This is a genomic window from Pseudomonas sp. B6001, assembly GCF_013386015.1.
Taxonomy (GTDB): domain Bacteria; phylum Pseudomonadota; class Gammaproteobacteria; order Pseudomonadales; family Pseudomonadaceae; genus Aquipseudomonas.
This window is the reverse complement of sequence record NZ_JACAOX010000002.1, coordinates 305,367-360,975: the sequence shown is the minus strand read 5'-3', so window position 1 is coordinate 360,975 and position 55,609 is coordinate 305,367. Positions and strand designations below refer to the sequence as shown.

At 60.9% G+C, this 55,609-nt stretch carries 56 protein-coding genes (2 of these 56 only partly in view); 36 read left to right on the top strand and 20 right to left on the bottom strand.

Annotation, left to right across the window (positions count from 1 at the left end; genetic code table 11):
- The 8 genes from pepP to gcvH form a co-directional block, all read left to right on the top strand.
- Window positions 1–32, top strand: partial view of a Xaa-Pro aminopeptidase gene (gene pepP, locus HX821_RS04005; RefSeq protein ID WP_134327504.1) — the end only. 1,291 nt of this gene lie to the left of the window's left edge; 32 of the gene's 1,323 nt are visible here — the last part of the coding sequence; its start codon lies off the left edge, out of view; it ends in the stop codon at window positions 30–32.
- A complete protein-coding gene (gene ubiH / locus HX821_RS04000; RefSeq protein ID WP_177020273.1) occupies window positions 29–1,216 on the top strand; it encodes a 2-octaprenyl-6-methoxyphenyl hydroxylase in 1,188 nt (395 codons plus the stop codon). Before pepP ends, ubiH begins: the two co-directional genes overlap by 4 nt.
- Window positions 1,209–1,694 carry a DUF4442 domain-containing protein gene (locus tag HX821_RS03995; RefSeq protein ID WP_003213946.1) on the top strand — a complete coding sequence of 162 codons (486 nt, stop codon included), beginning with the start codon at window positions 1,209–1,211 and terminating at the stop codon, window positions 1,692–1,694. The genes ubiH and HX821_RS03995 overlap by 8 nt, the downstream gene beginning before the upstream one ends.
- A gap of 9 nt (window positions 1,695–1,703) precedes the next feature.
- Window positions 1,704–2,921: a 2-octaprenyl-3-methyl-6-methoxy-1,4-benzoquinol hydroxylase gene (locus HX821_RS03990; protein WP_162835188.1), complete on the top strand. Its 1,218-nt coding sequence runs from the start codon at window positions 1,704–1,706 to the stop codon at window positions 2,919–2,921.
- 95 nt (window positions 2,922–3,016) lie between these two features.
- The gene (locus HX821_RS03985) at window positions 3,017–4,021 is read left to right on the top strand and encodes an extracellular solute-binding protein (protein WP_008438892.1); all 1,005 of its coding nucleotides are present in this window, start codon (window positions 3,017–3,019) and stop codon (window positions 4,019–4,021) included.
- Window positions 4,022–4,218: 197 nt separating this feature from the next.
- Window positions 4,219–5,835, top strand: a complete 1,617-nt coding sequence (locus HX821_RS03980) for an iron ABC transporter permease (RefSeq protein ID WP_003213940.1) — start codon at window positions 4,219–4,221, stop codon at window positions 5,833–5,835.
- Window positions 5,836–5,991: 156 nt separating this feature from the next.
- Window positions 5,992–7,074, top strand: a complete 1,083-nt coding sequence (gene gcvT / locus HX821_RS03975) for a glycine cleavage system aminomethyltransferase GcvT (protein WP_177035321.1) — start codon at window positions 5,992–5,994, stop codon at window positions 7,072–7,074.
- A 51-nt stretch (window positions 7,075–7,125) separates the two neighbouring features.
- Complete coding sequence (gene gcvH / locus HX821_RS03970; RefSeq protein WP_087693282.1) at window positions 7,126–7,509, top strand: glycine cleavage system protein GcvH; 384 nt, start codon at window positions 7,126–7,128, stop codon at window positions 7,507–7,509.
- Window positions 7,510–7,551: 42 nt separating this feature from the next.
- On the opposite strand, the gene HX821_RS03965 is transcribed toward gcvH, so the two are convergent.
- The 7 genes from HX821_RS03965 to HX821_RS03935 all read right to left on the bottom strand — a co-directional run bounded on the left by HX821_RS03965 (window position 7,552) and on the right by HX821_RS03935 (window position 13,629).
- A complete protein-coding gene (locus HX821_RS03965) occupies window positions 7,552–8,691 on the bottom strand; it encodes a DegT/DnrJ/EryC1/StrS aminotransferase family protein (RefSeq protein ID WP_087693281.1) in 1,140 nt (379 codons plus the stop codon).
- A gap of 158 nt (window positions 8,692–8,849) precedes the next feature.
- Entirely contained in the window at window positions 8,850–9,521 is a 672-nt protein-coding gene (locus HX821_RS03960) for an outer membrane protein (RefSeq protein WP_008438895.1), read from the bottom strand.
- Window positions 9,522–9,681: 160 nt separating this feature from the next.
- Entirely contained in the window at window positions 9,682–9,999 is a 318-nt protein-coding gene (locus HX821_RS03955; RefSeq protein WP_008438896.1) for a DUF2388 domain-containing protein, read from the bottom strand.
- A gap of 69 nt (window positions 10,000–10,068) precedes the next feature.
- A complete protein-coding gene (locus tag HX821_RS03950) occupies window positions 10,069–10,515 on the bottom strand; it encodes an NfeD family protein (RefSeq protein ID WP_008438897.1) in 447 nt (148 codons plus the stop codon).
- 10 nt (window positions 10,516–10,525) lie between these two features.
- Window positions 10,526–11,446: an SPFH domain-containing protein gene (locus HX821_RS03945; protein ID WP_003213925.1), complete on the bottom strand. Its 921-nt coding sequence runs from the start codon at window positions 11,444–11,446 to the stop codon at window positions 10,526–10,528.
- A 56-nt stretch (window positions 11,447–11,502) separates the two neighbouring features.
- Window positions 11,503–13,206 carry a GspE/PulE family protein gene (locus tag HX821_RS03940; RefSeq protein ID WP_177035320.1) on the bottom strand — a complete coding sequence of 568 codons (1,704 nt, stop codon included), beginning with the start codon at window positions 13,204–13,206 and terminating at the stop codon, window positions 11,503–11,505.
- Between the two features lie 84 nt (window positions 13,207–13,290).
- Window positions 13,291–13,629 (bottom strand): hypothetical protein, encoded by a 339-nt coding sequence (locus HX821_RS03935; RefSeq protein ID WP_177035319.1) that lies wholly within the window; start codon window positions 13,627–13,629, stop codon window positions 13,291–13,293.
- Window positions 13,630–13,756: 127 nt separating this feature from the next.
- On the opposite strand from HX821_RS03935, the gene HX821_RS03930 reads away from it, so the two are divergent.
- A complete protein-coding gene (locus tag HX821_RS03930; RefSeq protein ID WP_087693276.1) occupies window positions 13,757–14,227 on the top strand; it encodes an Lrp/AsnC family transcriptional regulator in 471 nt (156 codons plus the stop codon).
- 57 nt (window positions 14,228–14,284) lie between these two features.
- Here HX821_RS03930 and HX821_RS03925 read toward each other — a convergent pair whose 3' ends face one another.
- Window positions 14,285–15,652 (bottom strand): inorganic triphosphatase, encoded by a 1,368-nt coding sequence (locus HX821_RS03925; protein WP_003213918.1) that lies wholly within the window; start codon window positions 15,650–15,652, stop codon window positions 14,285–14,287.
- Window positions 15,653–15,810: 158 nt separating this feature from the next.
- Between HX821_RS03925 and argE the strand changes: the two genes are divergently transcribed.
- The 10 genes from argE (at window position 15,811) to HX821_RS03875 (ending at window position 26,266) form a co-directional block, all read left to right on the top strand.
- A complete protein-coding gene (gene argE, locus HX821_RS03920) occupies window positions 15,811–16,959 on the top strand; it encodes an acetylornithine deacetylase (protein ID WP_003213916.1) in 1,149 nt (382 codons plus the stop codon).
- A gap of 136 nt (window positions 16,960–17,095) precedes the next feature.
- Window positions 17,096–18,394 carry an amino-acid N-acetyltransferase gene (argA, locus tag HX821_RS03915; RefSeq protein ID WP_003213914.1) on the top strand — a complete coding sequence of 433 codons (1,299 nt, stop codon included), beginning with the start codon at window positions 17,096–17,098 and terminating at the stop codon, window positions 18,392–18,394.
- A 592-nt stretch (window positions 18,395–18,986) separates the two neighbouring features.
- Window positions 18,987–20,345 (top strand): OprD family porin, encoded by a 1,359-nt coding sequence (locus HX821_RS03910; protein ID WP_003213912.1) that lies wholly within the window; start codon window positions 18,987–18,989, stop codon window positions 20,343–20,345.
- A gap of 273 nt (window positions 20,346–20,618) precedes the next feature.
- Window positions 20,619–21,257: a peroxiredoxin gene (locus tag HX821_RS03905; RefSeq protein ID WP_033897560.1), complete on the top strand. Its 639-nt coding sequence runs from the start codon at window positions 20,619–20,621 to the stop codon at window positions 21,255–21,257.
- A gap of 317 nt (window positions 21,258–21,574) precedes the next feature.
- Window positions 21,575–22,168, top strand: coding sequence for an NADPH-dependent FMN reductase (gene ssuE / locus HX821_RS03900; RefSeq protein ID WP_003213909.1), 594 nt, complete (start codon window positions 21,575–21,577; stop codon window positions 22,166–22,168).
- Window positions 22,169–22,277: 109 nt separating this feature from the next.
- Window positions 22,278–23,246 (top strand): sulfonate ABC transporter substrate-binding protein, encoded by a 969-nt coding sequence (locus HX821_RS03895; RefSeq protein WP_003213907.1) that lies wholly within the window; start codon window positions 22,278–22,280, stop codon window positions 23,244–23,246.
- 25 nt (window positions 23,247–23,271) lie between these two features.
- Window positions 23,272–24,420 (top strand): FMNH2-dependent alkanesulfonate monooxygenase, encoded by a 1,149-nt coding sequence (gene ssuD, locus HX821_RS03890; RefSeq protein WP_003213905.1) that lies wholly within the window; start codon window positions 23,272–23,274, stop codon window positions 24,418–24,420.
- 9 nt (window positions 24,421–24,429) lie between these two features.
- Entirely contained in the window at window positions 24,430–25,218 is a 789-nt protein-coding gene (ssuC, locus tag HX821_RS03885) for an aliphatic sulfonate ABC transporter permease SsuC (RefSeq protein WP_008438905.1), read from the top strand.
- On the top strand, window positions 25,215–26,021 hold the full coding sequence (gene ssuB, locus HX821_RS03880; RefSeq protein ID WP_177035318.1) for an aliphatic sulfonates ABC transporter ATP-binding protein: 807 nt from the start codon (window positions 25,215–25,217) through the stop codon (window positions 26,019–26,021). Before ssuC ends, ssuB begins: the two co-directional genes overlap by 4 nt.
- A gap of 29 nt (window positions 26,022–26,050) precedes the next feature.
- On the top strand, window positions 26,051–26,266 hold the full coding sequence (locus tag HX821_RS03875) for a molybdopterin-binding protein (protein ID WP_003213899.1): 216 nt from the start codon (window positions 26,051–26,053) through the stop codon (window positions 26,264–26,266).
- A 171-nt stretch (window positions 26,267–26,437) separates the two neighbouring features.
- Here the strand turns inward: HX821_RS03875 and HX821_RS03870 are convergent, their stop codons facing one another.
- Window positions 26,438–27,076: a TetR/AcrR family transcriptional regulator gene (locus tag HX821_RS03870; RefSeq protein ID WP_003213896.1), complete on the bottom strand. Its 639-nt coding sequence runs from the start codon at window positions 27,074–27,076 to the stop codon at window positions 26,438–26,440.
- Between the two features lie 252 nt (window positions 27,077–27,328).
- Window positions 27,329–28,705 carry a glutamine synthetase family protein gene (locus tag HX821_RS03865; RefSeq protein ID WP_003213894.1) on the bottom strand — a complete coding sequence of 459 codons (1,377 nt, stop codon included), beginning with the start codon at window positions 28,703–28,705 and terminating at the stop codon, window positions 27,329–27,331.
- Window positions 28,706–28,983: 278 nt separating this feature from the next.
- On the opposite strand from HX821_RS03865, the gene HX821_RS03860 reads away from it, so the two are divergent.
- The 8 genes from HX821_RS03860 to HX821_RS03825 all read left to right on the top strand — a co-directional run bounded on the left by HX821_RS03860 (window position 28,984) and on the right by HX821_RS03825 (window position 38,165).
- Complete coding sequence (locus tag HX821_RS03860; protein WP_003213893.1) at window positions 28,984–29,763, top strand: gamma-glutamyl-gamma-aminobutyrate hydrolase family protein; 780 nt, start codon at window positions 28,984–28,986, stop codon at window positions 29,761–29,763.
- A 39-nt stretch (window positions 29,764–29,802) separates the two neighbouring features.
- Window positions 29,803–31,161, top strand: coding sequence for a glutamine synthetase family protein (locus HX821_RS03855; RefSeq protein WP_003213891.1), 1,359 nt, complete (start codon window positions 29,803–29,805; stop codon window positions 31,159–31,161).
- Window positions 31,162–31,219: 58 nt separating this feature from the next.
- Window positions 31,220–32,584, top strand: a complete 1,365-nt coding sequence (locus HX821_RS03850; protein ID WP_003213889.1) for an aspartate aminotransferase family protein — start codon at window positions 31,220–31,222, stop codon at window positions 32,582–32,584.
- A gap of 207 nt (window positions 32,585–32,791) precedes the next feature.
- Window positions 32,792–33,886, top strand: coding sequence for a polyamine ABC transporter substrate-binding protein (locus tag HX821_RS03845; RefSeq protein WP_177009125.1), 1,095 nt, complete (start codon window positions 32,792–32,794; stop codon window positions 33,884–33,886).
- Between the two features lie 165 nt (window positions 33,887–34,051).
- Window positions 34,052–35,146, top strand: a complete 1,095-nt coding sequence (locus tag HX821_RS03840; protein WP_102604092.1) for a polyamine ABC transporter substrate-binding protein — start codon at window positions 34,052–34,054, stop codon at window positions 35,144–35,146.
- Between the two features lie 75 nt (window positions 35,147–35,221).
- Window positions 35,222–36,364, top strand: coding sequence for an ABC transporter ATP-binding protein (locus HX821_RS03835; RefSeq protein ID WP_003195240.1), 1,143 nt, complete (start codon window positions 35,222–35,224; stop codon window positions 36,362–36,364).
- Window positions 36,361–37,281 (top strand): ABC transporter permease subunit, encoded by a 921-nt coding sequence (locus tag HX821_RS03830; RefSeq protein ID WP_003213882.1) that lies wholly within the window; start codon window positions 36,361–36,363, stop codon window positions 37,279–37,281. The genes HX821_RS03835 and HX821_RS03830 overlap by 4 nt, the downstream gene beginning before the upstream one ends.
- Window positions 37,278–38,165 carry an ABC transporter permease subunit gene (locus HX821_RS03825; protein WP_008438909.1) on the top strand — a complete coding sequence of 296 codons (888 nt, stop codon included), beginning with the start codon at window positions 37,278–37,280 and terminating at the stop codon, window positions 38,163–38,165. The genes HX821_RS03830 and HX821_RS03825 overlap by 4 nt, the downstream gene beginning before the upstream one ends.
- Window positions 38,166–38,309: 144 nt before the next feature.
- Here the strand turns inward: HX821_RS03825 and HX821_RS03820 are convergent, their stop codons facing one another.
- On the bottom strand, window positions 38,310–38,951 hold the full coding sequence (locus tag HX821_RS03820; protein ID WP_003213877.1) for an HD domain-containing protein: 642 nt from the start codon (window positions 38,949–38,951) through the stop codon (window positions 38,310–38,312).
- A 266-nt stretch (window positions 38,952–39,217) separates the two neighbouring features.
- Here HX821_RS03820 and HX821_RS03815 point away from each other — a divergent pair, with 266 nt between their 5' ends.
- Window positions 39,218–40,183 (top strand): GlxA family transcriptional regulator, encoded by a 966-nt coding sequence (locus HX821_RS03815; RefSeq protein ID WP_177035317.1) that lies wholly within the window; start codon window positions 39,218–39,220, stop codon window positions 40,181–40,183.
- On the opposite strand, the gene HX821_RS03810 is transcribed toward HX821_RS03815, so the two are convergent.
- Window positions 40,161–40,514: a carboxymuconolactone decarboxylase family protein gene (locus HX821_RS03810; protein WP_003176771.1), complete on the bottom strand. Its 354-nt coding sequence runs from the start codon at window positions 40,512–40,514 to the stop codon at window positions 40,161–40,163. The genes HX821_RS03815 and HX821_RS03810 overlap by 23 nt on opposite strands.
- Window positions 40,515–40,613: 99 nt before the next feature.
- Between HX821_RS03810 and HX821_RS03805 the strand changes: the two genes are divergently transcribed.
- Window positions 40,614–41,516, top strand: coding sequence for an AraC family transcriptional regulator (locus HX821_RS03805; RefSeq protein ID WP_177035316.1), 903 nt, complete (start codon window positions 40,614–40,616; stop codon window positions 41,514–41,516).
- 131 nt (window positions 41,517–41,647) lie between these two features.
- Here HX821_RS03805 and HX821_RS03800 read toward each other — a convergent pair whose 3' ends face one another.
- Window positions 41,648–44,011 carry a penicillin acylase family protein gene (locus HX821_RS03800; protein WP_177035315.1) on the bottom strand — a complete coding sequence of 788 codons (2,364 nt, stop codon included), beginning with the start codon at window positions 44,009–44,011 and terminating at the stop codon, window positions 41,648–41,650.
- A gap of 239 nt (window positions 44,012–44,250) precedes the next feature.
- On the opposite strand from HX821_RS03800, the gene HX821_RS03795 reads away from it, so the two are divergent.
- Together HX821_RS03795 and HX821_RS03790 are read left to right on the top strand one after the other, a co-directional pair.
- Window positions 44,251–45,336, top strand: a complete 1,086-nt coding sequence (locus HX821_RS03795; protein ID WP_177035314.1) for a GNAT family N-acetyltransferase — start codon at window positions 44,251–44,253, stop codon at window positions 45,334–45,336.
- On the top strand, window positions 45,333–46,208 hold the full coding sequence (locus tag HX821_RS03790) for a hypothetical protein (RefSeq protein ID WP_177020263.1): 876 nt from the start codon (window positions 45,333–45,335) through the stop codon (window positions 46,206–46,208). The genes HX821_RS03795 and HX821_RS03790 overlap by 4 nt, the downstream gene beginning before the upstream one ends.
- Here HX821_RS03790 and HX821_RS03785 read toward each other — a convergent pair.
- The 4 genes from HX821_RS03785 to HX821_RS03770 form a co-directional block, all read right to left on the bottom strand.
- On the bottom strand, window positions 46,205–47,431 hold the full coding sequence (locus tag HX821_RS03785; protein WP_008438915.1) for a DegT/DnrJ/EryC1/StrS family aminotransferase: 1,227 nt from the start codon (window positions 47,429–47,431) through the stop codon (window positions 46,205–46,207). The two genes, HX821_RS03790 and HX821_RS03785, sit on opposite strands and share 4 nt — an antisense overlap.
- A complete protein-coding gene (locus HX821_RS03780) occupies window positions 47,428–47,841 on the bottom strand; it encodes a multidrug efflux SMR transporter (RefSeq protein ID WP_008438917.1) in 414 nt (137 codons plus the stop codon). Before HX821_RS03780 ends, HX821_RS03785 begins: the two co-directional genes overlap by 4 nt.
- The gene (locus HX821_RS03775; RefSeq protein ID WP_003213864.1) at window positions 47,841–48,197 is read right to left on the bottom strand and encodes an EamA family transporter; all 357 of its coding nucleotides are present in this window, start codon (window positions 48,195–48,197) and stop codon (window positions 47,841–47,843) included. Before HX821_RS03775 ends, HX821_RS03780 begins: the two co-directional genes overlap by 1 nt.
- Before the next feature lie 107 nt (window positions 48,198–48,304).
- On the bottom strand, window positions 48,305–48,889 hold the full coding sequence (locus tag HX821_RS03770; protein ID WP_003213861.1) for a DUF6436 domain-containing protein: 585 nt from the start codon (window positions 48,887–48,889) through the stop codon (window positions 48,305–48,307).
- A gap of 111 nt (window positions 48,890–49,000) precedes the next feature.
- On the opposite strand from HX821_RS03770, the gene HX821_RS03765 reads away from it, so the two are divergent.
- Window positions 49,001–49,942 (top strand): alpha/beta hydrolase, encoded by a 942-nt coding sequence (locus tag HX821_RS03765; RefSeq protein ID WP_102604100.1) that lies wholly within the window; start codon window positions 49,001–49,003, stop codon window positions 49,940–49,942.
- A 104-nt stretch (window positions 49,943–50,046) separates the two neighbouring features.
- Here HX821_RS03765 and HX821_RS03760 read toward each other — a convergent pair whose 3' ends face one another.
- Window positions 50,047–50,799: a DUF2059 domain-containing protein gene (locus HX821_RS03760; protein WP_008438922.1), complete on the bottom strand. Its 753-nt coding sequence runs from the start codon at window positions 50,797–50,799 to the stop codon at window positions 50,047–50,049.
- Between the two features lie 131 nt (window positions 50,800–50,930).
- Here HX821_RS03760 and HX821_RS03755 point away from each other — a divergent pair, with 131 nt between their 5' ends.
- The gene (locus HX821_RS03755) at window positions 50,931–51,563 is read left to right on the top strand and encodes a 2OG-Fe(II) oxygenase (RefSeq protein ID WP_003213854.1); all 633 of its coding nucleotides are present in this window, start codon (window positions 50,931–50,933) and stop codon (window positions 51,561–51,563) included.
- Between the two features lie 2 nt (window positions 51,564–51,565).
- Entirely contained in the window at window positions 51,566–52,060 is a 495-nt protein-coding gene (locus HX821_RS03750; protein WP_177035407.1) for a DUF523 domain-containing protein, read from the top strand.
- 109 nt (window positions 52,061–52,169) lie between these two features.
- On the opposite strand, the gene HX821_RS03745 is transcribed toward HX821_RS03750, so the two are convergent.
- Complete coding sequence (locus HX821_RS03745) at window positions 52,170–52,949, bottom strand: transporter substrate-binding domain-containing protein (RefSeq protein ID WP_003213851.1); 780 nt, start codon at window positions 52,947–52,949, stop codon at window positions 52,170–52,172.
- Window positions 52,950–53,083: 134 nt separating this feature from the next.
- Between HX821_RS03745 and HX821_RS03740 the strand changes: the two genes are divergently transcribed.
- Window positions 53,084–53,524 (top strand): DUF4399 domain-containing protein, encoded by a 441-nt coding sequence (locus HX821_RS03740; RefSeq protein ID WP_003213848.1) that lies wholly within the window; start codon window positions 53,084–53,086, stop codon window positions 53,522–53,524.
- 61 nt (window positions 53,525–53,585) lie between these two features.
- On the opposite strand, the gene serA is transcribed toward HX821_RS03740, so the two are convergent.
- Window positions 53,586–54,815: a phosphoglycerate dehydrogenase gene (gene serA, locus HX821_RS03735; protein ID WP_003213846.1), complete on the bottom strand. Its 1,230-nt coding sequence runs from the start codon at window positions 54,813–54,815 to the stop codon at window positions 53,586–53,588.
- 204 nt (window positions 54,816–55,019) lie between these two features.
- Between serA and HX821_RS03730 the strand changes: the two genes are divergently transcribed.
- On the top strand, window positions 55,020–55,609 hold the 5' end (the start) of the coding sequence (locus tag HX821_RS03730; protein WP_003213844.1) for an FAD-binding oxidoreductase. 805 nt of this gene lie beyond the right edge of the window; the window shows 590 of its 1,395 coding nt (coding positions 1–590); the start codon lies at window positions 55,020–55,022; its stop codon lies off the right edge, out of view.

The following is a 55,609-nucleotide window of genomic DNA, read 5'->3' as shown; positions in this document are numbered from 1 at the left end:
AGATCGAAGCATTGATGGCGAGCGCCCGATGAGCCGGGTCAACCTGGCGATTATCGGCGGCGGCCTGGTGGGTGCCAGCCTCGCATTGGCCTTGCAGGCCGGGGCCAAGGCCCGGGGCTGGAAGATCGTGCTGATCGAGCCGTTTGCCCCCGGCGACAGCTACCAGCCGAGCTATGACGCGCGTTCTTCAGCGCTGTCCTTTGGCGCGCGGCAGATCTATCAACGGTTGGGCGTGTGGCAGGAAATCTCTCGCCGCGCCGAGCCGATCAAACAGATTCATGTGTCGGACCGTGGCCGCTTCTCTACCGCGCGCCTGTCGGCCATGGAAGAGGGTGTGCCGGCGCTTGGCTACGTGGTGGAAAACGCCTGGCTGGGCCAATGCCTGTGGCAAGGGCTGGACAAGGACGTGGTCAGTTGGCGTTGCCCGGCGGAAGTTACGCGCATGGAGCCGCTTGCCGATGGTTACCGCCTGACCCTCAATGACGAAACCGTGCTGGAGTGCGACCTCGCGGTGCTGGCCGATGGCGGTCGCTCAGGTTTGCGCGAGCAACTGGGCATCGGCGTTAAAAAGCGGCCGTACAACCAGAGCGCGCTGATCGCCAACATCACCCCAAGCGAGGCCCACAACGGCGAGGCGTTCGAGCGGTTCACCGACGAAGGCCCGATGGCCTTGCTGCCGTTGCCGGACAACCGCTGCGCGCTGGTCTGGACCCGCGTCGGCATGGACGCCAAGCGCCTGGCCGAGCTGGACGAACGCAGCTTCCTGAGTGAACTGCAGGGCGTGTTCGGCTACCGCCTGGGCACCCTCAAGCAAGTCGGTGCGCGCCACCTGTACCCGCTGACGCTCGTGGAAGCGGAAGAACAAGTGCGCTCTCATCTGGCCGTACTTGGCAATGCCGCCCACAGCCTGCACCCGATTGCCGGTCAGGGTTTCAACCTGTCCCTGCGGGATGCCTACGCGTTGGCCGAGGCGCTGCTGGCCGGGCCGGCGATTCCGGGCGACCTGGCGACACTGCAGGCGTACCGCGAGCGTCAGCGCATGGACCAGAAACTCACCGTCGGCTTCTCCGATCAGGTCACCCGCCTGTTTGGCAGTGCGCAACCGTTGGTCGCGCTGGGCCGCAACATGGGCTTGCTGGGCCTCGACTTGCTGCCGCCGGCCAAGCGCTGGTTCGCGCGCCAGGCCATGGGCCTGGGTACCCGTCCCGATGCGTGAGTGGCTGACCCGACGCCTGGGCAAGGCGCGGCTGTTGCGCTGGATCATGACCCTGTACCCGCCGTACCTCGGGGCCGGAGTTCGGGTGTTGCACATCGGCAGCGATTTCCGCGAGGTCAAGGTGCGCATGGGCCTGGGCTGGTACAACCGCAACTACGTCGGCACGCAGTTTGGCGGCAGCCTGTATTCGATGGTCGACCCGTTCTACATGCTGATGCTGATGGAGAACCTGGGCCGCGACTACATTGTCTGGGACAAGGCTGCCGCTATCGACTTTATCTCGCCGGGCAAAGGCCCGGTGTTCGCCGAATTTTCCATCGACCAAGCGTTGCTGGACGAGATTCGCCAGCACACCGCCAGCGGCGACAAGTATTTACCGCAGCTCAAGGTACAGATTCATGACGGCTCCGGCACCCTGGTGGCGCGGGTCGACAAAACCCTTTACGTGCGGCGCAAGCTGCAATCGAGACAGGCTTAAAGCATGGACATGCGCGCAGATGTGCTGATTGTCGGGGCCGGAATGGTCGGAAGCGCCCTGGCGCTGGCGTTGCAGGGCAGTGGCCTGCAGGTGCTGCTGCTCGACGGCAGCCCGCTGAGCGTCAAGCCGTTCGACCCTCATGCTGCGTTCGAACCGCGGGTGAGCGCCTTGTCGGCCGCCAGCCAGCGCATCCTCGAGCGCCTTGGCGTGTGGGACGGGATTGTCGAGCGACGTGCCAGCCCGTACGGCGAGATGCAGGTGTGGGACGGCAGCGGCACCGGGCAGATCCACTTCTCGGCGGCCAGCGTGCATGCCGAGGTGCTGGGGCATATCGTCGAAAACCGTGTGGTCCAGGACGCCTTGCTCGACCGCCTGCACGACTGCGACCTCGGCCTGCTGGCCAATGCTCGCCTGGAACAGATGCGCCGCTCCGGCGATGACTGGCTGCTGACCCTCGCCGATGGCCGCACCTTGCGCGCGCCACTGGTGGTCGCGGCGGACGGTGCCAACTCGGCAGTACGTCGCCTGACCGGCACCGCTACCCGTGAGTGGGATTATTTGCACAACGCCATCGTCACCAGTGTGCGCAGCAGCCAGGTGCATCAAAAGACGGCCTGGCAGCGTTTTACCGACAATGGCCCGCTGGCATTCCTGCCGCTGGTGCGGGACGGGCAGGAAGACTGGTGTTCGATCGTCTGGTCGACCACCCCGAGTGAGTCCGAGCGCTTGATGGCGCTGGACGATGAAAGCTTCTGCCGTGAACTGGAAAATGCCTTCGAAGGCCGCCTGGGCAGCGTGATAAGCGCCGATCCACGGCTGTGCGTGCCGTTGCGTCAGCGCCACGCCAAACGTTACGTGGCCGAAGGCCTGGCATTGATTGGCGACGCGGCCCACGTCATTCATCCGCTGGCGGGGCAGGGCGTGAACCTGGGCTTCCTCGATGCGGCGGTGCTCGCCGAGGTGCTGCTGGCGGCCAACGAGCGCGGCGAGCGCCTGGCGGATGTGAAGGTGCTCAGCCGTTACGAGCGTCGGCGCATGCCCCACAACCTGGCGCTGATGGCGGCGATGGAAGGCTTTGAGCGGTTGTTCCAGGCCGATCAACTGCCGTTGCGCTGGCTGCGTAATGCAGGGCTGAAGGTGGTTGAGCAGATGCCGGAGGCCAAGGCGTTGTTTGTGCGTCAGGCATTGGGTTTGACCGGGGATTTGCCGGAGCTGGCCAAGGCCTGAGGGTGCTGTGCAACATCTGGTAACGGCTCCGTTGAGCGTTACCAAATGTGAGTCCTTATCATTTGCGCTCTTTTTGCAAATGAGAGACCGCACCCATGCTGGCACCCAAGCGCCTCCTGACTGCCCTGGCACTCACTCTTATCGGCAGCACCACCGTGCAGGCGGCCGATGAGGTCGTGGTCTACTCCTCGCGCATCGACGAACTGATCAAACCGGTGTTCGACGCCTACACCAAGAAGACCGGCGTGCAGGTGAAGTTCATCACCGACAAGGAAGCGCCGCTGATGCAGCGCATCAAGGCCGAAGGTGAAAACGCCACTGCCGACCTGCTGCTCACCGTCGACGCCGGCAACCTCTGGCAGGCCGAGCAGATGGGCATCCTGCAGCCGTTCACCTCTGCGGTGATCGACAAGAATATTCCCCTTCAATACCGTTCTTCGGCCCATGCCTGGACCGGCCTGAGCCTGCGAGCGCGGACCATCGCCTACTCCACCGATCGCGTGAAACCGGGCGACCTGACCACCTACGAAGCCCTGGCCGACAAACAGTGGGAAGGCCGCCTGTGCCTGCGCACCGCGAAGAAGGTCTACAACCAGTCGCTGACCGCCACCCTGATCGAAACCCACGGCGCGGCCAAGACCGAGGAAATCGTCAAGGGTTGGGTCAACAACCTGTCCACCGACGTGTTCTCCGATGACATTGCCGTGCTGGAAGCGATCAACGCCGGGCAGTGTGACGTGGGCATCGTGAACACCTACTACTACGGCCGCCTGCACAAGCAGAAGCCGGACCTGGCGGTGAAGTTGTTCTGGCCGAACCAGGGCGACCGCGGGGTGCACGTCAACCTGTCGGGCATCGGCCTGACCAAGCATGCACCGCACCCGGAAGCAGCCAAGGCGCTGGTGGAGTGGATGACCACGCCGGAAGCGCAGAAGATCTTTGCGGATGTGAATCAGGAGTTCCCGGCCAACCCGGCGGTGCCGCCGTCGGCGGAAGTGGCGACCTGGGGCAAGTTTGTGGCCGATACATTGCCGGTGGAAGTGGCGGGCAAGCGCCAGGCTGAGGCTATTCGCTTGATGGATCGCGCTGGCTGGAACTAGATACAATTTGCAAGGCGCCGCCGATCTAAATGTGGGGGCGGGTTTGTGTGGGAGCGGGCTTGCTCGCGAAGAGGGTGTATCAGTCACATATGCGTTGACTGACACGCCGCTTTCGCGAGCAAGCCCGCTCCCACACAAGCCCGCTCCCACATTGGTTAGCGCTGGCTTCAAGCTATTCATTCTCTGAGAATTAACCTTTGGCCCATCCCGCCCAACGCCGCTGGTACCTGCCGGTCTTCACCGTCGCCGCCCTGGTGCTGCTGCCGTTGAGCGTGCTGTTGCTGTCGTGGCAGACCATCGACCATCAAATCTGGTCCCACCTGTGGGAAACCCAGATGCCACGTCTGCTGGGCAACACCTTGACCCTGGTGCTGGGCGTCGGTGTGGGCGTTACGCTGCTGGGCGTCAGCCTGGCCTGGCTGACCAGCCTCTGCGAATTCCCCGGCCGGCGCTGGCTGGACTGGGCGTTGATGCTGCCCTTCGCGATTCCCGCCTATGTGCTCGCCTTCGTCTTCGTCGGCCTGCTGGATTTCTCCGGCCCGGTGCAAACCCTGCTGCGCGAATGGTTTGGTACAGGCCTGCGCCTGCCGCGTGTGCGCTCGACCAGCGGTGTGATCATCGTGCTGGTGCTGGTGTTCTACCCCTACGTTTATCTGCTGGCGCGCACCGCGTTTCTCGCCCAGGGCAAAGGCCTGATGGAAGCGGCGCGTGTCTTGGGGCAGTCGCCGTGGCAAGCGTTCTGGCGGGTGGCCCTGCCCATGGCGCGTCCCGCCATCGGTGCGGGCGTGGCCCTCGCGCTGATGGAAACCCTGGCGGATTTCGGTGCCGTCTCGGTGTTCAACTTCGACACCTTTACCACCGCCATCTACAAGACCTGGTACGGCTTTTTCAGCCTCTCCAGTGCCGCGCAACTGGCCAGCCTGTTGCTGTTGGTGGTGATGCTGGTGCTGTACGGCGAGCGCCGTGCCCGGGGCGCCAGCCGGCCGAGCAACGAGCGACCTCGCGGCAAGGCGCTTTACCATCTGCGCGGGTTCAAGGCGGCGTTGGCCAGCGGTTGGTGCGGATTGGTGTTCGCCTGCGCGTTCGTGATCCCGATGCTGCAACTGGTGGCCTGGTTCTGGCAGCGTGGCCGTTTCGACCTGGACGAGCGCTACGCCGGTTTGATCGTCCATACCCTGTACCTGGGCGGTATGGCTGCCCTGATCACCGTCAGCGTGGCCCTGGTGCTGGCGTTCGCCCATCGCCTGGCGCCCACCCGGGCCATCCGCTCCGGCATCAGCCTGGCCAACGTAGGCTACGCGCTGCCCGGCTCGGTACTGGCGGTGTCGATCATGTTGGCGTTCAGCTACCTGGATCGTGAACTGGTGATCCCGGTCTCCGGCTGGCTGGGGGGCGCCGGCAAACCGCTGTTACTGGGCAGTTTGTCGGCCTTGCTGCTGGCGTATCTGGTGCGCTTCATTGCGGTGGCCTACGGGCCGCTGGAAAACAGCCTGGCGCGAATCCGTCCGTCCTTGCCGGAAGCCGCCCGCAGTCTTGGGGTCAGCGGGCCGCGACTGTTTTGCAAAGTGTATCTGCCACTTTTGCTGCCGGGCACCCTGAGCGCGGCGCTGCTGGTGTTTGTCGATGTGCTCAAGGAAATGCCGGCGACCCTGCTGATGCGCCCGTTCGGCTGGGACACGCTGGCGGTGCGGATTTTCGAGATGACCAGCGAAGGGGAGTGGGCGCGGGCTTCGCTGCCGGCCCTGACCCTGGTATTGGTGGGGCTGTTACCGGTCATCGGGTTGATCCGACGTTCGGCGCGACGAATCGGTTAGGTGCCAGTCCTACGGCTTGAGGCTACAATGCGCGGCATTCGGTGCGGTCGATCTTTCAGATCGGGTTGCTGAACGCGGCTACAGGCCTTGTATTTCAAGGCGTGCGGCCCGAACGGCGACCGTCCGCACCTTCGCCACGCCCGGAAGGAGAAACCCATGGGACAGCGCACGCCTCTGTATGACCTGCATCTCGCCCTTGGCGCGAAAATGGTCGATTTTGGCGGTTGGGATATGCCTTTGCACTACGGCTCGCAGGTTGAGGAGCACCATCAGGTGCGACGCGACTGCGGGGTGTTTGATGTATCCCATATGACCGTGATCGATATCACAGGCCCCCAGGCCAAGGAATGGCTCCAGCATTTGCTGGCCAATGATGTTGACCGATTGCACGGCTGCGGCCGCGCGTTATACAGCGCCATGCTCAACGAGCAGGGCGGCGTGGTGGACGACATGATCGTCTACCGTACCGAGGGCGGTTACCGGCTGGTGGTCAACGCCGCCACCCGTGACCAGGACATGGCCTGGATGCAGGCTCGGCTCGGCAGCTATCAGGCCCAGCTCCGCGAGCGGCCCGAATTGGCCATGCTCGCCATTCAAGGCCCCCATGCCCGGCAAAAGATCGCTGAACTGGTGACCCAGTCCCGCGCCACCCTGATCCATCAGCTCAAGCCCTTTGAAGGCCTGGCTGACGGCGACTGGTTTATCGCGCGCACCGGTTACACCGGCGAAGACGGTCTTGAAATTGTCCTGCCGGCCGATCAGGCCCCGGCGTTCTTCAACGACCTGGTAGGCGCAGGCATTTCGCCCATCGGCCTCGGCGCCCGCGACACGCTGCGCCTCGAGGCCGGCATGAACCTTTACGGTCAGGATATTCACCATGACGTCTCGCCCCTGGCAGCCAACATGGCCTGGAGCATCGCCTGGGAGCCGGCCGAGCGGGATTTCATCGGCCGCGCCGCCCTGGAAGCCGAAAAGGCTGCGGGTGTGAAGTCCAAGCTGGTCGGCCTGGTGCTGGAAGAGCGCGGGGTTTTACGCGCTCACCAGGTGGTTCGTATCGCCAATGTTGGCGAAGGAGAGATCACCAGTGGTAGTTTCTCTCCTACGCTAAGCAAATCCATTGCCCTGGCGCGTGTGCCGTCGGCGACTGCTGACCGGGCCGAGGTGGAAATCCGCGGCAAGTGGTACCCGGTTCGGGTGGTCAAACCGACGTTCGTGCGCCATGGCAAAACATTGATCTAACTTTTCCGGCGGGCCAATGGCCGCTGACATTTTTCCTTGAGGACACAGACTATGAGCGATATCCCTGCCGACCTGCGTTTTGCCGAAAGTCACGAATGGGCCCGTCTGGAAGCTGACGGCACCGTGACCGTCGGGATCTCGGACCATGCCCAGGAAGCATTGGGGGATGTAGTGTTCGTTGAGTTGACCGAAGTCGGCAACGTGTTCAAGGCGGCTGACCAGGCCGGCGTGGTTGAATCGGTGAAGGCCGCTTCGGATATCTACTCGCCAATTGCTGGCGAAGTGATCGCGGTGAACGACGCCTTGAGCGGTGAGCCAGAGCTGTTGAACTCCGACCCTTACGGCGCCTGGATCTTCAAGCTCAAGCCAAGCAACCCGGATGAACTGAAAAAATTGCTGGACGCTGCCGGCTACAAGGCTGCCATCGGCGAGTGATCCCGCTGCGGGAGCCGGCAACCGGCTCCCGCAAAGGTTTTGTCAGCGCTTCAACACCGCTTTTACCGCCGCTACCGAACGCTCTACGTCCGCTTTCGTCATCGCCGTGAACATCGGCAACGACACAATCAAACGCCCCACTTTTTCCGCTACCGGGAACATGCCTTCCTTGAATCCCTGTGCCTTGTACAAGCTCAGCAGGTGGATCGGTGGGTAGTGATAGCCAATGCCGACGCCATGGGCCTGCATCTGCTCCATGAACGTGGCGCGTGCGGGCAGGCCGTCCTGACGCTCCGGCAGTACCAGCTGGAACAGGTGCCAGTTGCTGTTTTCGAAGTCTGCCGGTGGCAATTGCGCACCGTACTGCGCTTCAAAATCACTGCCGAAGCATTCGAAATAGTGCCGTGCCAGTTCCTGGCGGTGGGCAGTGATCTTCTCGATATGGGCAAACTGGCCCAGGCCGATGGCTGCTGCGATGTCGGTCATGTTGAACTTGCCGCCCAACACATCCACGTCCAGGCCATCGAAGCCGGTGCGGGTCACGCCCTGCAGGCGATATTTTTCCGCCAGGCGCGCTTCTTCAGCGTTGTTCAATACCAGGCAGCCGCCTTCGGACGAGGTGATGTTCTTGTTCGCCTGGAAGCTGAACGATACGAAATCGCCGGTAGCGCCAATGCGTTGGCCATCCCAGCTGGAACCCAGGGCCTGGGCTGCATCTTCGACGATGCGCAGGTTGTACTTGTTGGCCAGCGCGTAGAGCAATGGCATGTCCAACGGCAGGCCCGCCAGGTATACCGGGATGATTGCCTTGGTGCGCGGTGTGATCGCGGCTTCCACCTTGGCCAGGTCGATATTGCGGGTCACCGGGTCGATGTCGGCGAACACCGGCGTGGCACCGACTTCCAGAATCACGTTGGCCGTGGCTACCCACGAAATCGGGGTGGTGATGACTTCGTCACCAGGCCCGATACCGGCGATGCGCAAGGCAATCTCCATGGTGCAGGTGCCCGAGTTGAAGGTACGCACCGGGCGCCCCCCAAAATATTCCGACAACTGCGCCTCGAACGCCTGCACTTTCGGCCCGCTGGTGATCCAGCCGGAGCGCAGTACGTCGCCTACCGCCGAGATGGTGGCTTCATCAATAGTGGGCTTGGAGAACGGCAGAAAGGGCAGTTGGCTCATGACGTTGAAGGCATCCGTTTCAGAAGGCGATGAGAAAAAAGCATATCAATGCCGGGCATGGTTGCACGGCTCGACTGAATATAGCCTGTCGTCTGTGAATGAATCGTCCCGCCTGAAACAAAAAATGCCGCCTCGGGAGCGGCATTTCAGCATCGGTGTCAGAAGGCAACGCGTGCCTCAAGAAACACGTTCTGCTCTTTGAGCTTGCCTTTGAGCTGTTCGTCCCGGGCGTTTATCCGATTGGCGAACGTGTTGTAGCCGGTCTCGATCCCGCCCATGTCCACGTAACGCCAGCCGGTACCCAGGGTCAGGGTTTCGCTGACCTTGGCATCCAGCCCCAGGCCAACGCTGTAGGCGAAGTTGTATTGGCGATTGCTGGCGAAACGGCGGGTGTCGTTGGTCTGGTAACCCTCGGCGTCAACCTGGGCCACGCCGACTCCCGCCATACCGTAGAACGACAGCCATTCATTGATCGGGATGTTTTTATAACCGTTGAGCATCAGGCGCTGGCTGTCGGTGCGCAGGCTGTTGACGTTGGCATTGAACGGTGCCCAATGGGATTTGAAGGTCGAGTGGCTGGGCATCGTGTATTCCCCCTCCAGGCGCCAGCCATCGGCAAAGGCATAGCCCACGGCGAATGAGCCGGTGAACGTCTTGCTGCTGTCGGGGGCTTCTACCCGGTGGGTTACGCGTGGGCTGGTCAGCAGTGAGCTTGAGAGATTCTGCCGGGCGCTGTTGAGCTTTGCCGACCCGTACCAGCTTTCTGCCTGGGCATAAGGCGTGGCAACCGCGGCGAGCAGCAGGGCGTAGGAGAGTTTTTGCATGGTCATCGATTCACTCAGTCTGAAGGGAATCGATAGCTTGTTGCCGGGTGCGCCTGCAACTCGACAGGACTTTTCCTGTTCAGATGCGGAATCGCCAGCGTCTGGCGTAGGAAATCAGGGCAAAAAAATGCCGCTCTCGAGGAACGGCATTTTTTATGCGGCGGTATTACTCGGAAGCAATGGCGTTTTTTGCCAGGATTGCGTTCGCCAGGTCCATATCCGTGGCCTTGAGGCCAGGGTTATCGGCGCGGACTTTCTGCATCGCAGCTTCCAGGTATGGGCCACGGATGTTGCCGTCACTGGCGACGAAGCTACCGGCGTCGTCCTGGGCGGCGACTACCATTTTGTGGTCCTTGAAGGTCAGGTACGTCGAGCCGGTCGTGGCACCCGATGAGATGACATTACGCCAGAAGCTGTCGGCCATGGCTGAACCGACAGGAAGGGAAAGCACAGCGAGGGTTGCGACAGCATATTTTAGACGCATGATGGGTGACTCCGACTGGGTTATCTGAACAGTTTGATTGTAGATAGCCCAGCCGAGTTCCATGGATGACTAAACAGTTTCAACCTGCAAAATCACGCCTTCCTGACCAATGACACGTACGTGTGCCCCAGCCGGCGCGTCCGGCCCGGATGCCATCCACACACCGTCACCCACCTTGATCTTGCCACGGCCCTCGACGATGGCCTGATGCACCACAAAGGTGCGACCGATCAACTCGGAGCCGCGCATGTTCAGCCCCGGCTGGTCGCTGACCTTGGCGCTGCTGCGCTGGCGTCGCCACCAGTACACCGCCGTGAGGATCGACAACACGGCGAACAGCAGCAGTTGCCACTCCAGCCCCAGGCTCGGCACCAGGAACTTGATCACGCCCACGGCTGCCGCGGCGATGCCCATCCACAGCAGATAACCACCGGCACCGAACACTTCAAGGATCAACAGCACCGTGCCCAGTGCCAGCCAGTCCCAAAACGACAGGTGCTGCAGGAATTCCCACATGGTGCGTGCCTCAGGCTTTCTTGTTGTCGAAGGTTGCCTTGACGATTTCGCCGATGCCGCCGACTGCGCCAATCACCTGGCTGGCTTCCAGCGGCATCAGGATCACCTTGCTGTTGTTGGCCGAGGCCAGCTTGCCCAGTGCGTCGATGTATTTCTGGGCGACGAAGTAGTTGATGGCCTGCACGTTACCGGTGGCGATGGCTTCCGATACCACTTGAGTGGCGCGGGCTTCGGCCTCGGCCTGACGTTCGCGGGCTTCGGATTCCAGGAAGGCGGCCTGACGACCACCTTCGGCCTCCAGGATCTGCGCCTGCTTCTTGCCTTCGGCGGTCAGGATCGCGGAGGCTCGCAGGCCTTCGGCCTCGAGGATCTGCGCACGCTTGATCCGCTCGGCCTTCATCTGGCCGGACATGGCGGCCATCAGGTCGGCAGGCGGGCTGATGTCCTTGATCTCGATCCGGGTGATCTTGATGCCCCACGGTGCGGTGGCTTCGTCGACGGTGCGCAGCAGTTTTTCGTTGATGCCGTCACGCTGGCTGAGCATCGCATCCAGCTCCATGGAGCCGAGCACGGTACGGATGTTGGTTTGCAACAGGTTGCGGATGGCGTGTTCGAGGTTGTTCACCTCGTAGGCAGCCTGGGCGGTATTGACCACCTGGAAGAAGCACACGGCGTCGATCTGCACCGTGGCGTTGTCAGCGGTGATGACTTCCTGGGGTGGGATATCCAGCACGCTTTCCATCACGTTGATCTTGCGACCGATGCGGTCCATGACCGGAATGATGATGTTCAGGCCGGGCTTGAGGGTGTTGGTGTAGCGGCCGAAGCGCTCGACTGTCCACTGGTAACCCTGCGGGACCACCTTGAAACCCATGAAGAGGATGGCGACGGCCAAGCCTACAAAAAGAAGCAGTACGGTTCCGATCTGCATAACGATTCCTTGTCTGGTGACGGTGAAGCGAGGTTTTTCCGATTGTAACGGTGTTGTCACGGATAAGGACGGATTACCGCGCCATCGATCAAAGGATTTGTTTCTGAATCCCCAGGCGTCACTCGCAGTACCTCTTCAAGTGTTGTCAGTCCTGCCATTACCTTGCGCATACCGGCGGACCGCAAGCTGCACATTCCCTGGTCAAGGGCCGCCAGACGCAGGGCCTGGAGGTCGGTGCCCGGGCTGACCAGGGCCTTGAGGCGATCGTTCATCAGCATGATCTCGTAGACCCCGGCTCGACCCCGATAGCCACTTTCCCGGCACTCGCCGCAACCCACTGCCTGATGGACCTGCCCGGCTTGCCGCTTGCAGTGCGGGCACAACAGCCTGACCAGGCGCTGGGCCATCACCCCCAGCAGCGTGGCATTGATCAAGTAATGGGGAATGCCCAGTTCCAGCAAGCGGCTGATGGCGCCGGGCGCATCGTTGGTGTGCAACGTCGACAGCACCAGATGCCCGGTCAGGGCGGCCTGGATCGCCATTTCTGCGGTTTCCAGGTCGCGAATCTCGCCGATCATGATGATGTCCGGGTCCTGGCGCATCAGGGCGCGGATGCCGCTGGCGAAGGTCAGGTCGATGTTGTGCTGCACCTGCATCTGGTTGAAGGCCGGCTCCACCATCTCGATCGGGTCTTCGACGGTGCACAGGTTGACCTCGCGAGTGGCCAATTGCTTGAGCGTGGTGTACAGCGTGCTGGTCTTGCCGGAACCGGTAGGGCCGGTGACCAGGATGATGCCGTTGGCCTGGCCGGTCATGGATTGCCAGCGTTGCAGGTCGTCGCTGGAAAGTCCCAGTTGCTGGAAATCCTTGTGCAGCACCTGCGGGTCAAAAATTCGCATCACCAGCTTTTCGCCGAAGGCTATGGGCAAGGTCGACAGGCGCAGTTCCACTTCCCCGCCCGTGGGGCTTTTGGTCTTCACCCGGCCGTCTTGGGGTTTGCGTTTTTCCGCCACGTTCATCCGGCCCAGGCTTTTCAGGCGGCTGACCACCGCCATCGTCACCTGGGACGGGAATTGATAGACATCATGCAGCAGCCCGTCGATGCGAAAACGCACGCGCCCCTGATCGCGTCCGGGTTCGATATGGATATCACTGGCCCGCTGGCCAAAGGCGTACTGCAACAGCCAGTCGACGATGTTGACGATGTGCGCGTCGTTGGCGTCGGGCTCCTGGTCGCTGGCGCCGAGATTGAGCAGTTGTTCGATATTCGGCGCGCCGGAGGTTTTTTGATCAATGGCGCCGCTGACCGATTTCGCCAGTCGGTAAAACTCCACGGTGCAGCGCTGGATCTCCTGGGGATTGGCCAGCACCCGCTTGATGGAGCGCTTCAACACCTGAGCCAGGCCGGCTTCCCAACTGCACACGTAAGGCTGGGCACTGGCGACGGTAACGCTGTGGGCGTCGACCGCAACGGCCAGGATCTTGTGGCGCTGGGCAAAGGCATAGGACATCAGCGGCACCACCGCCGCGACGTCGATTTTCAACGGGTCGATACGCAGGTAGGGCTGGCCGCAGTGGCGGGCGAGCCATTCGGTCAGCATTTCCAGAGACGGCCCCTGGCTGGCAATGCATTCCAGGGGATGCAGCCCACTGTTCGCCGGTAGGGCCAGGTCGGCGGGCACCAGGCCCTGGTCGATCAGGGCAGGCAACAACTGATGGATTTCCAGCCAGCGATCCTGCGGATTTGGCGCAACGGACATGGTGACGTTCCTGGGCAACGATTAGGCGTAGTCCTCAGGCTAGTCACCCTTTGCGCTTCGGCCTCCGGAGTTTATTGCAGGCATTTACTGAGCTGCCACCTGGACCGCCAGAGGCCGCGCAGCATCTGCCGGGCGCAGCTCCAGCGAGCACACACTGATCAGGTTACGAAGTTTTTCGCCGATCACCTGGGCCCGGTGCCAGCTCAGGCCATCCATCACGATATCGATCGCCAGCAGGTCGTCTTCACGCTGCACGCTCACCTGACGTGGCACCAGGAACTGCAGAGCAAAATAGTTGAGCACCCGGCACAACACGTCGGGTTCAGCCTCGGCGAGGATTTGATAGTGCGCCTGGCAGTGGGCATTGCTGACGGCCCAGGCGTCAACGCGTTGGGCGGGGTGGGAGGCTTCGACGACGTGCATGATGATTCTCCGGATTCGACTGGAGAAATTTTTGCATTCGTCGCGGGAGATTTCTTATCTAAAACAGCCTGTATTGGCTTATAAGAGAATCATGTAATTCTTTAAATCATGATTAATGGGTATTTCTATGCACGCTGAATTGGACGTGTACGACCGGCGCATTCTCGCGCTGCTGCAGGAAGACGCTTCGCTCTCCAGCGCGCAGATCGCCGAACAGGTCGGCCTGTCGCAGTCGCCGTGCTGGCGCCGGATTCAGCGGCTGAAAGAGGAGGGTGTGATTCGCGGCCAGGTCACCCTGCTGGATCGCAAGAAAATCGGCCTTAATACGCAGATTTTTGCCGAGGTGAAACTCAACGCCCACGGCCGTTCCAACTTCACTGAATTCACCGAGGCGATTCGCGGTTTTCCGGAAGTGTTGGAATGTTATGTGCTGATGGGGGCGGTGGACTTTTTACTGCGGATCGTCACGTCGGACATCGAGGCGTATGAGCGGTTTTTCTTTGAGAAGCTGTCGATGGTGCCGGGGATTCAGGAGGTCAACTCGATAGTGGCCTTGTCGGAGATCAAGTCCACCACGAGTTTGCCGGTGTTGCGCTGATAGTTGCCATGGCCTGACTTTAGTGGCGAGGGAGCAAGCTCCCTCGCCATAAGGGTTTTACAGGCGCAGCAGGGTTTTCCAGGCGCGATTCTGATACACCGCAATCGCCTGATGCATCCGCGCATCCAGCGACTCATCGGTGATCGGCTGGTTGGCCAGGTGCGCCAGCTTGTTCAGCTCGCCATACAAACGGTCCAGCTCGGCGATATCCAGCACCTGGCGTGCATGGTGCAGCCAGGCCAGGATGCGTTCGATACGCGGCAGTTGCTCGGCCAGGTCTTCCGGCTGTTGCTGGTAGCGCGGCAGTTGCAGGGCAACGGCGTCATCGGCCAGCAGGCGCGGCAGCCAGTTGGCCAGCTGTGCAGCGCCCTGGCGATTGCCACGCACGTTGCGATCCGCGGCCCAGGTGCGGGCCAGCAGCCAGCGGGAAGTGGTCAGGGAGAACAAACCCCAGCGCACGTCTTCCAGTTCTTCGGCGAACTGCTCCGGCGCGGCCTTGCGGATGTCTTCATCGTCGTCACCGGCCTGGACCAGCGGACGCCAGTCTTCCAGCAAGGCGTCCAGTGCGGCGCGCAATTCGCTGGTGGACTGACGCGGTGCGGCCTGGCCGAGGCTGCCGAGCAGGGCCCGCAGTTCGCCGAGGTTTTCCACCCAGTCCTGCAGCAGACGCCAGTGGCCGTTGAAACGGTATTGCTCGGCCAGGCGCTGGCTGCTGCCCAACAGATGCCACATGACGGCAGCAAATGCGTCGTCCAGCGGCATTTCGGCGTGCAGCACCGGTGCCGGCAGGCTCAGGGAGTAGCTGTTGGCGTCGAACAGGCGATAGCCACGCTCGGCCTTGCTGATATCGCACGGCATCAGCGCCAGGGTCGCGGCCAGTTCAGCGGCCAGTTCCAGCAGGGCGGCCGGGTCGCCTTCGCGCAGTTCCAGTTCCAGCTCGCAGATTTCTTCTTTCTGCTTGCCGGCAACCACGTGGCCCAGGTCCAGGGCGGCTTCGATCACCACCTTGGCCTTGCCGCGGCCCCAGGCGATTTCAGCGCGTTCGCGGACGAAATCGGTGGTGAAGATCGGCTTGAGGGTCTTTTTGTCCAGCTCGGCCAGTTGCTCGGGCCAGCATTCGCCGTCGAGTTTCTTCACGTCGAGCTTGGCTTTGGCCAGGTCCCAGTTGTACTCATTGCGTTCCGACAAGCCGGCGACGCTCTGGCCACGGGTCTTGAGGGTCTGGATCACTTCGTCGCCGTCTTTGCGCAGGCGCAGGGCCACTTTGGCCTGGGCCAGGTCGCGTTCCGGGGTGTCGAAGTACTGGTTCATCAACTCACGGCGTTCCCAGCCACTTTTGTTGCGTTTTTTCAGTAACGGGTGCTCACGCAGCGCGGCGAGGGTTTCGCGGCTGACACGGAGCTTGATTTCGGTTTCTTTCTGCATGGCCGGAAAATCCAGGATCGGGAGCGCAGCCGGGGAAAAGAGTGGCTGCCAAGGTCGTGCAGTGTACAGGACTGAGCCCGGCAACGTGCCGCAACGGTTTATTGTGTCACTCAGATAGCTCTATGATGGGGTTCGTCCGGGAAGTTGAGAGACAGCGCATGCCTTTACCGTCCATGAAAGAACAGTTCGCCGCGCTGATTGCCGCGCCTTCGGTCAGTTGTACCCAGGCCTCTCTCGACCAATCCAACCGCCCGGTCATCGATTTGCTCGCCACCTGGCTGGCAGACCTGGGCTTTGCCTGCGACATCCAGCAGGTCAGCCCAGGCAAATTCAACCTGTTGGCCAGTTTCGGCACCGGCCCTGGCGGCCTGGTGTTGGCGGGCCACAGTGACACCGTGCCGTACGACGGCGCCCTATGGCAGACCGATCCGCTCAAGCTGACGGAAGTCGACGGCCGCTGGGTAGGACTGGGCAGCTGTGACATGAAGGGCTTTTTCGCCCTGGTGATCGAAGCCGTCCAGCCGTTGCTCGACCAGCCTTTCAAGCAGCCGCTGCTGATTCTTGCTACCTGCGATGAAGAAAGCTCCATGGCCGGTGCTCGTGCACTGGCCGAGGCGGGTCGTCCCTTGGGCCGTGCGGCGGTGATCGGTGAACCCACCGGCCTCAAACCCATCCGCCTGCACAAGGGCGTAATGATGGAGCGCATCGATATTCTCGGGCGCAGCGGCCATTCGTCGGACCCAAGCCTGGGCCACAGCGCCCTCGAAGCCATGCATGACGCCATTGGCGAACTGCGTGGCCTGCGCCTGGCCTGGCAGCGCGAATACCGCAATCCGCAGTTCAGCGTGCCACAGCCGACCATGAACTTCGGCTGCATCCACGGTGGCGACAACCCCAACCGCATCTGCGGCCAATGCTCCCTGGAATTCGACCTGCGGCCCCTGCCGGGCATGGATCCCCAGGTGCTGCGCGCTGCCATCCGGCAGAAGCTCGAACCCTTGGCCGAGCGCCATCAGGTGAAGATCGACTACGCGCCGCTGTTCCCCGAAGTGCCGCCGTTCGAGCAGGCCGAGGATGCAGAGTTGGTGCGGGTAGCTGAACGACTTACCGGTCATCGCGCCGAAGCAGTGGCGTTCGGCACCGAAGCGCCTTATCTTCAGCGCCTTGGTTGCGAGACCCTGGTGCTTGGCCCTGGCGATATCGCCTGCGCCCACCAGCCAGGCGAGTACCTTGAAATGTCACGCTTGACGCCTACAGTGCGTCTATTGCGTGAACTGATTCAACATTACTGCCTGACACCTGCATAAATTAACCCCTGCCCATCCGTACATAGAAGGAGAGCGAGCGTGTCGCCAAGCCTGTTCCGACGATAACCAACAGCCCGCTGTGCGTTTTTGCGATTCATCCATTTTTGGCTGCTTTTTATTACAGGCCCAGGTTTTTATGCCCGAATACGTCAATTGGCTTCGTCACGCTTCGCCTTACATCAATGCCCACCGGGATTGCACTTTTGTCGTCATGCTGCCGGGCGATGGTGTAGAGCACCCGAACTTCGGCAATATCGTCCACGACCTGGTGCTGCTCCACAGCCTGGGCGTGCGACTGGTGCTGGTCCACGGTTCGCGCCCGCAAATTGAAACCCGCCTCGCCGCCCGCGGCCTGACCCCGGCTTACCACGAAGGCTTGCGCATCACCGATGCCGCAACGCTGGAGTGCGTGATCGATGCGGTCGGCCATCTGCGCATTGCTATCGAAGCGCGCTTGTCCATGGACATGGCGTCCTCGCCGATGCAGGGCTCGCGCCTGCGGGTGGCCAGCGGCAACCTGGTGACGGCGCGCCCGATCGGTGTGCTTGAAGGCGTCGACTATCACCACACCGGCGAAGTGCGCCGGGTCGACCGCAAGGGCATCAACCGCCTGCTGGACGAGCGCTCCATCGTGCTGCTGTCGCCGCTGGGCTACTCGCCTACCGGCGAAATCTTCAACCTCGCCTGTGAAGACGTCGCCACCCGCGCGGCCATCGACCTGGGCGCGGACAAGTTGCTGCTGTTCGGTGCCGATCTCGGCCTGATCGACGAGCACGGCCGCCTGGTGCGTGAATTGCGGCCGCAACAGGTGCCCGCGCACCTGCAACGCCTGGGCAACAACTACCAGGCCGAATTGCTGGACGCGGCCGCCGAGGCTTGCCGGGGCGGCGTAGGGCGCAGCCACATTGTCAGTTATGCCGAAGACGGCGCCTTGCTGACCGAGCTGTTCACCCGGGATGGCGGCGGTACGCTGGTGGCCCAGGAACAGTTCGAACTGGTGCGCGAAGCGGCGATTGAAGACGTCGGCGGGTTGCTGGACCTGATCAGCCCGCTGGAAGAGCAGGGGATTCTGGTGCGTCGTTCCCGGGAAGTGCTGGAGCGGGAAATCGAGCAGTTCAGCGTGGTGGAACGTGAAGGCATGATCATCGCCTGTGCGGCGCTGTATCAGATCGCCGACTCCGACGCAGGCGAGCTGGCGTGCCTGGCCGTGAACCCGGAGTACCGTCATGGCGGTCGCGGTGACGAGCTGCTGGAGCGCATCGAGACCCGTGCCCGGGCCCAGGGTTTGAAGACGCTCTTCGTGCTGACGACCCGTACCGCCCACTGGTTCCGCGAACGTGGTTTTGTGCCGAGCACGGTGGATCGCCTGCCGTCGGCGCGGGCGTCGTTATACAACTATCAGCGTAATTCGAAGATTTTCGAAAAGGCGTTGTAAGGCTAAGGGGCGAGGGGGCAATCCTCTCGCCTGTCACTTTGGCGAGTCGTGCTCCTCGGCGGACGCATCGGCCCTGAACACAGGGTTTGCCAATTTATACATATAACTGACATCAAAGTGACATTATCACCGGGTACGGTGAGGTGGATTGCTGGGACGGCAGAAAAGTTTCATCGATACAAAAACTGTAACAAATTGACGGAATGATGTGCGTTTGGCCATGATGGCGTCGCGTTTTTGATCGTGAGTGACGTATGACCCCGTTTGGTCAACACAAAACGATCTAAAAAAGCGCAAAGACATACTCTTTCGGAAAACGCTTATGGAGCGGCATCGCCTGTCGGCTTGACCGTCCCATGGAAAGCGTTATTCCTGAATGGTATGAAAAAGGACGAAACAATTCTTTTTGGGTGTATGAAAAACTCATTACCCTGCAAGGACCAAATTAACTGCGGTTAGACGAAAGTAGTAGACACACAAGGTTACGATTGACTTGTCAGTCACTATCCGGTGCTAATCGCGCATCTGTGGATCGAGGGCGTCAGACCCGAGACCTAAGAAATACAAAAATTAGAAATGAGAGGAGCGGTACATGAAGAAGTCAACATTGGCGTTGGCCGTAGCTTTGGGGGCAATCGCCCAACAAGCAGGCGCCGCTGGTTTTATCGATGACAGCAAGATCACGCTGGGCGTACGTAACTTTTACATCAACACCGACAACCGCGATCTGAAGCCATCGGCTACCTCGAACACCCGCAGCAAAAACGCTGAATGGGGTCAGGGTTTCGACCTGCGTTTCATCTCGGGTTTTACCCAAGGTACTGTGGGCTTCGGTCTTGACGCCATCGGCCTGTACGGCGTGCGTCTGGATTCCAGCCGCGCTGATCACGGTAACTACACTGGTACTGCTTCCGGCGGCACCGTGTTCCCAAGTGATGGCAACAAGGCCGTTCACGATTTCGCCAGCCTGGGCGTGACCGGTAAGGTCAAGATCTCCCAAACCGTGCTGAAGATCGGTACCTTGCAGCCGAACAACCCGGTGATCAAGACCAACGACGGTCGTCTGTTGCCACAAACCTTCCAGGGCGGCGAGATCTCTTCGAACGAGTTCAAGGACCTGACCCTGACTGCTGGTCAGATCGAGCACTCCAAAGGCCGTAACTCCAGCAACAATGAAGGTCTGTCCCTGGCCGGTGCCAACGGCAGCTCGAACTACGACGCTGGTAACTTCGTCAACAAGTTCTACTACGCCGGTGCTGACTACAAAATCAACAAAGACCTGACCGCTTCGTACTACTTCGGCGAGCTGAAGGATTTCTACTCTCAGAACTTCCTGGGCCTGGTCCACAACTGGGCGATCGGTCCTGGCGTCCTGAAAAGTGACCTGCGCTACTACCGCAGCCGTGACAACGGTGCCAACGGTGATACTGCCGGTTACTACACCTCCGGCTACTACTCGGATCATCCGACCAACGCCACCAAGGTCAAAGGTAAGGTCGACAACGACCTGTACAGCTACCTGGCGCTGTACTCGGTTGCCGGTCACACCTTCGGTGCTGGCTACCAGTACACCAAGGGCGACAGCGACTTCCCTTGGCTGAACCAAGGTGACGGCTCGTCTAACAGCACCATCACCGACATGCAAATCCAGAAGTTTGCCCGTGCTGGCGAACGTACCTGGCAAGCTCGCTACGCCTATGACTTCGCCAAGATCGGCGTACCTGGCCTGACTGCCGGTGTGGTTTACCTCAAGGGTAGCAACATCGACACCACCGTCGGCGAGCGTAACGAGTGGGAACGCGACCTGACCCTGGCTTACGTTGTTCCAGAAGGTCCGCTGAAAAACCTGGGCGTTGCCTGGAAAAACGCGATGTGGCGTACCGACCTGGCGAACACCCGTTCCCAGGACGAAAACCGCGTAATCCTCAGCTACACCTACGCGTTCAAGTAAGAGCGTAAAACCTTGCCCGGCGCAATGCCGGGCAGGGTGCTTTACTTTTCAAGCCGGGCTCAACCCCCGCAAGCCCGTCCTGAACCCCTCTTTGTACAGCGTCTCAAGGCCTTCTCGAACCTTGAAGCGGATGTTGATCCACGCCCGTTGCCAAGTCCAATGAACAGATTTTTAATATTCCTTTATCGTCTAGATAAATCGATATTTATTCTTTTTAAATAATCCGCGACACAGGCACAGTGGGCTCCATAAGCACTCATCAGGAGCCACACCATGAGCCTCAGACTGGGCGACATCGCCCCCGACTTTGAACAGGATTCCAGCGCCGGCAAGATTCGCTTCCACGAGTGGCTGGGCGATAGCTGGGGCGTGCTGTTTTCCCACCCGGCGGACTTTACCCCGGTGTGCACCACCGAGCTGGGTTTCACCGCCAAGCTCAAGGATGAATTCGCCAAGCGGGGCGTCAAGGCCATTGCGCTGTCGGTGGACCCGGTGGACTCCCACCACAAGTGGATCGAAGACATCAACGAAACCCAGAACACCCTCGTCAACTTCCCGATCCTGGCCGACGCTGACCGCAAGGTCTCCGACCTGTACGACCTGATCCACCCGAATGCCAGTGACACCCTTACCGTGCGTTCGCTGTTCGTGATTGATCCGAACAAAAAGATTCGCCTGACCATCACCTACCCGGCCAGCACCGGTCGCAACTTCCACGAAATCCTGCGGGTGATCGACTCGCTGCAACTGACCGACAACCACAAAGTCGCGACCCCGGCCAACTGGCAGGACGGTGACGAAGTGGTGATCGTGCCGTCGCTCAAGGACGAGGAAGAGATCAAGAAACGCTTTCCGAAGGGTTACCGGGCGGTGAAGCCGTACCTGCGGCTCACCCCTCAACCGAATCGCTGACACACAACCACATGTGGGAGCGGGCTTGCTCGCGAATGCGCACTGTCAGTTGATGCATCTTTGAATGACACACCGCTTTCGCGAGCAAGCCCGCTCCCACACTTGCGCGCATTTCAAGTCTCACATAGCAGGGGTTTTAAGGCCGTTTCGACGGCCTTTTTTTATGCCTGCGATTTAGTCGGCAGCATATGCATTTAAAGAATAAACAAATGAAAAAATAAGATTTATAGATATATAAATTGGCTGATATGGTCTGTCCCATCTTGGCGCCATCGCCACATAGCGAACCGCCGACACTTTCCAAAGGAATTTCCTACATGCTGGTCGTAACACTTGGTGGTAGCCCCAGCCAACGTTCCCGGTCCGGGGTCTTGCTGGATCACACCCGCAACTGGTTGCAGCAACAAGGCGTGGAAGTGGTGAGTTATCAGATACGGGACTTCCCGGCCGAAGACTTGCTGCACGCGCGGTTCGATAGCCCGAAAATCATCGACCTGTTGCAGCAAGTGGCGAACGCCGATGGCCTGGTGATCGCCACGCCGGTGTACAAGGCTTCGTTTTCCGGCGCGCTGAAAACCATCCTCGACTTGCTGCCTGAACGCGCCCTGGCCCACAAAATAGTGTTGCCGATGGCCACCGGCGGCAGCATCGCCCACATGCTCGCGGTGGACTACGCGCTGAAGCCGGTGCTGTCGGCATTGAAAGCCCAGGAATTGCTCCACGGGATTTTCGCTGAAGACAGCCAGATCGCCTACGGCGAAGGCAGCGCCCAGGCGCAACTGGTGCCGGTGCTGGAACAACGCTTGAGCGAGGCCCTGGAGACGTTCTACAGCGCCATGGCCCGCCGCCCGAAACCCCTTGACCCCAATGTGTTGAATGAACGTTTGTTGAGTGCTCGCTGGAGCATTTAAGCCTTACCCAGCTTTACCTGAATTCGACAAGTACTACTCACCTTACTCAGCCGCCAACGGCCAAGCAGGTGCAGCCAACCCCCTAATCGTATATGTTGGAGAGAGCGCCATGCGCACTGTCATCTTGCGTCGTGGTCTGGTCGCACTGTTTGCTGCGGCTGTGTCCTTCGGCGCCATTGTTCAAGCCCAGGCCGCCGAAACCTTGCGGATCGGCTATCAGAAATACGGCACCCTGGTGCTGCTCAAGGCCAAGGGCTCGCTGGAAAAGCGCCTGGCCGAGCAGGGCGTGCAAGTGCAGTGGACCGAGTTTCCCGGCGGCCCGCAGCTGCTGGAAGGATTGAACGTAGGCTCCATCGACTTCGGCGTGACGGGTGAAACCCCGCCAGTGTTCGCCCAGGCTGCCGGTGCCGATCTGCTCTACGTCGCCTATGAACCGCCGGCGCCTACCAGCGAAGCGATCCTGGTACCGAAAGACTCGCCGATCAAATCGGTGCAAGACCTCAAGGGCAAGAAAGTCGTCCTCAATAAAGGCTCCAACGTGCATTACCTGCTGGTACGTGCCCTGGAAGATGCCGGCCTGAAATACACCGACGTGCAGACCGTGTTCCTGCCGCCCGCCGATGCCCGCGCCGCGTTTGAGCGTGGCAGCGTCGATGCCTGGGTGATCTGGGACCCGTACCAGGCAGCCGCCGAGAAGCAACTGCAAGCCCGCACCCTGCGTGACGGCACCGGCATTGCCGACAACCATCAGTTCTACCTGGCCACCAAGCCGTACGCCGAAAAACACCCTGAAGTGATCAAGACGCTGGTGGAAGAAGTCCGCGCCGTGGGCGAATGGTCCAAGGCCAACCCGGAACAAGTCACCGAACAAGTTGCTCCGCTGCTGGGCCTGCCGGCTGACATCACCCTGACCTCGGTAAAACGCCAGGGCTACGGTGCGCAGTTCCTGACGCCTGAAGTGATCGCGGCGCAGCAGAAAATCGCCGACAGCTTCTACCAACTCAAATTGATCCCCAAACCCTTGAGCATCAAGGACGTGATCTGGACACCACCTGCCGCCGTTGCCAAAGCGCCGTAATCCGACTTCTTCAGGAGACAACTCCATGAGCCTCAATATTTTCTGGTTTCTGCCTACCCACGGCGACGGCCATTACCTTGGCACCGCCGAAGGCGCTCGCGCCGTAGACCACGGTTATCTGCAGCAAGTGGCCCAGGCGGCCGACCGCCTTGGCTTCGGCGGGGTACTGATCCCCACCGGCCGCTCCTGCGAGGATTCGTGGCTGGTGGCGGCGTCGCTGATCCCGGTGACCCAACGCTTGAAATTCCTTGTCGCGCTGCGCCCCGGGATCATTTCCCCGACGGTGGCTGCGCGTCAGGCCGCGACCCTGGATCGTCTGTCCGGCGGCCGCGCGTTGTTCAACCTGGTGACCGGTGGAGACCCGGATGAATTGGCCGGCGACGGTTTGTTCCTGAGCCATGAAGAGCGTTACCAGGCGTCGGTGGAGTTCACCCGCATCTGGCGCCGCGTACTGGAAGGCGAGACCGTCGATTACGACGGCCAGCACATCAGCGTCAAAGGCGCCAAGTTGCTCTATCCGCCGATCCAGCAACCGCGCCCGCCGCTGTATTTCGGTGGCTCTTCCGAAGCGGCCCAGGACCTGGCAGCCGAACAAGTGGAAATGGTCCTGACCTGGGGCGAGCCACCGGCCGCGGTGGCGGAAAAGATTGCACAGGTTCGCGCCAAGGCCGCCAAGCTCGGACGTACCCTGCGCTTCGGCATTCGCCTGCATGTGATCGTGCGTGAAACCAACGCCGAAGCCTGGCAGGCCGCCGACAAACTGATCTCCCACGTGGACGATGAAACCATCGCCCGCGCCCAGGCGTCGTTGTCGCGCTTTGATTCCGTAGGCCAGCAACGCATGGCCGCCTTGCACGGCGGCAGTCGCGACAACCTGGAAGTCAGCCCCAACCTGTGGGCGGGCGTAGGCCTGGTACGCGGTGGCGCCGGCACGGCACTGGTGGGCGATGGCCCGACCGTGGCCGCGCGGGTGAAGGAATACGCGGACCTCGGTATCGACACCTTTATCTTCTCCGGCTACCCACACCTGGAAGAGTCGTATCGCGTAGCGGAGTTGCTGTTCCCGCATCTCGACATCGAGCGTCCCGAGTTGCCGAAAGGCGCCGGCTACGTCAGCCCGTTCGGCGAAATGGTCGCCAACGACATTCTTCCCAAAGCTGCGTCCCAGAGCTGAGGCGCCGCCATGAACCTTGAAAAGTTAAGTCATCGATTGGCGCCCTGGGCGCTGCCGATCCTGTTGCTGGCGGTATGGCAGCTGTCCGTCTCGGCCGGCTGGTTGTCGACGCGCATTCTGCCGGCACCCAGCGCGGTGATCGAAGCAGGTGTCAGCCTGGTGCGCAGCGGCGAAATCTGGACCCACCTGGCCATCAGCGGCTGGCGTGCGGGCCTGGGCTTTGTGATCGGCGGCAGCATCGGCCTGACCCTGGGTTTTATTACCGGCCTGTCGACCTGGGGTGAACGCCTGCTGGACAGCTCGGTGCAGATGATCCGCAACGTGCCGCACCTGGCGCTGATCCCGCTGGTGATCCTGTGGTTCGGCATCGACGAGACGGCGAAGATATTCCTGGTCGCCCTCGGCACGCTGTTCCCGATCTATCTCAATACTTACCACGGCATCCGCAACGTCGACCCGGCGCTGGTGGAAATGGCCCGCAGTTATGGCCTGTCCGGTTTCAGCCTGTTTCGCCAAGTGATTTTGCCGGGCGCCTTGCCTTCGATTCTGGTGGGCGTGCGCTTCGCGCTGGGCTTTATGTGGCTGACGTTGATCGTCGCGGAAACCATCTCCGCCAGTTCCGGTATCGGCTACCTGGCGATGAACGCCCGGGAATTCCTGCAGACCGACGTGGTGGTCCTGGCGATCGTGCTTTACGCGGTCCTCGGCAAGCTGGCAGACCTGGCGGCGCGAGGCCTGGAGCGAGTCTGGCTGCGCTGGCACCCGGCTTATCAAGTGAATAAAGGAGGTGCGGCATGACCGCTCAACAACCTCCACGCCTGCTGCGGGGCATTCCCCTGGCGTTGCGCAAGTTGCGCAAGGCTTTCGGTTCGCGGGAAGTGCTGAAGGAAATCGACCTGCATATTCCTGCCGGTCAATTCGTGGCGGTCGTGGGCCGCAGTGGCTGCGGCAAAAGTACCTTGCTGCGCCTGCTGGCCGGGCTGGACAAAGCCAGCGGTGGCGAACTGCTCGCCGGCTCCGCGCCGCTGAGCGAAGCGATTGAAGACACGCGGTTGATGTTCCAGGAAGCGCGCCTGCTGCCGTGGAAAAAGATCATCGACAACGTGGGCCTTGGCCTCAAGGGCAACTGGCGCCCGCAGGCACTGGAAGCGCTGGAAGCGGTCGGCCTGGCCGAGCGCGCCAATGAGTGGCCGGCGGCGTTGTCCGGTGGCCAGAAGCAGCGCGTGGCCCTGGCCCGCGCCCTGATCCACCAACCGCGCCTGTTGCTGCTGGACGAACCGCTGGGGGCGCTGGATGCCCTGACCCGGATCGAGATGCAGCAACTGATCGAGAACCTCTGGCAGAAGCACGGCTTCACCGTGTTGCTGGTGACCCACGACGTCAGCGAAGCCGTGGCCATTGCCGACCGGGTGATTTTGATCGAAGACGGCGAAATCGGCCTCGACCTGCACGTGGAACTCCCACGTCCGCGGGTGCGTGGCTCCCACCGCCTGGCGGCGCTGGAAACCGAAGTGCTTAACCGTGTGTTGTCGCTGCCCGGCACCCCGCCGGAACCCGAGCCTGTTTCACCGCTGCCTACGCAATTGCGTTGGGCTCAATAACTCACTTGTCTTACACAGGAAGAACGACCATGACTATCAAAGCCATCAACGTGCGTAACCAGTTCAAAGGCACCATCAAGGAAATCGTCGAAGGCGACGTGCTGTCGGAAATCGACGTACAGACCGCGTCCGGCATCGTCACTTCCGTGATCACCACCCGCTCGGTGAAAGAGCTGGAACTGGTGATCGGCAGTGAAGTGATTGCCTTCGTGAAATCCACCGAGGTGTCGATCGCCAAGTTGTGATCAATGGTTCGCACAAACCCCGAAGGTGAAAGCCTGTCGGGGTTTTTGTCGTTCTCAAGATTGCTTTCGCGAGCAAGCCCGCTCCCACATTTGACCGAGTTCTACCTTTGGAATACGGTCGAATGTGGGAGCGGGCTTGCTCGCGAAGAGGCCCGGACAGGCAACAAAAAATCAGAGCGCAGCCACCCGCTTGGGCAAGAACGCCGGCAGATAAAGCCCCACATACGCATCAAACACCCGCATGCCTTCCTCGGCCATGCGCGGGGTGATTTGCCCATGCTGATGCACCGAGCGCGCGTAGACGCGGTCGCTCAGTTCCAGGGCCAGGGCAAACACGTCGACATCGGCGGGCAGGCTCGGCACCTCGAAGTGCCGGTTGAACACCTCAAACATCAGGTTTCCCAGCTCCAGGTCGTGCTGGCGGTCGGCCTGTGTCACTTCGGTCAACCCGTGCTGGGCCAGGATCAATTGGCGGGCGGCGGCGTCGTTGCTGTAGATGCTGAGCATGCGCTGCTCCACCACGCAGGACAGGTCGCGCCAGTGCTTGAGTGAATCATGATCGATGGGCGCCTGAATGGCCGCGCGAAAGGCCGCATGAACGTCAGCGGTCAGCGCCTCCAGCAACGCCGGCACGCTGGCGAAGAAGTGATACACCGATGACGGTGGAATCTGCGCCCGCTCGGCCACGCTGTAGATCGACAGGCTGGCCACGCCTTCGGCGGCCAGCAAGGTGCGGGCGGCATCGAGGATCGCGTCGATCCGGGCCTGGCTGCGGGCGCGGGGTTTGCGAGGAGTGGCAGGGCGATTCATTGAAGTCTCCTACAGGGCAGCGGGCATTGTACGCAGAGCCAGTGGATGATCCATACCCTGTGGCGAGGGAGCTTGCTCCCGCTGGACTGCGCAGCAGGCCCAAGACCTGCACCTCGGTTCCGCCTGAAAGAACCCGGTGTTCTTATTGGGGCCGCTTCGCAGCCCGGCGGGAGCAGGCTCCCTCGCCACAACAGCCATAAAAAAACGCCGTAGGCCAAAGGCCTGCGGCGTTCTTTTTAGCCCGGCAACCGCTTACACGGTATGCAGGTACCAGTTGTACTCAAGGTCGGAGATGGAGTGTTCGAACTCCTCCAGCTCACTTTCCTTACAGGCGACGAAGATATCGATGTATTTAGGATCGATGTACTTGGCCATCACCTCGCTGTCGTCCAACTCGCGCAGTGCATCACGCAGGTTGTTCGGCAGGCTCTGTTCGTTCTGCTCGTAGCTGTTGCCTTCCACCGGTGCGCCAGGCTCGATCTTGTTGGTCAGGCCGTGATGCACGCCCGCCAATACCGAAGCCATCAGCAGGTAAGGGTTGGCATCAGCCCCGGCCACACGGTGTTCGATACGTACGGCGTCGGACGAGCCGGTCGGTACGCGAATCGCCACGGTGCGGTTATCCAGGCCCCAGCACGGCGAGTTCGGCACGTAGAACTGTGCGCCGAAACGACGGTAGGAGTTGACGTTAGGGCACAGGAACGCCATTTGGGCGGGTAGGGTCTCCAGCACACCGCCGATCGCGTGACGCAATGCGGCGTTCTGCTCGGGATCCTCGCTGGCAAAGATGTTCTTGCCGTCCTTGTCCAGGATCGAAATGTGCACGTGTAGGCCGTTGCCTGCCTGGCCCGGGTAAGGCTTGGCCATGAAGGTGGTGTCCATCTCATGGTCGTAGGCGATGTTCTTGATCAAGCGCTTGAGCAGTACCGCGTAGTCGCAGGCCTTTATAGGGTCGGCAACGTGGTGCAGGTTCACTTCGAACTGCGCCGGGGCACTTTCCTTGACGATGGCGTCGGCAGGGATGCCTTGCTCTTTTGCACCTTCCAGAATGTCCTGGAGGCAGTCGACGTATTCGTCGAGGTCGTCGATCAGGTAGACCTGTGTCGAGTGCGGGCGTTTGCCGGAGATCGGCGAGCGGGGCGGTTGTGGCCGGCCATTCACGTTCTCCTGGTCAATCAGGTAGAACTCCAGCTCGAATGCGGCGCAGATGGTCAGACCGAGGTCGTCAAATTTGCTTACAACTTGGCGGAGTACTTCGCGAGGATCGGCGAAGAAAGGTTCACCTTCGAGTTCGTGCATGGTCATCAGCAGTTGCGCGGTTGGGCGCTTTTGCCAGGGTTCATTGCACAGGGTGTCGGGGATTGGATAACAGATTCGGTCAGCATCACCGATGTCCAGACCCAGGCCGGTGCTTTCCACCGTTGAGCCGTTGATATCCAGGGCAAATAGAGAGGCAGGCAGGTTAATGCCCTTCTCGTAAACCTTGTGGAGGCTGGTGCGTTCGATGCGCTTGCCGCGCACCACACCATTCATATCCGCAATTAGAAGGTCTACGTACAGAACCTCAGGATGATCCTTAAGGAACGCGTTCGCTTCGTTAAGCTGAACGGCACGCGGGGGTACCGACATGATGCAACACCTTTGTTGTTAAAAATATCAATCATTGATCTCTTCGGGTTTCAGTCAACCCGAACGGCATGCCGAAGTCAAGCGAGGCCTTTTTTGCCCTAAAAAAGCGCCATGAGGGCTTTTTTGGGGCTTTTTGGGGCAATTTTTTGGGATTGGGGCTCTTGGAACCAGCACGTTTGAGCGGGCCGTGTTGTATTTTTTACGGGGGTGTTGTGTAAAAAAATGAACAAGGCTAAGCTCGATTCAAACCCATAACAGCAATAATACCGGGGTGCTTCATGTCTCGCCTGCCGTTAATCGGCGTCACCGCCTGCTCCAAACAGGTCGGTCTGCATGCTTATCACATCAGTGGCGACAAATACGTCCGTGCAGTGGCCACCGCTGCCAAGGGCTTGCCGTTGATTATTCCGTCCCTGGCGGATCTGCTCGACCCGGCCAATATTCTTGACGGCCTGGACGGCATTCTATTTACCGGCTCACCTTCCAATATCGAACCCTTTCACTACGACGGTCCGGCCAGCGCGCCCGGGACTGCTCATGATTCTGCACGGGACCAAACCACCCTGCCGCTGCTGCGTGCAGCCATAGCGGCCGGTGTTCCGGTACTGGGGATTTGCCGTGGCTTCCAGGAAATGAACGTGGCGTTTGGCGGTAGCCTGCACCAGAAGGTTCATGAAGTGCCGGGCATGATGGATCACCGCGAAGACGACACCCAGCCGCTGGACATCCAGTACGGCCCGGCACATCCGGTAACCATCTCCCCGAATGGGGTATTGGCAAGCCTGGGCTTGCCGTCGACGATCCAGGTCAACTCGATTCATTCACAGGGCATTGATCGCCTGGCGGCCGGTTTCCAGGTCGAGGCCACCGCGCCGGATGGCCTGATCGAAGGCTTTTCAGTGCCCGCGGGCAAGGCTTTTGCTTTAGGAGTGCAATGGCACCCCGAATGGCAGGTAAGCTCTAACCCGCACTACCTCGCAATCTTCCAGGCATTTGGCAATGCCTGTCGAAAGCGGGTGATGCAACGCGACGCGGATGCTGCGTCAACTTACGCCTGACCTTTAATGGATGTCAGGAAACACAGCCCAGAGGCATTTATGAGTAACAACCTCGACCAGCTCACCGATTGGTTGAAAGACCACAAGATCACAGAAGTCGAATGCATGATTGGCGACCTCACCGGCATCACCCGGGGCAAGATCTCGCCGACCAACAAGTTCATCGCCGAAAAAGGCATGCGCCTGCCCGAAAGCGTTCTGTTGCAGACCGTGACCGGCGACTATGTCGAAGACGACATCTATTACGAATTGCTCGACCCGGCCGACATCGACATGATCTGCCGCCCGGACGAGAACGCGGTGTACCTCGTGCCCTGGGCCATAGAGCCTACGGCCCAGGTGATCCACGACACCTACGACAAGCAAGGCAACCCGATCGAGCTGTCGCCGCGCAACGTGCTCAAGAAAGTCCTCAAGCTCTACGCCGACAAGGGCTGGCAGCCCATCGTGGCGCCGGAGATGGAGTTCTACCTGACCAAGCGCTGCGAAGACCCGGACTTCCCGCTGCAACCGCCGATTGGCCGTTCCGGTCGCCCGGAAACCGGCCGCCAGTCCTTCTCTATAGAGGCGGCCAACGAATTCGACCCGTTGTTCGAAGACGTCTACGACTGGTGCGAGCTGCAGGAGCTGGACCTCGACACGCTGATCCACGAAGACGGCACGGCGCAGATGGAAATCAACTTCCGTCACGGCGACGCACTGTCCCTGGCCGACCAGATCCTGGTGTTCAAGCGCACCATGCGCGAAGCGGCGCTCAAGCACGACGTGGCGGCCACCTTCATGGCCAAGCCCATGACCGGCGAGCCCGGCAGTGCAATGCACCTGCACCAGAGCATCATCGATATCGCCACCGGCAAGAACGTGTTCTCCAATGAAGACGGGACCAAGAGCGAGCTGTTCCTGCACCACATCGGCGGCCTGCAGAAATTCATCCCCGAGCTGTTGCCGCTGTTCGCCCCTAACGTCAACTCGTTCCGCCGCTTCCTGCCCGACACCTCGGCGCCGGTCAACGTGGAGTGGGGCGAAGAGAACCGCACCGTTGGCCTGCGGGTTCCGGACGCCGGCCCACAAAACCGTCGGGTGGAAAACCGCCTGCCCGGTGCCGACGCCAACCCGTACCTGGCGATCGCTGCCAGCCTGCTGTGTGGCTACATCGGCATGGTCGAAGGCATCAGCCCAAGCGCGCCGGTGGTGGGCCGTGGTTACGAGCGCCGCAACCTGCGCCTGCCGCTGACCATCGAAGACGCCCTGGAACGCATGGAAAACAGCAAGACCATCGAGAAATACCTGGGTCACAAATTCATCACAGGCTACGTCGCGGTCAAGCGGGCCGAGCATGAAAACTTCAAGCGCGTGATCAGTTCGTGGGAGCGGGAATTCCTGCTCTTCGCCGTCTGATGCGCCGGGCGCGCCCTTCAAACGGCGCGTCCTCACCTGAAACATCTAGGAGATTGGTATGTCCAGCAACAACCCGCAAACCCGTGAATGGCAAGCCTTGAGCAGCGATCACCACCTGGCGCCGTTCAGCGACTTCAAGCAATTGAAAGAGAAAGGTCCACGGATCATCACCAAAGCCCACGGCGTTTACCTGTGGGACAGCGAAGGCAACAAGATTCTCGACGGCATGGCCGGCCTGTGGTGCGTGGCGATCGGTTACGGTCGCGATGAACTGGCTGATGCGGCCGCCAAGCAGATGAAAGAACTGCCTTACTACAACCTGTTCTTCCAGACCGCCCACCCGCCGGTGCTGGAACTGGCCAAAGCCATCTCCGATATCGCCCCGCAAGGCATGAACCACGTGTTCTTCACCGGCTCCGGCTCCGAAGGCAACGACACCATGCTGCGTATGGTCCGCCACTACTGGGCGATCAAAGGCCAGCCGAACAAGAAAACCATCATCAGCCGCAAGAATGGCTACCACGGTTCAACCGTGGCCGGCGCCAGCCTGGGCGGCATGACTTATATGCATGAACAAGGCGACTTGCCGATCCCGGGCATCGTCCACATCGCCCAGCCTTACTGGTTCGGCGAAGGCGGCGACATGAGCCCGGAAGAATTCGGCGTGTGGGCGGCCAACCAGCTGGAAGAGAAGATCCTGGAACTGGGCGTGGACAACGTCGGTGCCTTTATTGCCGAGCCGATCCAGGGTGCCGGTGGCGTGATCGTGCCGCCAGACAGCTACTGGCCGCGCATCAAGGAAATCCTCGCCAAGTACGACATCCTGTTCGTGGCTGACGAAGTGATCTGTGGGTTTGGCCGCACCGGTGAGTGGTTCGGTAGCGATTTCTACGGCCTCAAGCCCGACATGATGACCATCGCCAAGGGCCTGACCTCCGGCTACATCCCGATGGGCGGCCTGATCGTGCGCGACGAAGTGGTCGCCGTGCTGAACGAAGGCGGTGATTTCAACCACGGCTTCACCTATTCCGGTCACCCGGTGGCGGCAGCGGTAGCCCTGGAAAACATCCGCATCATGCGCGATGAACAAATTGTTAAGCACGTGCACGACGAAACGGCACCCTATTTGCAAAAGCGTTTGAGGGAACTGGCTGATCACCCGCTGGTGGGTGAAGTTCGCGGTGTGGGCATGCTCGGTGCCATCGAACTGGTTCAGGACAAGGCAACGCGCAAGCGTTATGAAGGCCGTGGTGTTGGCATGATCTGCCGCACGTTCTGCTTCGAGAATGGCCTGATCATGCGCGCCGTCGGCGACACCATGATCATTTCGCCACCGCTGGTGATCAGCAAGGCCGAGATAGACGAGTTGGTGACCAAGGCGCGGCACTGCCTGGACCTGACTTTGGCGGCATTGCAGGGCTAAATGCTAGGCTCAGAACGCAGCGCCTGTCGGGCGCTGCTTCTGGGGTGTTAGAAAAGCGGGGCATTGGTTGAAAGCCGGCCCCTGAACTTGCCAGACTGTCGCCCTGTTTTGTCGCCCTTAGACGGGCTGCGAAACACGTTGTAATTAAAGAACGAACGTGGCCCAAAAAAGAAAAAATTGGAGCATGACCGAATGAAGGCATTAGGTTTGAAGAACGCTGGCAAGACCCTCCTGGCCTTGTCCCTGATGGGGGCCATGGCAGGCGCGGCAAACGCCGACGATAAAGTGCTGCACGTTTATAACTGGTCCGACTACATCGCACCGGACACCATCGCGAACTTTGAAAAAGAGTCCGGGATCAAGGTGGTCTATGACGTGTTCGACTCCAACGAAACCCTGGAAGCCAAGTTGCTGGCAGGCAAGTCCGGCTACGACATTGTCGTGCCGTCGAACAACTTCCTCGCCAAGCAGATCAAGGCCGGTGTTTACCAGGAACTGGACAAGTCCAAGCTGTCGAACTACGACAACCTGAACAAGTCCCTGCTTAAAGCCGTGTCCATCAGCGACCCGGACAACAAGCACGCCTTCCCGTATATGTGGGGCTCGATCGGCATCGGCTACAACCCGGAGAAGGTCAAGGCCGCGCTGGGCATCGACAAGATCGACTCGTGGGACACCATCCTCAAGCCGGAAAACCTCGCCAAGCTCAAAGGCTGCGGTGTGAGCTTCCTCGATTCGCCAACCGAAATGCTGCCAGTGGCACTGCATTACCTGGGCCTGCCGACCGACACCCAGAAGAAGGAAGACCTCAAGCAAGCTGAGGCCCTGTTCCTCAAGCTGCGTCCTTCGATCGGCTACTTCCACTCGTCCAAGTACATTTCCGACCTGGCCAACGGCAACATCTGCGTAGCCGTGGGTTATTCGGGTGACGTGCAACAGGCCAAGTCCCGCGCGGCTGAAGCCGGTGGCAAGGTCAAGGTTGCCTATGACATTCCGAAAGAAGGTGCCGGCAGCTTCTATGACATGGTCGCTATCCCTAAAGATGCCGAGAATGTCGACGCTGCCTACAAGTTCATGAACTACCTGCTGAAGCCGGAAGTCATGGCGGGCATTACCAACAGCGTACGTTTCCCGAACGGTAACGAGAAAGCTACCGCGTTGGTCGACAAAGACATCACCAGCGACCCAGGCATTTATCCGCCAGCGGACGTGCAAGCCAAGCTGTATGCCATTGCTGACTTGCCGGCTGCTACTCAGCGGGAAATGACCCGCAGCTGGACCAAAATCAAATCGGGCAAGTAAAGCCGCTTTGATACCTGTTTTGCTAACTGCCGCGATGCGCGCGGTGGTTAGCGAAACAATTAAATGACAGAAAGTTTTGCCGGATCGGTTTATCGAGGGTAAGTTGCGCGCCGGTTTTGTTGCCGGGCAACAACTTCGGGCCCAACTATTTAAGAGGACCTCCACTTGCCAATTTCTTTATTTCGCAAAGCCTTGCTGGTGGGTGCAGGTATCACGCTGGCTGTCAGCGTGCAGGCCGCGCCGACTGTGCATATTTATAACTGGTCGGACTACATCGGCCCGGACACCCTGGCCAACTTTGAAAAGGCCACCGGCATCAAGCCGGTCTACGACGTGTTTGATTCCAACGAAACCCTGGAAGGCAAGTTGCTCGCCGGGCGTACCGGGTATGACGTGGTCGTGCCGTCGAACCACTTCCTCGGCAAGCAGATCAAGGCCGGCGCGTTCCAGAAGCTCGACAAGTCGCAACTGACCCACTACGCCAACCTCGACCCGGCGCTGCTCACGCGCCTGGAAAAGAACGACCCGGGCAACCAGTACGCCGTGCCGTATCTGTGGGGCACCAACGGCATTGGCTACAACGTCGACAAGGTCAAGGAAGTGCTGGGCGTCGACAAGATCGACTCCTGGGCCGTGCTGTTCGAGCCGGAAAACATGAAGAAGCTGGCCACGTGCGGTGTGTCGTTCATGGACTCGGCGGATGAAATGCTGCCGGCGGTGCTCAACTACATGGGCCTCAACCCCAACAGCACCAACCCTGAAGACTACAAGAAGGCTGAAGAGAAACTCCTGAAAGTGCGTCCCTACGTGACCTACTTCCATTCTTCCAAATACATCTCGGACCTGGCCAACGGCAACATCTGCGTGGCGGCCGGCTTCTCCGGTGATGTGTTCCAGGCCAAGGCTCGTGCGGCCGAGGCGGGCAAAGGCGTGAACATCGCCTACGTGATTCCGAAAGAAGGCGGCAACCTGTGGTTCGACGTGCTGGCCATCCCCAAGGATGCCACCAACGTCAAAGAGGCCCTCGCCTTCATCAACTATTTGCTGAAACCTGAAGTGATCGCTCAGGTCAGTGATTACGTCGGTTACGCCAACCCTAACCCAGGGGCGGACAAACTGATGGAGCAATCGATACGCACCGACGAAGCGGTTTACCCACCGCAGGCGGTTCTCGACCGGACTTTTGTCAACTTCGAGCTACCCCCGAAAGTGCAACGTTTGATGACCCGTAGCTGGACCAAGGTCAAGACGGGCAAGTAAGGCTTAACGCTCAAACTATCCAAGGCTGGCCCGTATTGGGCGAGCTGCACTCTTTTTATTCTGGGAGTTTCGTAAATGGCAGTTGCCTCCGGCGCCTATAAGAAAGCCCTCGAGGGCGACCAGACACCGAAAAAGGTGCTGGTCAAAATCGACCGGGTCACGAAGAAGTTCGACGAGACGATTGCGGTGGACGATGTGTCCCTGGAAATCAAGAAAGGCGAAATCTTCGCCTTGCTCGGCGGATCGGGTTCGGGCAAATCCACCTTGCTGCGCATGCTCGCAGGCTTCGAGCGCCCAACGGAAGGACGCATTTACCTCGACGGTGTGGACATCACCGACATGCCGCCGTACGAGCGGCCGATCAACATGATGTTCCAGTCCTACGCCTTGTTCCCCCACATGACCGTGGCCCAGAACATCGCGTTTGGCCTGCAGCAGGACAAGATCCCCAAGGCCGAGGTCGACGCCCGTGTGGCCGAGATGCTCAAGCTGGTGCAGATGAGCCAGTACGCCAAGCGCAAGCCGCACCAGCTGTCTGGCGGCCAGCGTCAGCGGGTGGCGCTGGCGCGTTCCCTGGCCAAGCGTCCGAAACTGCTGCTGCTCGATGAGCCGATGGGCGCACTCGACAAGAAGCTGCGTTCGCAGATGCAACTGGAACTGGTGGAGATCATCGAGCGCGTGGGCGTGACCTGCGTGATGGTGACCCACGACCAGGAAGAGGCCATGACCATGGCCGAGCGCATCGCGATCATGCACCTGGGCTGGATCGCCCAGATCGGCAGCCCGATCGACATCTATGAAACGCCGACCAGCCGCCTGGTGTGCGAGTTCATCGGCAACGTCAACATCTTCGACACCCAGGTGGTGGACGACGCCGAAGGCCACGCGGTACTCAAGTGCCCGGACCTGGACCGCGATATCTACGTCGGCTACGGCATCGCCACTTCGGTGGAAGACAAGTCGGTGACCTACGCCATCCGCCCTGAAAAGCTGCTGGTGACCACCGAAATGCCGACCTGCGAGCACAACTGGTCCAGCGGCAAGGTGCACGACATCGCCTACCTCGGCGGCCATTCGGTGTTCTACGTCGAATTGCCGAGCGGCAAGCTGGTGCAATCCTTCGTGGCCAACGCCGAACGCCGTGGCCAGCGCCCTACCTGGGGCGACCAGGTGTACGTGTGGTGGGAAGACGACAGCGGCGTGGTACTTCGCTCATGAACATGAAGAAGTTCAAACGCCAGCTGCAACGAATAACCCCCGGTGGCCGGCATGTGGTCATCGGGATCCCTTTCCTCTGGTTGTTCCTGTTCTTCATGCTGCCGTTCTTCATCGTCTTGAAGATCAGCTTTGCCGAAGCCGACGTAGCGATCCCGCCTTACACCGAGATCTACACCTTCGTTGAACAGAAACTGCAGTTGGTGCTGAACCTGGCCAACTACGGGATGCTGGGCGATGACGAGTTGTACATCGCGGCGTACCTGGGCTCGCTGAAGATGGCGTTTTTCAGCACCATCCTCTGCCTGCTGATCGGCTACCCGATGGCCTACGCCATTGCCAGCGCACGCAAGGAAATCCAGACCGTGCTGGTGCTGCTGATCATGATGCCGACCTGGACTGCGATCCTGATCCGGGTCTATGCGTGGATGGGCATCCTCAGCAACAACGGGTTGCTCAACGGCTTCCTGATGTCCATCGGGTTGATCAACGAACCGCTGCAGATTCTCAACACCAACATCGCGGTGTATATCGGCGTGGTCTATTCGTACCTGCCGTTCATGATCCTGCCGCTGTACGCCAACCTGGTGAAGCACGACCAGAGCCTGCTGGAAGCCGCGTCGGACCTGGGTTCGAGCACCTTCAACAGCTTCTGGAAAATCACCGTGCCGCTGTCCAAGAACGGCATCATCGCCGGCTGCATGCTGGTGTTTATCCCGGTGGTGGGCGAGTTCGTGATCCCGGAACTGCTGGGCGGTCCGGAAACCCTGATGATCGGTAAAGTGTTGTGGCAAGAATTCTTCAACAACCGTGACTGGCCGGTGGCGTCTGCCCTGGCGGTGGTGATGCTGGCGATCCTGATCGTGCCGATCATCCTGTTCAACCGCAGCCAAGCCAAAGAGATGGAGGGCAAGATATGAAGCGCGTCAGTTTCTCAAGCTTCATGCTGGTGGCGGGGTTGCTGTTCATCTACCTGCCGATGCTGATCCTGGTGATCTACTCGTTCAACGAATCCAAACTGGTGACGGTGTGGGGCGGTTGGTCGATCAAGTGGTACGTCGGCCTGTTGGACAACACCCAGTTGATGGGCTCGGTCGGTCGCTCCCTGGAAATCGCCTGCTACACCGCGATTGCGGCGGTGGCACTCGGTACATTGGCGGCGTTCGTGCTGACGCGCATCAGCCAGTTCAAGGGCCGCACGCTGTTCGGCGGCCTGGTGACGGCGCCGCTGGTGATGCCGGAAGTGATCACCGGCCTGTCGCTGTTGCTGCTGTTCGTGGCCATGGCGCAGATGATCGGCTGGCCGCAGGAACGTGGCCTGGTGACCATCTGGATCGCCCACACCACGTTCTGTTCGGCGTATGTGGCGGTGGTGGTGTCGGCGCGCTTGCGTGAGCTGGACCTGTCGATTGAAGAGGCAGCCATGGACCTGGGTGCGCGGCCGTGGAAGGTGTTCTTCCTGATCACCATCCCGATGATCGCGCCTTCGCTGGCGGCGGGCGGCATGATGTCGTTCGCGCTGTCGCTGGATGACCTGGTGTTGGCCAGCTTCGTGTCGGGGCCGGGTTCGACCACGTTGCCGATGGAAGTATTCTCGGCGGTGCGCCTGGGGGTTAAACCCGAGATCAACGCCGTGGCCAGCCTGATTCTGTTGGCGGTGTCGATCGTGACGTTCCTGGTGTGGTTCTTCAGCCGCCGTGCCGAAGAGCATCGCAAGAAAGCGATCCAGCAGGCGATTGAAGAAGCGGCTGCGGATGGTTGGGAGAAGCCGGCGGATTCGCGTCGGGCTCCAGCACCGGTCTAATCAGGTAGCCCTGAAGAAACCGGATCAAAAATGTGGGAGCGGGCTTGCTCGCGAAAGCGCAGTGTCAGTCACCGGATGTATTGACTGATCCACTGCCTTCGCGAGCAAGCCCGCTCCCACATTTTGATTGCATTCCAATTCGGGTTAAGCAGTCCAAGGCGACTTGCGAATCACCTCGACGAAATTCATCGGCTTGAACCCCGGCTCCTGATCCACCAGCACATCGGTCTTCACGTTGCCAAACGTGGTCTGCGGGCGATGGCGCAGGCCGTCGGCAAACGCGCAGATGATGCACTCCTTGAACCCTTCACCCCGTGGATGCGCATGCACCACTGCTTCGCGCTGCACGCTGGTAAACGCCGCGTACTCCATTCCCAGTACGTCCATTTCCACGCCCGCCGTCACCAGCGCCACGGTTGGACGCAAGTGCTTGGGCACCCCCGGTGTGGTGTGCAGGGCGATGGACAACCACACCTGTTCGATGTCGTCATCGCTCAACCCGTAAGGCTTGAGAAAGTCCGCCGCCGCGTTGGCGCCGTCCACTTCAAAGCGTTCGTCGTCACTGCGGTGACCTTCCACCAGGCCCAGGTCGTGGAACATCGCGCCGACGTACAGCAACTCCGGGTTATAGGCCAACTGCTGGCGCTCGCCGCTCAATGCGCCGAACAGGAACACCCGGCGGGAGTGGTGGTAGAGCAGGTCGGATTCGATGTCGCGGATGTATTCGGTGGTGGCCTTGGCCAGGGCGCTGTCCGGGATCTTGATGCCGGCGATGGTGGTGCTCATGGTCGTTCTCCTCAAGAAAGCGCCGGGGTTGGCGCCGATGAGTCCAGTCTGGTCGCGCGCCCGCGAAGGGGCCATCGCGGCGAGGATGCGATCCCGGCCAATGTGCCGCGATATCGCGCCAAGGCTATGCGCGATCAAATGTAGGAGCTGGCTTGCCTGCGATAGCATCACCTCGGTATACCTGCTACACCGAGGTGTCTGCATCGCCGGCAAGCCAGCTCCTACAAGGGTTGTGTTTATTCAGTTAGAAAAAGGTGTTCCTGCTCATGGGCAAAACCGTCGCCATCCTGATCTTCCCCGGCGTCCAGTCACTGGACGTGACCGGGCCCCTGGATGTGTTCTGCGAGGCCAACCGTTTTCTGCCGCCCGAGGCGCATTACCAGCTGGAGGTGATTGGCCTGGGGCACGGCAACATGGCCTGTTCCAACGGCTTGTCGTTGCAGGCACACCGGCATTTCAGCGAGGCCCTCGAGCCTTACGACTTGCTGTTGATGGCCGGCGGGCCGCAGCTGCCCTTCGAGGATTTCGGCCCGGTGTTCAATCAATGGCTGCGTGACGCCAGCGCGCGAGCGAAACGTTTCGGCTCCATCTGTAACGGCGCCTTCATGCTCGCCCGCGCCGGGTTGCTGGACGGGCGCACCGTCACCACCCACTGGGGCGATGCCGCCGACCTGGCCGCCTTATGCCCATCGGCCCAGGTCGAAGCCGACCGCCTCTATGTGCAGGACGGCAACCTCTACACCTCGGCCGGGGTGACGGCGGGCATCGACCTGTCGCTGTACCTGCTGGCCCAGGACCACGGGCCGGAAGTCGCCCTCAGCGTGGCCAAGCGCCTGGTGGTGTTCACCCAGCGTTCCGGCGGGCAGTCGCAGTTCAGCCCGTTCCTGACACCCCACGCGCAAGCCACCTCGGCGGTGGCGCTGGTGCAGCTGTATGTATTGGCCAACCTGACGGGCGACCTGACCATCGCCGACCTGGCCAAAGCCGCCAACATGAGCGCGCGCAACTTCTCGCGGGTATTTGCCCGGGAAGCGCAGATCACTCCGGCGGAGTTCGTCGAGCGGGCGCGGGTGGATGCGGCGCGGGTGATGCTCGAAAGCACCCACGCACCGCTCAAGACCGTGGCGTATCAATGCGGCTTTCGCGATGCCCAGCACATGCGCAGTGTGTTCAATCGCCGGCTGGGCGTGACGCCGCAACAATTCCGGCTTAATTTTGCGGCGCCGGTTTGAGCGTGTCATAGGCTTCCAGGGCGCGCAGCGAGTAGATATACGCCGCGCCGGCATTCAGCGAGATCGCGGTGGCCAGGGTCGCGGCCACTTCTTCGCGGGTGGCGCCGGCCTTGATCGCCGCGTCGGCATGCACGCCGATGCAGCCGTCACAGCGGGTGGTGATGGCCACGGCGATGGAAATCAGCTCGCGGGTCTTGGCATCCAGAACGTTATTTTCCTCGGCTGCTTCCCCCAGCGCCATGTAGGCTTTGACCATCTTCGGGTTGCTCTTGCCCAGCGCGCCAAAGGCTTTCTTCACGGTAGGCAGCAAGTCGGACCAGTTATTGAACATCGTGTTAACTCCTGAACGGGTTGGGTGTGAAGCCAGTGTGCGCGGTTCAGGTTTGGCGCTTTTGTTCGATCCACTCACCTTTTTGACCGATGCTCGCAAATGAACTCCATCGACACCCTCATCGCGTTGGCCAACCTGCGGGGCAGCCTGGACTTGCGTTGCCAGTTCCAGGGCGCCTGGGCCATGGACCACGAGCCCGAGCCGATGGGCGTGGCGCCGTATCACATTGTGCTGGCGGGCACGTGCCGCGCCGAATTGTCCGGCGGGCAGCAGGTGACGCTGGAGGAGGGCGACATCCTGTTGATGCCCGGTGGCGCGACGCACCTGGTGCGCAGCCAGGGCGCGCGGGTAAAGCCGATGGCGCAGACCGTGATCGAAGGCGGCTTGCTGCCGATCCATCGCCTGGGCGGTGAGCAGCCGGACGTGGACATGCTCTGCGGCAGCTTTCGCTACAACCGCCAGTCGTTGCTGTTCAGTGCGTTGCCGGACTACCTAGTGGTGTCCAGCCGGCAATGGCAGGCCGATGGGCAGCTGGCGGCATTGATCGCACTGCTGCGCAGCGAGGCGGACGGGCAGCGGCTGGGGGCGCGGTTTTTCATTGATGCGCTGTCGTCGGCGTTGTTCACCCTGATCCTGCGGGCATGGCTGACGCAGCAAGCGCCGGTGGCGGGCACCTTTGCCTTGTTGACCGACAAACGCCTGGGCAAGGCCTGGCAGGCGATGCTGGCGGATCCCGGGCATGAGTGGACCATCGACAGCCTGGCCAGCGCCGCGTCGATGTCCCGGGCGACGTTCATGCGTGGGTTTGTCAAAGTGGCGGGCGTGTCGCCGTGGGTATTGCTGACGCAGTTGCGCATGGAGCTGGCGTTCAACCTGCTGCATCAGTCGCGGCTGAGCCTGACGGATATTGCCGCTCGGGCGGGGTATCAATCCCAGGCGGCGTTCAGCAAGAAATTCAAGGAAACCTACGGCGAAGCGCCGGGGCGGCTGCGAGCACGGTAGACGCAACAACGCAGATCAAAATGTGGGAGCGGGCTTGCTCGCGAATGCGGAGTGTCAGTCACCAGATGTATTGACTGATCCACCGCATTCGCGAGCAAGCCCGCTCCCACATTGGTTTTTTGTTTCTTCAGTTATTGCGGTGTCCGGGCCGGCAATAGCTTGAGCGTACTACGAGTATTCGCCGTCACTTCCTCATCATTAAAATGCGCCTGCTCATACCCGCCTTCGATGTACGTCTCCGCCTGATCGGAATAGTGCTTGTCGAACGGCACACCACTCTGCCCGACCGGGTTGATGGTCAGCCCATGGGCGGCATCGGCGAAATCAATCAGGCGTCGGGTCGACGGCCCGTACGTCACCGGCCACGGCGCCGGGCCGATCTGTGCGGATTGGTTGTTGGGCACTTCATGGGTGCCGGGAGCGGCAAACGGGCCTACGTTGACGATCTTGTCCAACGGCTTCTGCGAGCCCAGTGGATGGCCGTGGGTCAGGGTGTGGGCCTTGCCCCATTGCCACTGCGATGGGTCGTCACCAAAGGTCGCCTTGAGGTGTTGCAGGCTGTTGTCCCAGGCAAGCTTGACGGTCTCGGCGCGGTGGCCATCCCACCACGGCGAATCCGCTGAAGCGGCCAGGCGCGGCAAGGCTGCGTCCACTACCCGAGTGGTGAGCAAGGTCTTGAACATCCCATCGCCCAGTTTCGGGTGGAACGCCGCGTCAGTGAGGTTGAACAGGAACTGGTTGAACAGCGTGGCACTGGTGGAGTCCAGCGGGTAATCGCCTTTCCAGGCTGCCAGTTGCTCCACCAGCTTCAACTGCGCCGGGTCCTTGACCACCTCACGCAGCACCGGCAGCAGCGGTGCCAGCAGCCGTGGGCCGTAGGCGGTGGTGGTGCCGAGCTGCAAGGCCTGGCTGTTTTCCACGTCCCATTTCACGCTGTTGTCGCTCAGTTGCGCGTTCAACTGCTGGCCACGGTCTGCCAGGTTGTAATACCCGGGGATCGGCATGCCGGTGGGTGACGCCGGCTGGGCATTGGCGGACACCACATATCCGCGGGCCGGGTTTTCTTCCTGGGGGTTGGCGCTGAATGGGTAGAAACCGAGCTTGTCCGCCTGGGCGGTACTGCCGTCGAGGATAAAGCCCGGGTTGACCCCGGCCGGGCGGATCGGCAATTGCGCTGCCGCCCACCAGCCGATATCACCCTTGGCATTGGCCCATACGATGTTCAAGCCAGGCGCCTGGACCTTGGCCGCCGCCGCACGCGCTTTGGCGAGGGTATCGGCACGGTTGAGCTGATAGAAACCGTCGAGGATCGGATTTTCGGTATCCAGGAATGCCCACCACATGGCAATCGGCGTCTTGCCGGCATTCTCGCCGAGCACGTCATTGATGATCGGACCGTGGGGCGAGGTGCGCAGCGTCAGGGTTACCGGGTCCTGGCCCTTGACCGCGATCTGTTGCTCGCTGCTGGTCATGTCCACCCACTTGTCGTGGTACCAGACCTGGTTGGGGTTGTCCGGGTTGACCTTCTCGGCGATCAGGTCGAGGTCATCGTTCTGGAACATGGTCAGGCTCCAGCCGAAATCCTTGTTGTGGCCCAGGAATGCCACCGGCACCAGCGCGTTGTGATAACCGTACAGCTCGAAGCCCGGCGCCGACAGCTGCGCCTCGTACCACACCGACGGCACCGAGAAACGGATATGCGGGTCACCCGCCAGCAACGGCTTGCCGCTCTTGGTGCGGCTGCCGCTGATGGCCCAGGCATTGCTGCCTTCGAACTGCGGCAGGCCGTTGTCGGCCATGGCCTGTTCGCTCAACTGGGCAATGGCGCCGAGGTCTTTCCAGTCACCGGCCGCCAGGTTCAGCGCGCCCTTGGGCTGCCAGTCGAGGTCGAAGACCTTCAGGTAGTCGTTGCCCAACTGATCGCGTACGTAGGTCAGCAAGGGTTCGGTGCGAAAGGCTGCGGCAAAGCTGTAGGCCAGGTAGCCGGCGACGCTGATGGTGTCTTCGGCGGTGAACGGGCGCTTGGGGATGCCCAGTACGTCGAACTCCATGGGTTTGGCGTGGCTGTCCTGATACTGGTTGACCCCGTCCAGGTAGGCTTGCAGGGCCTTCCAGGACGCAGACTCATGGTCCATGTGTTCGACGTAGCTCAAGGCGCGCTCGCGAATGCGCAGGCTGCGGAACAGTTTGTCGGTTTCCAGCAACTTGGGTCCCAGCACCTCGGCCAGCTCGCCACGGGACAGGCGCCGCATGATCTCCATCTGGAACAACCGGTCCTGGGCATGCACGTAGCCGAGGGCACGGTACAGGTCGGTCTCGTTCTCGGCGCGGATATGCGGCACGCCTCGGTCGTCGTAGCGCACGGTGACCGAACCTTGCAGATGGGCCAGCTCCACCGTGCCCTGGCGGGTCGGCTGCTTGCTGTACACGTACCAGCCGGCGCCAACCATAAGGGCTACGAGCAGGATGGCCAGCGCGGTCAGGATGCGTTTCATGGGTTGTCCCTTATTAGTCGGTCACCGTGAAGATTCGGGCAGTTTAGTGGGTTTGGCGAGCGCTGCGGAAAATGCTCTCGGGTTCGTGCTCCCTGAACCTGAGCTGCATGAAGTGGGGGTTCTGAAGTGGGCCGCGGGTAGGCGGAGTATTATGTTTACTCTGTTACATGAAACCAGCGGCGCGATGATTCACCCCGTCATCCGGGCGCGCCTTTGCTATCACTTTCGGAATGCAATTTATGACAGATCCCAGCCGTGCACAGGTGCCTTATGCCTGCTGCATGGAAACGCCATCGCTGATCAGCAATTTTTTGCGATACCCGCCGGTGGGTTTCACTGCCCAGCTGTCAGCACAGGGACTGCCGTACTTTTTCACCCGGTTCGACCTGCAGACCACCGCCGACGATGAGCTGCGTAGCCGCCTGCGCAGTTGGCCGGGGTACCGTTTGTGGCAGTCATGGCTGCATATCGACACCTGTTTTATCGGCACCACGGTCAGCGAATATTCCCCGTTCCCGCTGAACGTACCGCCACAGGACATGGCGCAATGGCTGCAACAGGAGTGTGCACCGCAACGCAAGCTCACCATCGTCAAGGATGTGCCGCTGGATTCTCCGCTGCTCAGCGTTGAGGACAATCGCTACGCACACGCGTTGATCGAGGCCTGCACCCAGCGCGGATTCATCAATGTAGAGGGCCAGGCGCTGGCCTATGTACCGATCGACTTCAGCTCGACGGATGAGTATCTGTCGCGGTTGTCCCACAGCCGTCGCCGCAATATCCGCCGCAAGCTACGCAGCCGTGATGAGCTGCGCATCGAGATCCTGGACACCGGCGATGCCCGCTTCAGCGATGAGCAATGGCAGCAGGAACTGTATCGGTTGTACAAGGCGGTGTACGCACAGAGCGAAATCCACTTCGACTTGCTCACGCCCGAATTCTTCATCCAGTTGCTCACCGATTCCGACAGCGGCGGGCATGTGTTCTGCTACTGGGACGAAGACGAACTGGTTGGCTATAACCTGTGCTACCAGCAAGACGGCAAGTTGCTCGACAAGTACATCGGCCTGAACTACCCGCTGGCGCTGGAGCACAACCTGTACTTCGTCAGCTGGTTTGTGAACCTGGAGTTCGCCCTGGAAAAGGGCCTGCAGTTTTATGTCGCGGGGTGGACCGACCCACAGGTCAAGTCCAGCCTCGGCGCCAAGTTCACGTTTACCCGCCATCTGGTGTGGGTGAGGAACCCGCTGCTGCGCAAAGTGATGAACCGTTTCCGGCACCATTTTGAAAGCGATACGCAGTGGCAGCAGGAGCAAACCGCATGAGCCAGGCCCGTCCCGCATTGATCCTCGATTTTGACGGGGCCGTGAATAACATTCCCGGCGCCCTTACCCTGCCGTTGCAAGCCTGGCAGGAGAAGATCCGTTTCGGCTGCCGCTGGGCGCAGTTCAAGGAGCTGGAGAACGCCCTGCACGCGCAGATGCCCAGCGACTACGGCTGTGTGTTTACCGGCAGCGGTGATTATCACCACCTCAGCCAGCTGTTGTTGAACCGTCTTCCCACCCAGCAAAAGATCCAGTTGATCATTTGCGATAACCACCCGGACAACATGCGTTATCCGTTTGGTATCCATTGTGGGTCTTGGGTCTACTGGGCCAGCCGCCTGCCGCAGGTCGAGCACGTTCACGTGCTGGGCATTGGCTCGCCGGACATTTCCCTCAAGCACGCCTGGGAGAATCACTGGTCGCCGCTGGTGAAACGCAAGCTGACCTACTGGAACACCAACGTCGATACCCGCTGGTTGAACTGGATCGGCGCAGGCCGCAGCAATCGTGCATTCACCAGCGCGGACGAGTTGATGAGCGCGTTCCTGGCGCAGCTCGACCCTTCGCTGCCGGTGTATCTCTCCATCGACAAAGACGTGCTGAGCCCGCAGGTGGTGAATACCAACTGGGACCAGGGCGAGTTTCTGGAGAAGCATTTGAATGCGCTGATCGATGCCTGCCACGGCAGCATTATTGGCGCGGACATTACCGGCGACGTGTCCGCCTACCACTACCAGAGCAAGTTCAAGCGCTGGCTGAGTGCGTCGGATGGCCAGGAAGAGCTGCCGGAGAACCAGGTGGTGATCTGGCAACAGCAGCAGAATGAGCTGAATGCGCGCTTGTTGACCCGTATCGATCAAAGCTGGGCCTAGCGTTTAAGAATCCGCCGCAGATGATCCAGCACTTGCTCGAACAGCTCGTCCGTCAGCCAGTGGCTATTGCTGATCGACAGTGTCTGGGCGGCGAAGCTTTGCGCGCGGGGGATATCGGCGCCTTGCTGTAACAGCGGGGTGAGTGCCGGGTAGCCCGGCAATACGTGGATGAACAGGCGGGTCACGCCCAGGCCTGCCGTCCACAGCTGCGCCATCGCGGTATCGCGGGTTTGTGCGCTGGGCATCACCACCATCAGGAACGGCCAGGTGCCTTGCTGGCCCGGGCTGTCGGTCAACACCGACACGCCGGGCAAGCTGCTCAGCTGCGCCACGCGACGCAAGGCCCGCAGGCGGCCTTGCTGCAAATGCTCGGGCAAGCGTGCCAGGGCTGCGGCGCCGACCTTCTGGCGATAGCCGCCGAGGCGGTGCAACGGAATATCGTTGACGGAAAAGTCGTCGCCTACCGCCGCCACTTCATCGCCCCGCGCCAACGCCGCCCGCAGCGGCTTGCCGTACACGTACTTCAGCCCGCGGGGCTGATACGCCGCGGCATAGCCCCACAGCTCGGCGCTGCGTTGCACTTCCCAGCGCAGGCTGAAGGGCAAGTCCTGCCGGCATTGCTGGTGCAACGCCTGATGCAGCGCCGGATCCCGGCTGAACAACACACCGCCTTCAGCCGTCGTCAGGCCTTTGCCCAGTGCCATGCTGAAAAAGCCGATGTCGCCTTTCAGTCCGACGCTTTTTCCATCATCCAGTGCGCCCATGGCTTGGGCGGCGTCTTCGATCACCGCAATGCCGAGTGGCTCGGCAATGCGCTTGGCAGCCTCCACATCCGCCACACGCCCGGCCAGGTGAGTGACGACGATCGCCAAGGTGTTTTGGTTGCACAGCTGCGCCAGCTGGTGTTCGTCCAGGTCGATGCTGCCGGGCTGCAGATCGCACGCTACCACGCGCAAAGGCGGGCAGTGATGGGCCGCCAGGGCCACCAGCGGGCAGGTATAGGCCGGCACGATAAGCTCGGTGCGCCCCGGCGTGCGCTGCTGCAACACCCGCAGCGCCATGATCAGCGCGGCGGTGCCGGAGCAGGGCAGGGCCGGCAGCGGGATGTCGAGCTGTCGGGCCAGGTCGCGGGCCAGGTCGCCCGAGCGGTTGAACAAGTCCTGCCAGCGCAGGGGAAGCCCCGCCGTTGGCGGAATCTCCCGCTGGCTGACAACGGGCGTCATGACGCCAGCGTCTGCGAGGGTTCGGCCTCGACGGTCTTGCTTTCTTTGTCTTCGCTGCGCGCCAGGCACAGTATGCCCGCGATAATCAGCGCGCCACCGACGATTTTGGGCAGGGTAAGGGTGTCGTTGAACAGCCAGACGGAGATCAGCGTCACGCTGATCAGCTCCAGGTGTGACGCCGCAAACGCCGGGCCCACCGGGGCGTATTTCAACAGCGTCATCCAGGTGAAAAACGCGCCGATGTAGCCCACGAATGCGCCGTAGATCCATGGCGCACCGAACACGCGGATCAACCAGGCGGCGTCCATCGTCAGCGGTTCGGCATGAATCGAGGCGAACTTGAAACTGACCTGCGCCAAGGTATCGAAAATGATCAGCGACAGAAAACCCAGGATATAAAACCGTTTCATTACTCGAACCCCACGACGGTCACGCCACAGGCGATCAGCATGATGCCGATCAACCGCCATTTGCTCAGGCTTTCCTTGAACAGGAAACGCCCCGCAATCATGATCACGACAATATTGATGGAGCCCAGCATCACCCCGACCGACAACGGCACCAGTGTCAGGAAGGCCAGCCACAGCACGAATTCGAACACATAGCAGATGATGCCCAGCCAGATCCACGGACGCTTGAGCATATGGCGCCAGTGGGCCATGCCGTCATGCTCGGCGCTGGCTGAGGCTGCGGCTTTGAACGCCAACTGGCCGGACGTATCAACGATAACGTTGAGTATCCAGAGGATGATGGTTAATTGGCTCATGTGTTCCCGTGTCGTCTGCTTGTACGGCTAGTTGCTTACGATACAGGAGCGTGCCGATACAGTTGTTCGAGTTTGTCGAACGAACAGCGTCTGTTCAGCTTGCCGAGTCAGGGTGGAGACGTTTCCCCGTTCCACTCGCAATAACAGCCCACCGCCAGGGTGTGGGTCGCATTGACCTCGCGTCCGCCTTCGAGGGCTTGCAGGATCGGCTCGATAAAGCTGTTGCTGGAGTTACACGTCAACCCTTCGCTGTAGGGCCCGAAATACGCCAGCTTGCCGCTGCGGTCCCAGATGCCTACGGCAGGGCTGGCCGGCAGATGCTGGGCACCGGGCACGGCCTTGAGGGCCTTCATCGAGCCCAGGGTGGCGGGCAACTGCCCGTGGCTGCCGGCTTTCTGCAGGGAATAGAACTCCACGCCCTGGGGGGCGTACTGCTCGATCAACTCGCCAAGGTGCTGCTGGTTGCCGACATTGCACGGGCAGGCGGGGTCCCAGAAGTGCACCAGGCGGATCGGGCCCGGGCCGGCAAGCTCGGCCGGCAGGCTCAGGCTGTCACCGGAAAACACCGCCGTATGCTCACTGAATGCCCGCAGGTAGCGTCCCTGGAACCAGTCATACGCCGCCCACAACACCCCGGCGCAAATGATCACGATCAGGCTGGCGAAGAGGGTGGTGCGGTAGGGCTGTCGCATTTGGATCAATCCTCGGAGGACGCGTAGCTTGCCATGCTTGCCCTGACAGATGAATATCGCGGCTCGATATTCATCTGTTCAATGCGTTGAAGCCACAGTCTGGAAGTTCTTATGCCCGTTACGTTTGACCCTGATCATCTACGCGAAAGCTTGCGCCCACTGGTGGACGCGCAGCCGCTTTCAGCCGAGGCCCGGGTCTACCAGCGCTTCTACGGCCTGGACCTCGCTGCCCGCAAGGTGCCCGCGACAAGCCGCCTGGGGCGGTTTGCGGTGGATGGGTTCGACGTGGTCTGCCAGGTGTGGTGGCCACCGGTGCCGGTGGCGACGATGTTCCTGTTCCATGGCTTCTACGACCATATGGGCCTGTACCGGCATGCCGTGGACTGGGCGCTGGACCAGGGTTTTGTGGTGATCGCCTGCGACTTGCCGGGCCACGGCCTGTCCAGCGGCGAGCGGGCCAGCATTGATGACTTTGCGGTGTACCAGGACGTGGTGCAGGCGTTGTTTGAACAGGCCAAGGCGCTGCAGTTGCCGCAGCCGTGGCACTTGTTCGGGCAAAGCACCGGCGGCGCGATTGTGGTGGATCACCTGCTTAGCCACGGCGTCGACAGCCCGGCCCAGGGCAAGACGTTCCTGTTGTCACCGCTGGTGCGGCCCCGCGCCTGGGGTTGGTCGCAGCTCAGTTATTACCTACTGCGCCCGTTCGTCAAAGGCATTGCCCGGCGCTTCAGCGATAACACCAACGACCCGCAGTTCAAGCCGTTCCTGGAGGCCGACCCATTGCAGCCACGGCAGTTGCCGACTGCCTGGGTGGGCGCCCTGGCGCGCTGGATCAAACGTGTTGAAGCGGCGCCACGCAGCACGCGGCGGCCGTTGATCGTGCAGGGTGAGGAAGACATGACGGTGGACTGGCAGCACAACCTGAAGGTGCTGCGCAGCAAGTTCGACCAGCCGGAGGTGTTGATGCTGCCGCGTGGCAGGCATCACTTGGCGAATGAGATTCCGGAGATTCGGCAGCAATACTTCGGGTTTCTCACCGACCACCTGAAATAACGCAATCCAAATGTGGGAGCGGGCTTGCTCGCGAAGGCGGTCGATCAGTTAGCATAACCAGTGACTGGCACACCGTCTTCGCGAGCAAGCCCGCTCCCACAGGGTTACTGCGCCAGGCTCGAGGTGCTTTGGCCGACCGCCAGCCCGGCGCGAATCGCCGCCAGTGCCGCCTTGTAGTACGCCTTGCCCTCCGGCGACTCCGCGAACGTCGCGAACTCTTCCAGCTCCGGGTCGGACAAATCCCGGTAGACGTACAACAGCGTGTTGTTCAGATCATTGCCGATCTGCTGCATCAGGCGCTCACGCTGGCCGTTCAACATGCCCTGCGCCTGGCCTCCGCCCAACAGCCCGGGGATCATCTGGCTCAAGCTGTCGGCCGCCACGCCGGCAATCGCCAGGCTGACTTCAGCCCCGGCTTCCCGCGCAGGCAAGGCCTGGGCCAGGTGGCCGATGATCAGGCTGCGGGTGGCATCGGCTTCCATGTGCGGCAAGCCCTGGGCGTTCTTCGCCAGTTGATCGCGGCGGGTGGCCAGCAACTCGGCGGCGACAATCTTGCGGCCCAGCGGCGACTGGAAGAAGGCCAGTGCCGGCTTAGGGTCCGCCAAATTCTTGCGCAGTTGCGCTTCGGCGCGCTGGTCTACCGACTGGGGCGCGAAGCGTTTATTGCTGTTGTCCACCAGCGCCTGATACACCGCCGGCGGCAGGCTGTTGCGGTAGCGTTGCTGGGCGGCACTGAGGGCGTCATTAAAATGCGCGCGCTGGTCTGCCCAGCCGGCGACCTTGTACAACTGGTCATGGCTGTCTGCCCAGGCGGGCAAAACGCAGAACATCAGCAAGGAAAAAAACAAACGACGCATATGGACTCCTGTCAGTCGGCCACTATTGTCCGTGTCGGGCGTAGGATTTGTCGAGAAATCCTATCGGTCACCTGACTAAAGTGTATTCAGACGCTCGGCGGCTCTGTCGGATTCACAGGCGTATGGATACTATGCGCGCCATGCCCATACCCTCCGATCACCCGCTGCTGTTACGCATTGTCGATGACCTGGCCGCACAAGGCTGGTCGCAGCAGAATATCTTCCTGCCCGAGGCTCTGACCCTCGAACTGGCGGCTGAGTGCCAAAAACGCGCCGCCGAAGGTGAATTGGCGCCCGCGGCGGTCGGACGGGGGCCTTCCCAGGAGATTCGCGAGGGCATCCGGGGTGACCATATCCAGTGGCTGGAGCCGGGCGAAGTGGTGGCCTGCGATAATTACCTGGAGCTGATGGACAGCCTGCGGGTGGCGATGAACCGTGGCCTGTTCCTGGGCCTGGAAGACTTCGAAAGCCACTTCGCGATGTACCCGCCGGGGGCGTTTTACCTCAAGCATGTGGACCGTTTTCGCGATGACGACCGGCGCATGGTGTCGGCGGTGATCTACTTGAACAACGCCTGGCTGCCGGAACATGGCGGCCAGTTGCGCATGTACCTCAAGGGCGACGTCGAATACGATGTGGTGCCCACCGGCGGTTGCCTGGTGGTATTCCTGTCGGGGGAAATCCCCCATGAAGTCATGCCCGCCACCCGCGAACGCCTGTCCCTCACCGGCTGGTTTCGCCGGCGGGGCAACGAGCCGTTTTGATGATGCAAAAGATTCTGGTCAGCCGCTGCCTGCTGGGGCACCGGGTACGCTACGACGGAGGGGCCAGCGGGCCTTTCGACCAACTGGCCGCGTGGCAGGCCGAAGGCCGGGTGGTTGCCGTGTGCCCGGAAGTGGCGGGTGGCTTGCCGACGCCACGGCCGTCTGCCGAAATCCCGGGCGGGCAGGGGGTTGACGTGTGGGAAGGCCGCGCCCAGGTGCTGACGGCCCAGGGGGAAGACTTCAGCGAAGCGTTCCTCGATGGCGCCCGCCAGGCATTGGCGCTGGTACAGCGTCACAATATCCGCGTCGCCGTACTCAAGGCCAACAGCCCGTCGTGCGGCAATCTGCTGACCTATGACGGTACCTTCACCGGCGTAAAGGTCACCGGCGAAGGCGTGACGGCGGCGTTGCTCAAGCGCCATGGGGTACTGGTGTTCAGTGAGCTGGAGTTGCCTGAAGCGGCAGTGGCCCTGGCAAAATGCTCAAGCCCGACATAGATCAACATGTGGGGCGGGCTTGCTCGCGAAAGCGCAGTGTCAGTCACCCGATGCTCAAGCCGAGCCACCGCATTCGCGAGCAAGCCCGCTCCCACATTGACCGAGTCGTTTATTCGGCCTTTTTCACCGGCTTGCTCGCATCCATCCCGAACCACTTCTCCGACAGCGCCGCCAGCCGGCCATCGGCCTTCACTCGTTGCAGGGCCTTGTCCAGGCTGGCCTTGAACGCCGGGTTACCCTTCTGGAACGGAATCGCCAGGCTCAGCGTCGGGCCGACGTCTGCGCCTTCCTTCACCGGCAGCTGGCTGTCGCGAATCGCGTAGGGAATCAGCAGCCGATCACTGATGGCGGCATCGATCTGTTGATCGGCAACGTCCTTGATCGGCTGCCTGGCATCGGCATAGCTGCGCAAATCAACGCCCTCGGCGGTGCGCGCCTGCTCCACAAACTGGCTGCCCTGGGCCACGCCCAACGCCTTGCCCTTGAGCGCCGCAAAGCTGCCCAACGGGCGCTGTTCCTGCTTGCGCACGATCAGCTGTGCGCTGGAGTAGCTGTAGGGCTCGCTGAAGTCGAAACGATCCGCCAGTTCAGGAGTCATAGCGATATGGTTGATGGCCACGTCGTACTTGGCGCTTTCCACGCCGGGCAGCAACTCGGCGGCATCGACAGTGATAAAGGAGGGGCGTACGTCCATTTCCTTGGCCAGCAACTCACCCAGCTCCACTTCAAAACCGGTGAGTTTGTCGCCTTCCTTGAAGTTGAAGGGCGGGGTGTTGGCTTCCATTGCGATGCGCAGTTCCCCGCGGTCAAATACATCGTCGATCAGTTCGGCATGGGCCAAGGGACTTGCAAGGGGCAGTAAAAGTAACAGGCCAGGCAGGAAACGCATGGTCGCTCCTAAAGAATTCGAATGAGCGAAGCGTTGTTCAGGCTCGCTTTGCTATGGTGTTGAATGCCTTGGACAGCAATTTGTCGCGAAGTTGTCATAACCCTACAGATTTCCCGGAAAAACTGGAGAAGTGAATGAAAGCCTTTTTGACCCGTGCAACCCTGGCCAGCCTATTGCTGGGCGCTTCGATGCTGGCGACCGCTGCTGATGGCATCCCGCGCAGCGCTCCACCAGAAGGTGCCAAAGTGTTCATCGTGTCGCCCAAAGATGGCGCCACCGTCGATAAAACCTTCACCGTGAAATTCGGCATGGAAGGCCTGAAATTGGCTCCGGCCACCAGCCAGGACCCGGGCACCGGCCACCACCACCTGCTGATCGACCAGAAAGAATTGCCGGATGCCAGCGTGCCGATCCCGGCCACCGATACCGTGATCCACTACGGCAAGGCCCAGACCGAAACCGAGCTGACCCTCACCCCAGGCAAGCACACGCTGCAACTGGTAGCCGGCGACAAACTGCACATGCAGTTCAACCCGACTGTAGCCTCGAAAGTCATCACGGTTAACGTCAAGTAAGATTTGTTCAGACAAAAAAAGGGAGACCCGAGGGTCTCCCTTTTTTATGCGCGTTTAGCGATTAGAACAACACGCGGCTACGGATAGTGCCGTTGATGTGTTGCAGCTTCTCTTGCGCCAGGTCCGAATACTCGGCGTCTACGTCGATAACCACGTAGCCGACTTTCTCGTTGGTCTGCAGGAACTGACCGGAAATGTTGATGCCGTTTTCCGCGAAGACCTTGTTGATCTCCATCATCACGCCAGGGATGTTCTGGTGGATGTGCAGCAGACGGTGCTTGCCAGGGTGCGCCGGCAGAGCCACTTCCGGGAAGTTGACCGAGGACACCGACGTACCGTTGTCGCTGTACTTGACCAGTTTCTCCGACACTTCCAGGCCGATGTTGGCTTGGGCTTCAGCGGTGGAACCGCCGATGTGCGGGGTCAGGATCACGTTGTCCAGGCCACGCAGCGGGCTTTCGAAGATGTCGTCGTTAGAGCGCGGCTCAACCGGGAACACGTCGATGGCGGCGCCGATCAGGTGCTTGTCCTTGATCGCGTCGGCCAGGGCGTCCAGCTCGACCACGGTGCCGCGTGCAGCGTTGATCAGGATCCCGCCCTTCTTGATGGCGCGGATTTCCTTCTCGCCGATCATCCACTGGGTTTCAGCGGTTTCCGGTACGTGCAGGGTCACGATGTCGGACATGCCCAGCAGCTCGGTCAGGCTCGACACCTGGGTGGCGTTGCCCAATGGCAGCTTGGTCAGGGTGTCGTAGAAGAACACCTGCATGCCCAGGCCTTCGGCCAGTACCGACAACTGCGTGCCGATCGAGCCGTAACCGACGATACCCAGCTTCTTGCCGCGGATTTCGAAGGAGTTGGCTGCGCTCTTGATCCAGCCGCCACGGTGGCAGGAAGCGTTCTTCTCGGGAATACCGCGCAGCAACAGGATCGCCTCGGCCAATACCAGCTCAGCAACGGAGCGGGTGTTGGAGTACGGTGCGTTGAACACCGCGATGCCGCGCTCGCGCGCTGCGTTGAGGTCGACCTGGTTGGTGCCGATGCAGAAACAGCCGACAGCTACCAACTTCTTGGCGTGATCGAAGATCTCTTCGGTCAGCTGAGTGCGGGAGCGAATGCCGATAAAGTGCGCGTCGGCGATCTTTTCCTTGAGCTGGGCTTCCGGCAGAGAACTGGTGATGTACTCAATGCTGGTGTACCCGGCGGCCTTCAGGACTTCGACGGCCGATGGGTGGACGCCTTCCAGAAGAAGGAACTTGATCTTGCTCTTATCGAGAGAAGTCTTGCTCATCTGCGTAAACCTGTATCCCGGAGAAAAATGGCAGGGAATCGGATCACGTAAGCTGACCCGGACGGCAGGAAAGCCGTCACCGCAGAACGCCCTTGGGCACTATCCTGCGGGGGCGGTATGCTAGCATACGTGCCCCGCTAAACACCCATTCCTGCGACGTGAAGCGTTCTCAGGATGACCATGAATTGTTCGAGAGTTCTGTCGATGACCCATCCTGCCCTGATTGATGAGCTGAAGACCCTGGTTGAGCCTGGCAAGGTCCTGACCGATGCTGACTCCCTTGAGGCTTATGGCAAGGACTGGACCAAGCATTTCGCGCCGGCCCCGGTGGCCATCGTCTTCCCGAAGACCACCGAGCAGGTGCAGGCCATCGTCCGTTGGGCCAATGAGCACAAGGTCGCGCTGGTGCCGTCCGGTGGCCGTACCGGCCTGTCGGCCGCTGCCGTCGCTGCGAATGGCGAAGTGGTTGTGTCGTTCGACTATATGAACCAGATCCTCGACGTTAACCTCACCGACCGCACCGCCGTGTGCCAGCCGGGTGTGGTCACCAAGCAATTGCAGAACGTCGCCGAAGAAAAAGGCCTGTACTACCCGGTGGATTTCGCCTCGTCGGGTTCCAGCCAGATTGGCGGCAATATCGGCACCAATGCCGGCGGGATCAAGGTCATTCGCTACGGCATGACCCGTAACTGGGTGGCCGGTATGAAAGTCGTCACCGGCAAGGGCGACCTGCTGGAGTTGAACAAAGACCTGATCAAGAACGCCACCGGCTACGACATGCGCCAGCTGTTCAT

Excerpts from the sequence above, each read along its gene's own strand:
- ubiH (WP_177020273.1), top strand. The coding sequence starts at position 29 with ATGAGCCGGGTCAACCTGGCGATTATCGGCGGCGGCCTGGTGGGTGCC.
- HX821_RS03995 (WP_003213946.1), top strand. The coding sequence starts at position 1,209 with ATGCGTGAGTGGCTGACCCGACGCCTGGGCAAGGCGCGGCTGTTGCGC.
- HX821_RS03990 (WP_162835188.1), top strand. The coding sequence starts at position 1,704 with ATGCGCGCAGATGTGCTGATTGTCGGGGCCGGAATGGTCGGAAGCGCC.
- HX821_RS03985 (WP_008438892.1), top strand. The coding sequence starts at position 3,017 with ATGCTGGCACCCAAGCGCCTCCTGACTGCCCTGGCACTCACTCTTATC.
- gcvT (WP_177035321.1), top strand. The coding sequence starts at position 5,992 with ATGGGACAGCGCACGCCTCTGTATGACCTGCATCTCGCCCTTGGCGCG.
- gcvH (WP_087693282.1), top strand. The coding sequence starts at position 7,126 with ATGAGCGATATCCCTGCCGACCTGCGTTTTGCCGAAAGTCACGAATGG.
- HX821_RS03965 (WP_087693281.1), bottom strand. The coding sequence starts at position 8,691 with ATGAGCCAACTGCCCTTTCTGCCGTTCTCCAAGCCCACTATTGATGAA.
- HX821_RS03960 (WP_008438895.1), bottom strand. The coding sequence starts at position 9,521 with ATGACCATGCAAAAACTCTCCTACGCCCTGCTGCTCGCCGCGGTTGCC.
- HX821_RS03955 (WP_008438896.1), bottom strand. The coding sequence starts at position 9,999 with ATGCGTCTAAAATATGCTGTCGCAACCCTCGCTGTGCTTTCCCTTCCT.
- HX821_RS03950 (WP_008438897.1), bottom strand. The coding sequence starts at position 10,515 with ATGTGGGAATTCCTGCAGCACCTGTCGTTTTGGGACTGGCTGGCACTG.
- HX821_RS03945 (WP_003213925.1), bottom strand. The coding sequence starts at position 11,446 with ATGCAGATCGGAACCGTACTGCTTCTTTTTGTAGGCTTGGCCGTCGCC.
- HX821_RS03940 (WP_177035320.1), bottom strand. The coding sequence starts at position 13,206 with ATGTCCGTTGCGCCAAATCCGCAGGATCGCTGGCTGGAAATCCATCAG.
- HX821_RS03935 (WP_177035319.1), bottom strand. The coding sequence starts at position 13,629 with ATGCACGTCGTCGAAGCCTCCCACCCCGCCCAACGCGTTGACGCCTGG.
- HX821_RS03930 (WP_087693276.1), top strand. The coding sequence starts at position 13,757 with ATGCACGCTGAATTGGACGTGTACGACCGGCGCATTCTCGCGCTGCTG.
- HX821_RS03925 (WP_003213918.1), bottom strand. The coding sequence starts at position 15,652 with ATGCAGAAAGAAACCGAAATCAAGCTCCGTGTCAGCCGCGAAACCCTC.
- argE (WP_003213916.1), top strand. The coding sequence starts at position 15,811 with ATGCCTTTACCGTCCATGAAAGAACAGTTCGCCGCGCTGATTGCCGCG.
- argA (WP_003213914.1), top strand. The coding sequence starts at position 17,096 with ATGCCCGAATACGTCAATTGGCTTCGTCACGCTTCGCCTTACATCAAT.
- HX821_RS03910 (WP_003213912.1), top strand. The coding sequence starts at position 18,987 with ATGAAGAAGTCAACATTGGCGTTGGCCGTAGCTTTGGGGGCAATCGCC.
- HX821_RS03905 (WP_033897560.1), top strand. The coding sequence starts at position 20,619 with ATGAGCCTCAGACTGGGCGACATCGCCCCCGACTTTGAACAGGATTCC.
- ssuE (WP_003213909.1), top strand. The coding sequence starts at position 21,575 with ATGCTGGTCGTAACACTTGGTGGTAGCCCCAGCCAACGTTCCCGGTCC.
- HX821_RS03895 (WP_003213907.1), top strand. The coding sequence starts at position 22,278 with ATGCGCACTGTCATCTTGCGTCGTGGTCTGGTCGCACTGTTTGCTGCG.
- ssuD (WP_003213905.1), top strand. The coding sequence starts at position 23,272 with ATGAGCCTCAATATTTTCTGGTTTCTGCCTACCCACGGCGACGGCCAT.
- ssuC (WP_008438905.1), top strand. The coding sequence starts at position 24,430 with ATGAACCTTGAAAAGTTAAGTCATCGATTGGCGCCCTGGGCGCTGCCG.
- ssuB (WP_177035318.1), top strand. The coding sequence starts at position 25,215 with ATGACCGCTCAACAACCTCCACGCCTGCTGCGGGGCATTCCCCTGGCG.
- HX821_RS03875 (WP_003213899.1), top strand. The coding sequence starts at position 26,051 with ATGACTATCAAAGCCATCAACGTGCGTAACCAGTTCAAAGGCACCATC.
- HX821_RS03870 (WP_003213896.1), bottom strand. The coding sequence starts at position 27,076 with ATGAATCGCCCTGCCACTCCTCGCAAACCCCGCGCCCGCAGCCAGGCC.
- HX821_RS03865 (WP_003213894.1), bottom strand. The coding sequence starts at position 28,705 with ATGTCGGTACCCCCGCGTGCCGTTCAGCTTAACGAAGCGAACGCGTTC.
- HX821_RS03860 (WP_003213893.1), top strand. The coding sequence starts at position 28,984 with ATGTCTCGCCTGCCGTTAATCGGCGTCACCGCCTGCTCCAAACAGGTC.
- HX821_RS03855 (WP_003213891.1), top strand. The coding sequence starts at position 29,803 with ATGAGTAACAACCTCGACCAGCTCACCGATTGGTTGAAAGACCACAAG.
- HX821_RS03850 (WP_003213889.1), top strand. The coding sequence starts at position 31,220 with ATGTCCAGCAACAACCCGCAAACCCGTGAATGGCAAGCCTTGAGCAGC.
- HX821_RS03835 (WP_003195240.1), top strand. The coding sequence starts at position 35,222 with ATGGCAGTTGCCTCCGGCGCCTATAAGAAAGCCCTCGAGGGCGACCAG.
- HX821_RS03830 (WP_003213882.1), top strand. The coding sequence starts at position 36,361 with ATGAACATGAAGAAGTTCAAACGCCAGCTGCAACGAATAACCCCCGGT.
- HX821_RS03825 (WP_008438909.1), top strand. The coding sequence starts at position 37,278 with ATGAAGCGCGTCAGTTTCTCAAGCTTCATGCTGGTGGCGGGGTTGCTG.
- HX821_RS03820 (WP_003213877.1), bottom strand. The coding sequence starts at position 38,951 with ATGAGCACCACCATCGCCGGCATCAAGATCCCGGACAGCGCCCTGGCC.
- HX821_RS03815 (WP_177035317.1), top strand. The coding sequence starts at position 39,218 with ATGGGCAAAACCGTCGCCATCCTGATCTTCCCCGGCGTCCAGTCACTG.
- HX821_RS03810 (WP_003176771.1), bottom strand. The coding sequence starts at position 40,514 with ATGTTCAATAACTGGTCCGACTTGCTGCCTACCGTGAAGAAAGCCTTT.
- HX821_RS03805 (WP_177035316.1), top strand. The coding sequence starts at position 40,614 with ATGAACTCCATCGACACCCTCATCGCGTTGGCCAACCTGCGGGGCAGC.
- HX821_RS03800 (WP_177035315.1), bottom strand. The coding sequence starts at position 44,011 with ATGAAACGCATCCTGACCGCGCTGGCCATCCTGCTCGTAGCCCTTATG.
- HX821_RS03795 (WP_177035314.1), top strand. The coding sequence starts at position 44,251 with ATGACAGATCCCAGCCGTGCACAGGTGCCTTATGCCTGCTGCATGGAA.
- HX821_RS03790 (WP_177020263.1), top strand. The coding sequence starts at position 45,333 with ATGAGCCAGGCCCGTCCCGCATTGATCCTCGATTTTGACGGGGCCGTG.
- HX821_RS03785 (WP_008438915.1), bottom strand. The coding sequence starts at position 47,431 with ATGACGCCCGTTGTCAGCCAGCGGGAGATTCCGCCAACGGCGGGGCTT.
- HX821_RS03780 (WP_008438917.1), bottom strand. The coding sequence starts at position 47,841 with ATGAAACGGTTTTATATCCTGGGTTTTCTGTCGCTGATCATTTTCGAT.
- HX821_RS03775 (WP_003213864.1), bottom strand. The coding sequence starts at position 48,197 with ATGAGCCAATTAACCATCATCCTCTGGATACTCAACGTTATCGTTGAT.
- HX821_RS03770 (WP_003213861.1), bottom strand. The coding sequence starts at position 48,889 with ATGCGACAGCCCTACCGCACCACCCTCTTCGCCAGCCTGATCGTGATC.
- HX821_RS03765 (WP_102604100.1), top strand. The coding sequence starts at position 49,001 with ATGCCCGTTACGTTTGACCCTGATCATCTACGCGAAAGCTTGCGCCCA.
- HX821_RS03760 (WP_008438922.1), bottom strand. The coding sequence starts at position 50,799 with ATGCGTCGTTTGTTTTTTTCCTTGCTGATGTTCTGCGTTTTGCCCGCC.
- HX821_RS03755 (WP_003213854.1), top strand. The coding sequence starts at position 50,931 with ATGCGCGCCATGCCCATACCCTCCGATCACCCGCTGCTGTTACGCATT.
- HX821_RS03750 (WP_177035407.1), top strand. The coding sequence starts at position 51,566 with ATGCAAAAGATTCTGGTCAGCCGCTGCCTGCTGGGGCACCGGGTACGC.
- HX821_RS03745 (WP_003213851.1), bottom strand. The coding sequence starts at position 52,949 with ATGCGTTTCCTGCCTGGCCTGTTACTTTTACTGCCCCTTGCAAGTCCC.
- HX821_RS03740 (WP_003213848.1), top strand. The coding sequence starts at position 53,084 with ATGAAAGCCTTTTTGACCCGTGCAACCCTGGCCAGCCTATTGCTGGGC.
- serA (WP_003213846.1), bottom strand. The coding sequence starts at position 54,815 with ATGAGCAAGACTTCTCTCGATAAGAGCAAGATCAAGTTCCTTCTTCTG.